Genomic DNA, 56815 nt, shown 5'->3' with positions numbered 1-56815 from the left:
GATCAGGGTTTCGGCTTGTGCGTGGCCGTCGATATCAAATCCAGGCGCAGTGACGGGCACGTAGTCCCCCAGGTCCTGGTCAAAAAAGTGCTGGGTGAAATGGACCTTGTTCTGCTGGTCGCCATCGAGGACAAACGCGATCACGTCGTGAAACCACCTGGTGGAGCCGACGATGAAGCGGTCGGTGTTGAGCAGATCGTCCGTCGGGTCTACCAACGCATTGCAGATCGGCAGGATCGCGGTCTTGATCCTGGACAGGATCTGCGTTGTGACTTTCGGGACATCAAAGAACTCCATGAGAAACCGGTTGACCCGTCCGCCGGGCACAACGTTGATGTCCAGGATGGCCAGGTTATGCAGGCAGTTGAACGCATAATCCCGGGCCAGTCCCACTGCACGCCCCAACACCCGGGCTTTTTCAGGGTAGCGCCGGGTGATTTCTTCCATACCGTGGGCTTCTATGTTGAGCATCGTGCGACGAATCCGAGTGTATTTGCTGTGCTCGAGCATTCTGGAAAAGGCTTTGCCGTAATGAACGGTCTGGCCCGGCGTGATCCGCACCATCCGTGAGTCGGTCTTGCGCAGTGACGGGCCGCGCTCTTCACCCTTTGCCAATTGCCAGTCCGAGCCGTTTTTGACGACCCTGTATACCTTGCCGTCCACCGCGGCATAGCTGCGGTTGTTGGATGTCTTCTGGTAAACGCCTTGGGTCGCACTGAAGGTGAGGTCCTTGAGCGCTACGTCGGTTGCTTCGAAAGGCTGCAGCAGTGTGCGTTGTGGCGAGGTCAGTTCAATTTCGTCCAGGCTCGGCGCAACCACCTTTTCGAGCTTCTGCGCACCGGCTTCGGTTGCCTGTTCACCGACGTCGGTGACAACTGCGCTTTCGGCGGACATTTCAGGCAGAAGGCCGACGGTGACCATTTGCTCTGCGCCATCGATAAACGACTTCAGCGCCTTCTTCCAATGATGATTCTGCAGAGCCTCGGCCGAATCCTTGAAGTCATCGTAGGCTTGCCAGAGAAAGCGCCCATAGGCGAGTTTGCCTTGCAACATGTCCGCGACCTGTTGGATGTCATCACTGAACAGGACTTTGGCGTTTTCCCAGTCGGATTGGCCGTCGCTGTCGCGCTGAGAACCGAGCATCTGTTTCAACAGCTCGAGATTGTCCTGATACAGACGTTCCAGCAGGTTGCCGCCAATCGGGCGGTAGTCCAGCGTCATTTCGCTGGTCTGTCCCAGGCTGCTGGCAAGCAGGCTGCGGAAGGTCGCTCGCTGTGTCTGCGGCAAACGGCGAAGCAACAGGTCTTGCAGGAATCCCGGAATATTCAGAGCGGCAATCAGGGCCTTTTCGTCGAAGAATTCGTGAAATGCCTGCTCGGCAAACGGGGTATAGAGCAGCACTGGCCCCTTGTGGGCGGTGCCGGGTGCCAACACATACAGTCCGCATGCCTCGACGGCAGTAGCTCCGGCGGTCTTGACCAGTGACAGTGGACACACCATGGCGTGTGTGCCGGCGACGGCGGCACGGGCGATGGCATCCGGCATGTCCAGCGCCTGCCGGATGTAACTGAACGCGGTTTCGGACAAATGCTGCTGCAGTTTCAGCGCGTGAGCATGCTGCAGCAATTGCCATGGCAACTGACGGAAGAAAACCTGCTGCCGGGCGAGCCCTGCAACCGTAGTCGTCGCCAGTGCCTGAATGACTTTTTCGCTGTAGCGGGTGGGAATTTCGAGCGACAGCAGCAGTTGCCTGACGGCGCTCTGATCCAGCCCTTTGGGCAAGGCGCTGGCGTTGATCGACGTGACTTTGAAACCGGTGCCTTGGGCGATGTTGATGTGATTGAGGGCAAACTCGACCAGGTTGCGCGCAGGGCCGGCCAGGGCCAGATTGGGTGATATCCGGATGTGGCGAGGATTGATCCGGCTATCGGGGAAGCGGCTGTCGAGCAGTGATTTCAGGGTTTGTTCGACATGGGTCACTAGTGTCGGCACACCTGTCAGGTAGTCCTTGTCGTCGACGACGCTCTGGCGCCATTGCTCCATCAGTTCGACGTGCAGTTTCTGCTCCGCAACCGCCGCCATGCCGAGCCAGGCCGGGTAGGTCTGCTGTGCAGCGATTGCCCGGGCATGGGCCGTGGCCAGTTTCAGGTTGGTGTGAAAAGCCGGCTCACTCAACGCTGTCAGCGTCTTGCTGCGCCGGGCGGGATCCTTGACGCGGCTGCGCACCTGCTCGCAGCGCCCGAGAAAATGCTCGATGGCCGATTGCATGCGGTTGTGCAGCACGTTGTGTTCGATGAACTGAAACGCCCCCAGGGAATAGCGCTGATGCAGCTGAAACTGTGCAGGCAGAATGTTCTCCAGCAATGACAGGCGTTGCACGTTATGCAGCAGGCGTTGCTCGAGCCTGTGCCGGGCAACCGCGACGGTGTCGAATACTTCAAGCCCGAGCGCGGGTGTCCACAGTACCGTGCGACCGGAGTGCCGGGCGTCGAGGCCGCCACGCTCGGTCATCAGCAGGCAATGGGCGAGCGGCAGCAGGTTTTGCTGGCCGGCAGACTGCAGGGTGAGCCCATAGGCGTCCGGGCGAAAACCCTCCAGCGCCCGACGCAGCACGCGGGTCGGCTGGTCGGGGTTGACCACGGCATCGACGATCGCCCGCGCCGACGCTTGCAGCGTACCGTTCAATGCTCGCAGCCGGGCTTCGCCGGTCACCCCGAGAAACCAGGCATGGCCCAGGTTTGACTTGAGGTTTTCGAGAAACGGTCGCTGGACTTCCAGGGTTGCCATCGGTTGCGTCTTGAGTAATTCGCCGAGCGAAGCTTCAACGCTGCTGAACGTCTTGATCGCGGCACGCGCCTTGTCCGCCAGGACCAGGGACGGCTGTTGATTGCCCGACAACACCGGTTGCGTGCTCCAGCGTCCAGCGCTGTCGAACTCGAGCAGACGCGCATGAATCATCGAGCGAATGTCCAGGCTCTTGTCGAACAGGGCGTGCAGATTCACCGCGCCATCGCTGTGGCGAAACACCTGCAAGGCGTACTCGATGTTTTGCCGTTGCTTGGTGATGATGGATTCAAAGAGGATCTTGAAGACCTCTCCAAGCACCCGCTCTCCCGACACCTGCGGCTGATCGAAGCCAAGGAAGCGATTACGCTCGTCCAGGCTGAGCAGGCTGTAGAGTTCGTCTTCATGCCCCTTGGCCATGAACTTGCTCAGCAGCGTCTGTTTCAGATCGCTGTAGTCGGTGAGTACCTGCAGGCCCTGCACCGGCGTGTAAAGGAAGGCGTGGGTGCCGCTAATCATCAGCGAACCCGCCAGTTCGACGTAGTTGGCTTCACGTTCCCAGAGACGCACGGTTTCGGTCAATGGACGAATGGAGCCGTCGTTGCGGGGCCGTATCAACTGGTGCAGTGCGTTGAATTGCGGTGCATCGAGAATGCCGGTTTCGCGTTTGATCATCCATTCGGCGCGCGCCTGATCCTCGAGTACTTCGGCAAAAAACGTCCGACGCGACGAGCCGTCGCTGGAGGGCGCATCCCAATAGCGTTCCAGATGTTGAAACAACAGCGCCGACAGCTTGCCGGCAGCACTTTTGACGGCGTCTTCCCATTGCAGTTGGTCATCCTGAGTGGCCGTTCTGTCGGGGTGGGTGAACTCACGCAATGCAGCGGTCGGCCATTGCTGGTGGCGGTAATACAACAGCACTGCGTCGCTCAGGCTCATGGATTCGAGCCAATGCCTGTCGGGCGCCGCACGGTCGGAGCCGGTGGCGCCGTCCAGGGTGTAGAAGCCGACGCGGGTTCGGCTCTGCTGCAAGCTGCCGAAGTGGGGCTTGAGCAATTCGTCGAGAATGTTTTCCAGCAGGTGCGTCAGCGTCGGCAGTTTCTCCAGCTCCGTACGCATTGCCTGCGCATTCAACAACTGGCTCTGTTTGATCGCCTCGGTGGTCTCATCGAATACATCACCTTCGATCAGTGTGAACGACACGGAAATCTTTTCCGCGTCGAGCAGCCGTTTACGTTGTGGCAACGACAGGAGCGCAAACAGCGAGGTCTGGTCGTCGGCGTCGTTCAGGCTTTGCTCGAACTGTTGCTTCAAGTCGGCGCGGTCAGCGTATTTCTTGATGCCGTCGAAGGCGGTGTAAAGGATATGGGCCTGATTGACGGGTGTCTGGCTGAGAACAAACGCGCCCGGAAGCGGCACCGGGATTTCACTGCCAACGTTAAGCAGTACCCGCTCGGCGCGCATGGCCGGGGTCTGCTGGCTGCGCAAGTTGTGGGAGGACAGCCTGGCGTGGACGAGCCATCTGAATTCGTGTTCGGACAGACCGTGGGTCTTGCCCAGTTCGGTCCATAGTCCGGGGGAGTCGAAGACTTCGGGGAACAACAAGGGTTTGATGGGGGCTGACATGATCGAGTCTCGATGAGGGGCGCATGCGGGCAGGCGCCGGTGGGTCGAGACGCAAGGCTAGGGCGGGTGACGCTGGCGAAGGTGGTAGATAAATATTGCGGGGTTGACAGGCCACCGGCCGGCCATGGTTAATCCTCTGGCGGGTTGTTCGTTCGCTGTTGTTCCCTCCAATAATTACTCTGGAGCTTCAGATGTCTGCGCCACACGATCATGCGGTCTCGTCCACGGTCTCGCTGGACGAGCTGACTCAATTGCTGGAAACGATTTTCACCCGTCACGGCACCTCGGCCGAAGTCGCCCGAACGCTGGCCGCCAATTGCGCCAATGCCGAGCGGGACGGTGCGCACAGTCACGGCGTATTCCGGATCCCCGGTTATGTCTCGACGCTCAACAGCGGCTGGGTCAACGGCCAGGCTGTGCCGAAAGTCGAGGACGTGGCGTCAGGATTCGTCAGCGTCGATGCCGGCAACGGTTTTGCTCAACCTGCGCTGGCGGCGGCGCGTGCACTGCTGGTGGAAAAGGCCCGCAGTGCCGGGATCGCGGTGTTGGCGATCCGTAATTCCCATCACTTCGCCGCGCTGTGGCCGGACGTCGAGCCTTTCGCGGATGAGGGTCTGGTGGCGTTGAGCGTGGTCAACAGCATGACCTGCGTGGTACCCCACGGTGCCGACCGGCCATTGTTCGGCACCAACCCGATCGCCTTCGCCGCACCCCGGGCTGACGGTGCGCCGATCGTGTTCGACCTGGCCACCAGCGCCATCGCCCATGGCGACGTGCAAATCGCCGCACGCAAGGGCGAGAAACTGCCGGCAGGCATGGGCGTCGACAGCCTTGGCCAGCCGACCTGCGACCCGAAAGCGATTCTGGAAGGCGGTGCATTGCTGCCGTTTGGCGGACACAAAGGCTCGGCGCTGTCGATGATGGTCGAGCTGCTGGCCGCCGCGCTGACCGGCGGCAACTTCTCGTTCGAGTTCGACTGGAAGAACCATCCGGGGGCCAAGACCCCGTGGACTGGCCAACTGCTGATCGTGATCGACCCGAGCAAGACCGCCGGGCAAAGCGTCGCCGAACGCAGTCAGGAACTCGTGCGGCAGATGCACGGGGTTGGACTCAAGCGTTTGCCGGGTGACCGGCGGCATTTGCAGCGGGCAAAATCATTGGCCAGGGGCATCGAACTGGATCAACAGACCCTGTCGCAGCTGCGTGAACTGGCCGGCGAATGAGTGTTTGCCGGACATGAAAAAGGCGAGCCCGAGGGCTCGCCTTTTTTGTTCGCGCTCAGCGGCGACCGAGCAGCAATCCGACCACCAGACCGAAACCGGCGGAAATCGCCACGGTCTGCCACGGGTGTCCGCCAATGTAGCTCTCGGTGGCGTCCACCGCCGGTTTGGTGCGGTCACGCACGCTGGTGACCGAATCCAGCGCCTGCTGCAGTTTCTGGGCGATTTGCCCGCGCAGGGTCTCCGCTTCCTCGCCGACCAGCGAGGCACTGCTCTTGAGCAGTTTTTCCGACTCTTCGATCAGCGCCTGAAGTTCGCTGAAGGCCTGGTCCTTGATTTGGTCTTCGGCGGCTTGAACGGCGGTTTTCCGGGCCATTGGGTGACTCCTTGCAGGTGAATGGACAGTGAACAATGGAGTGTGGCGCGACTTGAAAAGTTGCAGCGATTTTCCATCCGGAGCAAAAACCAGCGTCAGAGGTTTCCGTCCAGCGTGTAAGATGTCGCCATTTCATGCAGCAGGTAATTCCCGATGAGTTTCAATCTGGCCGACAAATCCCTCGCAGAGCGCGCCGCGCTGGAAGACGAGAAATCCCGACTGTTCGAACTCTGGCAGAACAATCTGGGCAAAGCCAAGGGCGAAGCCGCGCGGTTGTTCGGCGAGCGCTCCAAGCGCAAGGGCAAATGGGCCGAATTCGTGCGCGCCGAACTGGACGGCATGTCGCCGCCGGAGTTCGCCAACATGGTGCGCAGTGAAGTCAATCGCCTGATGGCGGCCAACAAGTAATCACTCGGCCCTGAAACTGGCGCCAATCGCTTCGCGCACCGTCAGTACCACCGGATCGATCTGGGTACTGGTGCGCCAGCCCAGTTCGATCGGGTAACGCGGCAGCGCCAGCGGGCAGGGCAGCAGTGCCAGCCCGCTCATTGAAGCGATGGCCTGCGCCGCGTGGGTCGGAATGGTCGCCACCGCATCGCTGCCCTTGAGCAAATGCGGCAACGCCGCGAAATGCGTAGTCGAGGCACAGACCCGGCGACTGCGGCCCAGCGCTGCCAGCCCTTCATCGGTAATCCCGATAAAACCGCCCGACGACACCAGAAGGTGCTCGCGGGTGACGAATTCCTCCAGATCGATCTGTTGCTGGCCCGGCGCCAGGCTCGCCGGATCCACCAGACACGCGTAACCCCCTTCACCCAGCACCTGACGACTGAGCAGCCGTTCGGCGAACCCGCCGGCGGTGATCGCCAGATCGATGCTGCGCTCCATCAGCGCCCGGGCGACGATCTGGCTGTGGGTCTGGCGGAAGATCAGCCGCAGTTTCGGCGCGCGGCGGGCGATTTCCTCGATCAGCCGCCGGCCGTAAGCGATCTCGAAATCGTCAGAAAGGCCCACGGTGACCGAGCGTCCTTCGTAGTGATGGGCGGTCGGGTCGACCATGGCCAGGCTTTGCCGGCATTTGTTGAGCGCATCGCTGACCACCGGTTTCAACTGGTTGGCCTTGAGCGTCGGCGCCAGACCCCGGCCGGTGCGCACGAACAATTGATCGCCATACACCTCGCGCAACCGCCGCAAGGCCGCGCTGACCGCCGACTGGGTCACGCCCAGGCGCAACGCCGCGCGGCTGGCGCTGGACTCTTCATGCAGGGCTTCGAAGACTTTCAGCAGGTTGAGGTCGACGGTTGCGATATTCATCTGGCTCATATCATTCAGCAGTGGATCGGTCTTTATTCATGATCCCGTGGCGCCGGAGAATGAGCAACACCTGAACTTCACGGAGTGACCGCCATGCCCAAATCAATCGTTGCCGCCCTGCAGATCGGCGCCTTGCCCGGTGGCAAGGCTGAAACTCTGGAACAGATCCTGAGTTGGGAAACCGCGATCATCGAATCCGGCGCCGCGCTGGTAGTGATGCCCGAAGCGTTGCTCGGCGGTTACCCGAAAGGCGAGGGCTTCGGCACGCAGCTGGGTTATCGCTTGCCGGAAGGCCGTGAGGCCTATGCCCGTTACTTCGCCAACGCCATCGATGTGCCGGGCGCGGAAACCGAAGCGCTGGCCGGGCTGTCGGCGCGCACCGGGGCCAATCTGGTGATCGGCGTGATCGAACGGGCCGGCAGCACCTTGCATTGCACCGCGCTGTATTTCGACCCGCAGGCGGGTCTTGTGGCCAAACACCGCAAACTGATGCCCACCGGCACCGAACGGCTGATCTGGGGCAAGGGCGACGGTTCGACGCTGCCGGTGCTCGACACGCAGGTCGGCAAACTCGGCGCGGTGATCTGCTGGGAAAACATGATGCCGCTGCTGCGCACGGCGATGTACGCCAAGGGCATCGAGGTCTGGTGTGCGCCGACCGTGGACGAGCGCGAAATGTGGCAGGTGAGCATGCGCCACATCGCCCATGAAGGGCGCTGCTTTGTGGTCAGCGCCTGTCAGGTGCAGGCCTCGCCGAATGAACTGGGCGTAGAAATCGCCAACTGGCCGGGGGATCGACCGCTGATCGCCGGTGGCAGCGTGATCGTCGGGCCGATGGGCGATGTGTTGGCCGGGCCGTTGCGCGGCGAGGCCGGGCTGCTCACCGCCGAAATCGACACCGAAGAACTGGTGCGCGCCCGCTACGACTACGACGTGGTCGGCCACTATGCGCGGCCGGATGTGTTCGAGTTGAGCGTCGATGAGCGGGCGAAACCGGGGGTGCGGTTCACGGTTTGACGGACTGTCGGCGCCGCCATTCTTCGCGGGTGATTTCCCAGATCTCCCGCGGAAAACGACCGCCGACGAAGTTGTCCTCATCGGTGCGAATCAAGCGCATGCCATTGCGCTCCGAGAGCTTTCGCGAACCAAGGTTCGGTGCGGCTTTCGGCACGCGCATCAACGGTTGATCTAGGGTTTCGAACCAGTACCGGGTCACGGCTTCGCTGGCTTCGGTCATCAGGCCCTGACCCTGCCAGGCCGGGGCGAGCCAGAACCCACGGTGGTTGTCCGGCTCGTCCATCAGGCTGATGTTGCCGATCAATTGCTCCGGTGCCGATTTGAGGCGAATCGTCCAGTGCCACTCTTTGCCTGCCGCAATGGCCGGCAGCGCAATGTCACGCAGGTAGGTGAGGGCGCCGTCGTCCGGATACGGCCAGGGCACGAAAGCGTTCAGATATTGCACCACTTCCCAGTGGGGAAATTGCTGCTGGATCGCCTCGGCATCCGCGAGTTCAAGCGGACGCAAAATCAGCCGTTCGGTGTACAGCGTGGGAGTGTCTTCCATAAGCCTGCAGCTTCCATGTTTCTGTAGTAAACGCTGCAGGCTACCGCATCTTTACCAGGTTGCGGCACTGGCTCTGGGCAGACTGAGCTTGCCGGTGTCGACAAAGCGCATCGTGCCGAACAACCCGCCGGCCAGTTTGCCGCGCAGCACATAGGGCAGGTTGTCGAGGGTTTGCGTCTGGCTCAGGCCCAAAGTCTGACGTAGCACCGAGAACGCGGAAATGCTCACCGGGACGCTGACGATGGTTTCGGAGAACCGTGGGATCGAGCCGCTCTGATCGCTCACACCCGACGCCAGTGAGTGGCCGTTGACCTCCAGATCCAGCGCGATGCCGTTGTAGTCGATGGGCGTTTCGTTGGGATTCTGCACCCGCAGCTTGATCGCAAAGCGCACTTCCAGATCCTGGCTCGGCAGCGGTTCGAGGCCGACCACGTTGATGTTCACCGGGTCGCGGTTGGGGAACAGCGCGCAGGCGCTGAGTGAGAGCAGAAGCAGGGACAGGATGACGGCTTGGAGACGGCGCATTGATGCTCTCTCATTGAAAAAGGGCTGAACCGTCGCCGGTATCAGCCCTTTTTTCATCGAGCGGACAGGATCAACGGTTCAACTGTGCGACAGCGGCCGTTGATGCGGGTTCAGCTTTGGCCGGCAGGTCGGGGTTTTCCATGACCTGAAGGATAGAGGCTTCCGGGTCGAAGTCATCTTCTTCCAGCTCGATGAACTCTTCCGGCAGGAAGATGTTCAGCACGATCGCACACAGCGCGCCGACGGTGATCGGCGATTCGAAGATGTTGCGCAGCGCCTGCGGCAGTTCGCGCAGCACTTCCGGCACGGCGGCAATGCCCAGACCCATGCCGAGGGAAATCGCCACGATCAGCATGTTGCGCCGATGCAGGCCGGCCTCGGCGAGGATCTTGATCCCGGCCACCGCCACGGTGCCGAACATCACCAGCTCTGCGCCGCCGAGTACCGGTTTCGGCATCAGTTGCAGCACCGCACCGATCATCGGGAATAGCCCCAGCAGCACCAGCAGACCGGCGATGAAGAACGCCACGTAGCGGCTGGCCACACCAGTAAGCTGAATCACCCCGTTGTTCTGGGCGAAGGTCACCATCGGCATGCTGTTGAACACCGCCGCCATGGCCGAGTTGAGGCCGTCGGCGAGCAAACCGGACTTGATCCGGCGGATGTACAGCGGGCCCTTGACCGGTTGCCGCGAGATCATCGAGTTGGCGGTCAGGTCACCGGCCGCTTCCAGCGGCGAAACCAGGAAAATCACCGCCACCGGCACGAACGCCACCCAGTCGAAGTTGAAACCGTATTTGAACGGCACCGGCACGCTGACCACCGGCACTTGCGGCAGGTTGGCGAAATCCACGGTGCCCATCAACCACGCCACCACGTAGCCGAGGGTCAGGCCGATGACGATTGCGCCCAACCGCAGGAACGGCACGTCGACCCGGTTCAACACCACGATGGTGCCCAGCACCAGCGCCGCCAGGAATACATGGCTCGCCGCGCCCAGATCCGCCGCGCCGAAGCCGCCGGCAATGTCGGTCATCGCCACTTTGATCAGCGACAGGCCCATCAGGGTGATGATGGTGCCGGTCACCACCGGGGTGATCAGCATGCGCAACTTGCCGATGAACTGGCTCAGCACCACTTCGATGAACGCGGCAAAGAAGCACACGCCGAAGATCGTCGAGAGGATTTCATCGGTGCCGCCGCCCCGGGCCTTGACCATGAAACCGGCGCTGAGAATCACGCTGATAAAGGAAAAACTGGTGCCTTGCAGGCACAACAGCCCGGAACCGACCGGGCCGAAGCGCTTGGCCTGAACGAATGTGCCGAGGCCCGAGACGAACAGCGCCATGCTGATCAGGTACGGAATTTCGCTTTGCAGGCCGAGGGCGCCGCCCATGATCAGGGTCGGGGTGATGATGCCGACGAAACTGGCCAGCACGTGTTGCAGGGCGGCAAACACCGTTGCGGTGAAGTGCGGACGGTCGTTGAGGCCGTAGATCAGATCGTTGTTGCGCGGGGCTTTTTCAGAGACGGTCATGGTGGTTTGCGTGCCGCAATGCGGGGCCGGGTCGGAAAATGGGTGCGCAGGATGCCGTAAGAGGGGAGCGAGGGCAACGCATGATCGTTCCCACGCTCTGCGTGGGAATGCAGCCGGGGACGCTCCGCGTTCCAAAAAATGATCAGGTTCGACCAAAGGCTGACAGCAGATCTTCTTCAAAAGCCTTCTGCGCATCACCGGGCACCTGCGCCCGATGGCGGGCCAGATGAAACGCCACGTCAAAGCTCAACTCGCCTTCGCGCACCGGGCGTAGCAAGCCTTTGTCCTGCCATTGGCGCGCGTAATGGTTGGGCAGATAACCGACGTGTTTGCCGGACAGAATAAAGGCGAGGGTGCCTTCGACCTGCTCCGAGCGTGCCGAGCAGACCTTGCCCTGAAACGGCTCGTCACTGCGCAGAAACCGATAGGGGTGATCGACCCGGTCACAGGCCTGCAACGCGGCGTCATCGGGCGCCTCGTCGGTAAACAGCGGATGGCCGGGGGCGCAATACAGATGCTGGGTCTCGCTGAACAGCTCGCGGTAGTCGAACGCGCTCTGCACCTGGGAGAAGTAACCGATGGCCAGGTCCAGCCGCTGTTGCAGCAACAGACGCTCCATTTCGCCGGGCATGGCGCTGATCAACTCGATGCGCACCGATTCGTCCCGCTCGCGAAACCGCCTGATCGCATCCGCCACCCGTTGCAGCACCGACTGATCGACCGCTTCCGACAGACCCAGGCGCACTTCACCAATCAAACGTCCGGCGACGCCGTTGGATTGATGGCGGAAGGTTTCGATCGAGTCGAACAGCGCCCGCGCGGCAATCAACAGTTGCTCGCCCTTGGGCGTCAGGCTGAAACCGCCCTTGCCACGGTTGCACACCCGATAGCCGAGACGGGTCTCAAGCTTGGCCATTTGCTGGCTGATGCTCGACTGGCTCAGGCCCAGTTCACCTTGGGCAGCGCTGAAACCATTGGATTCGACCACCCCGAGAAACAGCCGCAGAAGTTGCAAGTCGACATCGTGGAGCTGACCGAGCATCACATTACTCCGGGATAAAGTCAGGTTAACAAACTTGATATTTCTCGAATGTATCCGACGGCGCATCCTGCCACCACTTCCTTCGGTCAGGTGTTCGTCATGGCTCCCGTCTTCAAGCTGTGTTTGCCCGCTCTGTTGCTTACCGTCTCCATCGCCGCCCAGGCCGAAGAGAAAACCCTCAATCTCTACAGCTGGGCCGATTACGTGGCGCCGGAAACCTTGCAGCGCTTTGAAAAGGAAACCGGTATCCACGTGCGCTACGACACCTTCGATACATCGGAGGTACTGGAAACCAAGCTGCTCACCGGCGGCAGCGGTTATGACGTGGTGGTGCCTTCGTCCAGCGTGCTGGCCCGTGGGTTGGCGGCAGGAGCGCTCAAGGAAATCCCTCACGAAGGGCTCAAGGGGTACGCCAATCTCGATCCGGACCTGCTGGAAAAACTCGCGGCGGTCGATCCCGGCAACCGCTACGGCGTGCCTTACACCTGGGGCACGCTGGGACTGGGCATGAACGTCGAGGCAGTCAAACAGCGGCTGCCGGATGTGCCGCTCAACAGCCTCGATCTGCTGTTCAAGCCTGAATACGCCAGCAAGCTCAAGGATTGCGGGATCGCCATTCTCGACTCGCCGCAGGAAGTGATCGGTCTGGCGCTGCATTACCTCGGTAAAGATCCCTACAGCACCGACAAGAACGATCTGGCCGCCGCCGAAGCCTTGTTGCAGAAGTTGCAGCCCTCAGTTCTGTACGTCGCCACCGGCCGCCAGATCAACGATCTGGCCAACGGCAGCGTCTGCCTGGCGCTGACCTACAACGGTGACGCGAGCATGGCGGCCGATCAGGCGCGCAAGGCCAACAAGCCGTTTGAGGTCGCTTACCGGATTCCCAAGGAAGGCACGCTGGTGTGGCAGGACAACCTCGCCATCCCCAAAGACGCGCCGCACCCGGAAGCCGCACGCGCCTTCATCGAGTTCATGTTGCGCCCCGAATCCGTGGCGGCCCTGACCAATACGCTGTTCTTTGCCACCGCCAACCAGGCCGCCACGCCGCTGGTGGATGAAGCGGTACGCAACGATCCGGACATTTTCCCGAAACCCGACGTGCGCGAGCGGCTGTACGCCGACCACAGCATGAGCCTCAAGGACATGCGCCAGCGCACACGCTTGTGGACCACCTTCCGTAGCCGTCAATAGCCCTTCATAACAACAGGAACACACCGATGGACGTGCCCATGCAAAACGATCAGGCCCTGACCCGTGACAGCCTTTTCGGCACCGCCGCCGAAAGCACCTACGCCGGGATCACCAGTTTCATGCGCCGACGCTACAGCCGTGACTTGCGCGGCGTGGACGTGGCGGTCAGCGGTGTGCCGTTCGACACCGCCACCAGCAACCGTCCCGGAGCACGTTTCGGGCCGCGCGGGATTCGAGCGGCGTCCACCGGGATTGCCTGGGAACGGCACTGGCCATGGGCGTTCGACCCGTTCGATCATCTGGCGGTGATCGATTACGGCGATTGCGACTTCGATTACGGCTCGCCGCACACCATTCCGGAAAGCATCGAGGCCCACGCCGAGCACATCCTCAGCTCCGGCAGCGCGATGCTCACCTTTGGCGGCGATCACTTCATCAGCTATCCGCTGCTCAAGGCCCATGCGCGCAAACACGGCACGCTGTCGCTGATTCACTTCGACGCCCACAGCGACACCTGGCCGGACGAGGGTGGCAAGCGGGTCGATCACGGCACCATGTTCTGGCACGCTGCGCGGGAAGGGCTGGTGGATCCGGCGCGCTCGGTGCAGATCGGTTTGCGCACCACCAATGACGATCATCAGGGCTTTCAGGTGCTGGACGCGCGGCAGGTGCATCGGCGCGGCTGCGAAGCGATTGTCGAGGCCATTCGCGCGCGTGTCGGCGATAACCCGGTGTACCTGACGTTTGATATCGATTGCCTCGATCCGGCCTTTGCACCGGGCACCGGTACGCCGGTGTGCGGCGGCCTGAGCACGGTGCAGGCGCTGGAGATCCTTGGCGGCCTGCGCGGGATCAATCTGGTGGGCATGGACGTGGTGGAAGTAGCCCCGGCCTACGATCACGCGGACGTGACGTCGCTGGCGGCGGCGACCCTGGCCATGGAGATGCTTTGCCTGTACGCGGCCCGGCACAAAGTCGACGCGTGATCCCCTCCGAGCCTGGTGAAAGCTCCTGACAATTTCTGACACCAGGCTCTGCTAAGCTCCGGCAAATTTTCTGCCCAGAGCCTCACACCGTGTCGCGAACCACTCGTCTGTTGACCCTGCTGCAAGTGTTGCGTGGCAAGAAACGCCCGGTCACCGCCGCGACGCTGGCCTTCGAGCTGGAAATCTCCGAACGCACCCTTTATCGCGACATCGCCGAACTGACCGCACTGGGTGCGCCGATCCATGGCGAGGCGGGCATCGGTTATGTGCTGCGCAGCGGTCTGTTTCTGCCGCCGCTGATGCTCAACGCCGACGAGACCGAAGCCATCGTGCTGGGCCTGCGTTATGTCGATCAGCGCGGCGACGAAGTCCTGAGCAAGGCTGCGGCGGATGCACTGGCGAAAATCGCTGCGGTGCTGGACCCGCAGGCCCAGGAAGCACTGCGCAATCCGACCGTCATGCCCGGACCACCGGGCTACGGCTTTCCGCAAAACGCGGTGCCATTGAACGTTTTCCGTCACGCGATCCGCGATCAGGCCAAGCTGCACATCGATTACGCCGATGCGCAGCAGGTGCAGAGCCAACGCTTGATCTGGCCGCTGGCGCTGGGCTTTCTCAACGAGGTGCGGATCATCGTCGCGTGGTGTGAATTGCGCGGCGCCTATCGCACGTTTCGCACCGACCGGATTGCCGCCGCCAGCCTGCAGGGCGAGCGCTATCCGGGGCGTCGCAGTGACCTGTTGCGCACCTGGCAGCGGCAGATGCAACTGGACGAAAACGGCCGTTTCACTCCTGACAGGAACTGACGCAGGGCTGTTCTAGGATGGCGACAGAACCCGAAAAAAGGAGCTGTAATCATGTTCCATCCCACCTCGATCCTCGCCCCGGCCATCGTTGAGTACATCAACGCCGCCAATGCTCGCGATACGTCCCGGGTCGGCAGTTTTTTTGCCGAGGATGCCCATGTGTTCGATGAAGGCCATCATCAGGTCGGCCCGCAGGCCATCGCCAACTGGATGCAAGACACTGCCCAGCGCTATCAGCCACGGGTGGAAGTACTGGGCGTCCAGCAGCGCACCGGTAAGGTGCTGGTGCAAGGGCTGATCTCCGGAACGTTCCCCGGCAGCCCGCTGGAGCTGCGCTACACGTTCCGGCTCAACGAACAGGGCAAAATCGCTCGGCTGGATATTTCCCTGTAGCCATCGTGGCATACTGCCGCGCATGACTTTCGACTCCCCCCTGAGCGCCTGGCAATACGCCGTCGACCACAAGGGCTTCATCCAGGATGAAGCCCAGGAACACGCGGTCTGGGCCTTGCAAAAATGCCATGAAGCCCTGCACGCCGGTGCCCGTTCGGTCACCGGCGTTTACCTGTGGGGCCCGGTCGGGCGCGGCAAGACCTGGCTGATGGATCAATTCCACCAAAGCCTGCGGGTGCCGGCGCGGCGGCAGCACTTTCATCACTTCATGGGCTGGGTGCATCAACGCTCGTTTCAACTGACCGGGATCGCCGATCCATTGCGGGCGCTGGCCCGTGAGTTGGCGGCCGAGGTGCGGGTGCTGTGTTTCGATGAGCTGTTCGTCAATGACATTGGTGACGCAATCATTCTCGGGCGGCTGTTTCAGGTGATGTTCGACGAAGGCGTGGTGGTCGTCTGCACCTCCAACCTGCCGCCGGATCAGCTGTATGCCGACGGATTCAACCGCGATCGCTTTTTGCCGGCGATCACCGCGATCAAGCAGCACATGCAAATGGTCGCGGTGAATGGCGCCGAAGATCACCGCTTGCATCCCGGCGCCATCGAGCAGCGTTACTGGGTCGTTCAGCCGGGGCAGGGTAGCGCGCTAAGCCAAGTGTTTGAAGCATTGGCCGCCGGACAAACCGTCAGTGCCGAACCGGTGCCGGTCGGTTACCGCGCCTTGAACGTGGTGCAGGCCAGCGATTCGGTGCTGTGGTGCCGTTACGCCGACCTGTGCGAGCAACCGTTCGCCGCCATGGATTTCATCGCGCTGTGCGACACCTACCGGGCTATCCTGTTGAGCGAGGTGCCGAACCTCAGCGCGAAAAAACGCGAAGGGCGGATTGCCCGTGGCACCGAGGATGGCGCGGAACGGGTGGTGGCCGGTGACCGCGAATTGCCGCAGCTGTCGGTGCACGACGACGGCGTGCGCCGCTTCATCGCGCTGGTCGACGAGTGCTACGACCGCAAGGTGCCGCTGTACATCGAGGCCGAAGTGCCGATGGACGCGCTGTACACCGAGGGCTATCTGGAATTCCCATTCCGCCGGACCCTCAGCCGCTTGCAGGAGATGCAGCTGCAACGCTTCGCCGAAACCTGAAACACGGAGGGCGCGACATGACTCAGCCACTGTCCCACCATTTGCTGACCATGGCTTATCAGAACGCCTGGGCCAACCATCGACTGGCCAAGGCCTGGAGCCAGCTCGACGACGCGCAGCTGGCAGCGCCACGGGTCAGTTTCTTCCCGAGCATCCGCCTGACCCTTAACCACATCCTCACCTGCGACTGGTTCTACGTCGACGCGCTGGAGCGTGAGTTGCGCGGCGACGAACCGCATCCCGATTGCTACGTGTTCTTCAACGCTGACGAACCCTTCACCGAGGCTCAGGCCTTGCGCCGTGAACAGGCGCATGTCGACCGTCGGCTGGTCGCCTATTGCGAGCAACTGCGCGATGCCGATCTGGGGCGTATCGTGACCATCGCCCGCGACACGCCGCAACACGACAGTCGTCTGCGGATGATTTCGCATCTGTTCGAACACCAGATTCACCACCGTGGCCAGGTCCACGCGATGCTCAGCGGTACCTCGGTGAAACCGCCGCAGCTGGACGAGTTTTTCTGTGCCGGCGAGTCCGGTTTGCGAGCCGAGGATTTCGCCGAGCTCGGCTGGACCGAAGAACTCATCTGGGGGCACTGAAAATGCCGGGTTGTCGCCGGGACCTGCCTCGCGCTAAGGTCGCCGAGCCTATCAGTGCGTATCAAACGCGCCGGGGCGCCGTGCGATCGAGGAAGGAAATGGATTCCGCAGAAATTCTTGTGCTTCAAGCCAGTTACACCAACCCGGTGCATGCCGAGGCCATCGGTGTGGTGCTCAATCATTACGCCGAAGACCCGATGGGCGGCGGCCATCCCATTGCCCCCGAGCTGTTGCAGCAACTGCCCGCCGAACTGGCCAAGCGGCCCCACGCGTTCAGCGTCCTGGCGTTTGTCGGTGGCGAGCCGGCGGGGCTGGTGAACTGCTTTGAAGGGTTTTCCACGTTTGCCTGCAAGCCGCTGGTCAACGTGCACGACGTGTCCGTGGTGACCAAGTTTCGCGGTTTGGGGCTGAGTCAGAAAATGCTGCGCAAGGTCGAGGACATCGCCCGTCAGCGCGGTTGCTGCAAGATCACTCTGGAAGTGCTTGAAGGCAACGCCGTGGCGCAAAATTCCTACGCCAAATTCGGCTTCGCGCCGGGCATGTTCGATCCCAATCACGGGCGCATGCTGTTCTGGATCAAGGATTTGCAGGCATAAAAAAAGGCGCCCGGAAAGGGCGCCCAACTGTCATCTGCGGTGCCGGAGCGGAGCCATCGCAGGTCCATCGGTAAAGCGTTCGCTCAAGGGCGATAGGACTCGGTGACCTGGGCGGTCTGGTCGTCCGGAACCTTGAGTTCATTGGTCTTCGCGTCAGCCTGCTGGCTCTGTGCGGAATGAACCGGGAAGTTTGCCCAGTAATGTCTCATGCGCTCGGCGCCGCCTTCGGCGAATGCGCTGGCGGATGCCAGTGTGAGCAGACCTGCAAGGATTGCAGTCGTGGTTTTCATGGTGCCTCCTACGAAAAATGTCGGAGCCGTTCGTCCATGAATCTGGTCCTCGGGGCGCAGTGTCCGTCGAGGGCATTAACGAGAGGTTAACGCTCGTTCAGTGTAGGTTTTACCGGGTGTTTCCACGGCGTATCGGACGAACGCTGCACGCGTGAATAACGCGTGCAGGTCACGAGGGAAGGGCGTCAGAGTTTCCAGTCGAGGCTCAGCGTCACGGTGCGAGGATCGCCCCAGAACACGCCGTTGTAGAAGCCGACGTTGTCGTAATACTTCTTGTCGAACAGGTTGTCGACGTTGAGGGACGCCGACAGGTGTTTGTCGAACTCATAACGCGACATCAACTTGACCACTGTGTAGGCGTCCTGACTGATTCGCGCCCGCTCGGTGATGATCCGGCCATTGGCGTTGCGTCCGACCGGTCGGTTGGAATTGCCGTATACGTCGCTTTGCCAGTTCACCGCGCCGCCCACGGTCAGGGCGTTCCAGTTGCCCGGCAAGCGATAGGCCGTGGACAAACGGAACAGGTTCAGCGGCTGGTTGGTGTTGGTGCGATTTTTCTCGCCGTTGACCGAGTGGGTGTAGGTGTAACCGGCGGTCATGTTCCAGCCGTCGAGAACTTCGCCAGAGACCTCGGCTTCGAAACCGTTGACCTTGTTGCCCTTGCCGCCGGACTTGTAGAACTCCTCCAGGGTCACCGGATCCGGCGGCACCGAGTCATCCACTTCGGCGACGTTGTCCTGCTTGCTCCAGAAAATGGCGGTGGCCAGATTCAGGCGTTCGTCCAGCAGGCTGCCCTTGAGCCCGATTTCATAGTTGCTGCCAACGATCGGCTCGATGAACTTGCGGTTGGCGTCGCGGTAGGTCTGCGGTTTGAAGATGTCGGTGTAGCTGGCGTAAACGGTGTACTCCGGCGTCAGGTCATAGAGCAGGCCGGCGTAGGGAGTCCACATGTCGTTGTGCTGCTGGCGGCTGGCATCGACGCTTTCCAGTTGCAGGTTGTCGTCGAAGGTGTTGGCCGTTTTTGACGCCTTCCAGCTGCCGTAGCGAGTGCCGAGCACGGCGTGCAGGTCGTCCGTCAGGCTCAGGCGGGTCGCCAGATAACCTGCTTTTTGTTGCGTGCTGTCTTTGGCACTGGTGAGCCCGGTCACGGTGTCCGGGAATCTGGCAATGTCGCCCATGTACTTCCAGTCGCGAATGGTGCTGTAGTTGCGCGCCACCGGACCGTCAACGGTGTACGGCGAGCTGGAGCTGCGCTCGGCTTCGCCGTAGCCGATCATCATCTGATGTTCGCGGCCCAGCAGCGAGTAGGGGCCGGACAGGTTGAAGTCGTACGCCTTCATGCGCTGCGGGCCGATCATGTGTGAGCTGTAGGCGGTCATGCCGCTGCGATCAGGTTCGGGGAAACCGGCGCCGGCGTAGTAGACCTTGCCGTCGGTGTCGCTCTTGCGGTGGGTGTAGGCGGCTTTCAGGTGCCAGTCGCCCGCCAGGGCCTGATCGAGGGTGGCGAACGCGGTCTTGTCGCGCAGCGGCCAGGAACTCCAGGAGGTCGCCATGTTGGTCGAACGTCCGAGGCTGGCCTTGCTGCCGTCGGCGTTCCAGTACGGCAAGGTGCCCCACGAAGAGCCTTGCACCTGTTTGTCCTGATAGTCGTAACCGACGGCCAGCACGGTGGAGTCGGTCAGGTCGGCTTCGAGGATGCCGTAGCCGACTTCCCGTTGCAGGGCGTACTTGTCGCGAAACGATCCCTGGTCGCGGTAGGCCAGCACGCTGCGACCGCGCAGTCGCCCGTCGAACGCCAGCGGGCCGCCGACATCGACGTAACTGTAGTAATCGTCATAGCTGCCGCCGCTCGCACCGGCCTGAGCCTGCCATTGGGCGGTCGGGCGTTTGCGCACCATGTTGATGGTTGCCGACGGATCGCCTGCGCCGGTGGTCAGGCCGGTGGCGCCGCGCACGACTTCGATGCGGTCGTAGATGATGGTGTCCGAATCGGACTTCATGTACTGGAAGGTGTTGAGCATCCCGTCGATCTGGAAATTGTTGATCGAGTAGCCGCGGGACGAATAGCTGACCCGATCCGAATCGTTGTGTTGCACCACGATGCCGGTGGTCTGGCTCATGGCCTCGGACAATGTACCGAGCTTGAAATCATCCATCTGCTGGCGAGTGACCACGGAAACTGACTGCGGGGTTTCCTTGATCGACAGGTTCAACCGCGTTGCCGTGCTCATGGCGCCGGTGGTGTAGGCGTGGGTGTTTTCGGTGGTGTTGCCCAGGCCTTGGGCGGTGACGCTGGTGGATGCCAGCTCCAGGGCCGGCGCAGCGGGGGGCGACTGTTTTTCTGTGTCGGTTTCAGCCAGCAGATCCGGGCTCAGTGCAACACTGCACAGGCCCAGGGTGAGGGTCATGGAACGGGTGATGGGCGCGAACATCGCAGCCGACTCCTTGTCATCGAGGGAAAAATTCCGTTTGCTCAAAGACGAAAGCGGGCAGTGCGATTTAGTGTCAAACGAGAAATATTGTTATTTGAAGATGTTTCGCCGATATGAAAAAAGGGCCGTTTCCGGCCCTTTTTTTTATTCCTGCAGCACCACTTCCGTGGTCGTGGCGGCGGGTTTTTTCGGCTTCATCAGGCTGAAGTCGATCAGGGCCCGCTGTTCACGCTCGTAAGGGTTGCCGATCAACAGCGGACGGGGCTTGAAGCTGTCGCTGACCAGGCTCTTGCTGCGGTCGAGTTCATCGAAACTCAAGCCGGCGAGATCCGCCCAGGTGTGGATCAGGTGCGAGCTGCTGTACGGCCGGCTCAGATCCCCGGCGAAACTCCAGTCGTGGTTTTCACGCCACTTCGGCGACGCCCAGGCCATGAACGGAATGGTGTACATCGGCGCGGTCGGCTTGTTTTCGTTGCGGCCCAAGGTGCTGTGGCCCACCGAGTCGAACACGTCTTCACCGTGGTCGGAGAGGTACAGCAAAAAGCCGTTCGGATCGGATTTGGCGTAGTCCTTGATCAGACTCGACACCACGAAATCGTTGTACAGCACCGCGTTGTCGTAGCTGTTGTAGGTCGGCACCTGATCGTCACGCACGCCGGCCGGAACGCCGTTGCGATCCTGGAACTTGTCGAAGCTCGGCGGATAACGGTACTGGTAGCTCATGTGCGTACCGAGCAGATGCACGACGATCAACTTGCGCGGCGCCGCGTCGGCCAAGGCCTTGTTGAACGGCTCGATCACGTCGCCGTCGTACTGCGCGGCGTTCTGGTTGCGGTTGTTGTTCAGGTACACCTGCTCGTCGGCCTGTTCGGAGAACGTCGTGAGCATGGTGTTGCGCTTGGTCATGGTCTGCTGGTTGGTGATCCAGAAGGTCTTGTAGCCGGCCTGTTTCATCATGCTGACCAGCGACGGCGTGGACAGGTACAGGTCCGGGTTTTCTTCGTCGGCGAAGGTCAGCACCTGTTGCAGCGCTTCAATGGTGTAAGGGCGCGGGGTGATGACGTTGTCGAAGACCGACAGCTGATCCTTGAGCTTGTCCAGTTCCGGCGTGGTTTTACGCGGGTAACCGTAGAGGCTCATGCGCTGGCGGTTGGTGGATTCGCCGATCACCAGCACCAGGGTCGCCGGCTGGTTGGCGCCCGAGTCCTTGAGGTTTTTCAGCGGTGGGATCTTGCTCGCGCTGTGCAGCATGCCCTGCATGTCGGCCAGGGTTTCCTGATAGCGGTGATAAGCCACGGCCATCTGCCACGGCACAGCCGGCTCGATGCGGGTTTCGAATTTCTCGAAGCCCTGGGCGAAGCTGCCGGTGCGCATTGTCTGCTTGACCAGCGGATAACCGATCACGGCCACCAGAATCGCCATGGCGGCGACGAACGCGCGGCCACGGGGCAGGTACACCGGACGCAGGCGGGTCCACAGGAAATAGGCGAATGCGGTGTGCGCGAGGAACGCCGGGACCATCCACCAGGCGAAGTACTGGGTCATGTACTCGCCGGCTTCGGACACATTCGACTCGAACATGATGAAGATCACGCTCTGGGAGAATTCCTGCTGGTAGATGAAGAAGTAACCCAGGCTGGCCATCGAGCAGGCCCACAGCACCACGCCGATCAGCGCGGCGAGCAGACGGGTGCGTTTGGGGAACAGCAGCATCGGCGCGAGCCACACGGCGCTCATCACGAAGGCCTGGCGAAAGCCGGTGAACCCAGAGGTGCCCGTCAACTGGATCAGCAGTTGGGTGATACCGGAGAAGTACCAGAAAAACACGAACAGCCAGAGAAAACCGGCCCAGTCGAAACCTGTCGCAGTCGTATTGCTGCGTTTGAACACCGCCATTCAGCACTCCAGCTCAGTCGTCACATCCACCGCCGGGCGCTTCATGCAACTGGCGCATGAACCCGACGAACGGAGGCCATGCGCAGACACGCACGGCCAGAATGCGCCGGAGTATCAACAAGCCAATGTGAAAACTTTGTTAGTTGCCGGAATCGGCTGGAGGTGCAGCATGTCGGGAACGGCAATGGCCGCTCCCGAAACGGGCGGGGAGATCAGGCGTGAGGCGAGCGCTGTACGCGCGGTAGAGGCTGTGGCTCGGCGCCCTGGGTCAGCAGGCGCAATTGCGCGAGTTCCTGCTTGAGCTGATCGCGTTCATCTTTCAACTGTCGCAATTCATCGCGACGGATGGTGACGTACAGGGTTTGTGGCGGCATTGCTGTGTGTACTGTGCCCATTGCTCACCTCGCAAATGGCGTGTCTCAACTGCAGATCAGCCCCGGTTTCGGGCCTTGACCTGCTATCGGCGCCGATTTTGATTTCTTTTGCTCGTGAATGGAACTTTTTTATTTTTCATGGTCGTTGTGTCTTCGGCACGTTTCCAGACGTTATCAGTCTGGATCGGGCACAATGCACGGAAACTTCAACCCGACGCTCTGGACTAACCTCCATTAGTCGCGTTGGGCTATACCTTTGACACACTTTTATTTGTAGTAAGGAGCATCAGCACATGCAACTCGGGATTATTGGACTGGGCCGCATGGGCGGCAATATTGCGCGACGTCTGATGCTCAACGGTCACACCACCGTTGTTTACGACCGCAATACCGCCTTTGTCGACACCCTGGCCGCCGAGGGCTCTACCGGCGTCGCCGACCTGCCTGCACTGGTCGCAGGCCTGGCCAAGCCGCGTGCGGTGTGGGTCATGCTGCCGGCCGGCGCACCGACTGAAGACACCATCGATACCCTGAGCAATCTGCTCGAGGCGGGCGACACCATCATCGATGGCGGCAACACCAACTACAAGGACGACATCCGCCGGGCCAAAACCCTGGCCGAGAAAGGCCTGCACTACATCGACGTCGGCACCTCCGGCGGCGTCTGGGGCCTGGAGCGCGGTTACTGCATGATGATCGGTGGCGATGCCGAGACCGTTAAGCGTCTCGACCCGCTGTTCGCCGCGCTGGCGCCGGGCATGGGCGACATCCCGCGCACCAAGGACCGCAAGTCTGATGACCACCGTGCCGAGCACGGCTACATCCACGCAGGTCCTGCCGGTGCCGGTCACTTCGTCAAGATGATCCACAACGGGATCGAGTACGGGATGATGGCGGCCTTCGCCGAAGGTTTCGACATCCTCAAGACCAAGTCCAGCGAGCGTCTGCCGGAAGATCAGCGTTTCGACCTGAACGTGGCCGACATCGCCGAAGTCTGGCGTCGTGGCAGCGTGGTGTCGTCGTGGCTGCTGGATCTGACCGCCGACGCGCTGGCCAGCGATCCGAAACTCGACGGTTTCTCGGGCTCCGTGGCGGACAGCGGCGAAGGTCAATGGACCATCGAAGCGGCCATGGAACAAGCGGTGCCGGTACCGGTGCTGTCCAACTCGCTGTTCTCGCGCTACCGCTCGCGCGGCCAGGGCACTTTCGGCGACAAGATTCTTTCGGCCCAGCGCTTCGGCTTCGGCGGCCATGTGGAGACACCGAAGAAATGACCCATACGATCCGCAGGAAATCCAAGGCAGAACCCGCGCCACCGACCACGCTGTTTCTGTTCGGCGCCCACGGTGATCTGGTCAAGCGCCTGCTCATGCCGGCGCTGTACAACCTGAGTCGCGACGGCCTGCTGGATGATGGCCTGCGGATCGTCGGCGTTGACCACAACGCCATCACCGATGAAGCCTTCGCGCAAAAGCTCGAAGACTTCATCCGCACTGAAGTGGCAGCGAAAGTCGGCAAGGGCGATCAGATACTTGATCCGGCCTTGTGGGCCAAGCTCGCCAAAGGCATCAGCTACGTCCAGGGCGACTTCCTGGATGACAGCACTTATTCAGCCCTGGCGGCGAAAATCGCCGACAGCGGCACTGGCAATGCGGTGTTCTACCTGGCCACCGCGCCACGTTTCTTCAGCGAAGTGGTGCGCCGTCTCGGCAGCGCCGGGTTGCTCGAAGAAACCCCGGAAGCCTTCAGAAGGGTGGTGATCGAAAAACCGTTCGGCTCCGACCTGCAAACTGCCGAGGCGTTGAACGCCTGCCTGCTCAAGGTCATGTCGGAAAAGCAGATCTACCGGATCGATCACTATCTGGGCAAGGAAACCGTGCAGAACATTCTGGTCAGCCGGTTCTCCAACAGCCTGTTCGAAGCGTTCTGGAACAACCACTACATCGACCACGTGCAGATCACCGCCGCCGAAACCGTCGGCGTCGAAACCCGTGGCAGTTTCTACGAACACACCGGCGCCCTGCGGGACATGGTGCCCAATCACCTGTTCCAGTTGCTGGCCATGGTCGCGATGGAGCCGCCGGCCGCGTTCGGCGCCGATGCAGTGCGGGGCGAGAAGGCCAAGGTAGTCGGCGCGATCCGCCCGTGGACTACCGAAGAAGCACGGGAAAACTCGGTGCGCGGTCAATACAGCGCCGGTGAAGTCGCCGGCAAACCGGTGGCCGGTTATCGCGATGAGAACAACGTCTCCCCAGAAAGCACCACGGAAACCTACGTGGCGCTCAAAGTGATGATCGACAACTGGCGCTGGGTCGGCGTGCCGTTCTACCTGCGCACCGGCAAACGCATGAGCGTGCGCGACACCGAGATCGTCATCTGCTTCAAACCGGCGCCGTATGCGCAGTTCCGGGACACCGAGGTCGACGAGTTGCAGCCGACCTACCTGCGTATCCAGATCCAGCCCAACGAAGGCATGTGGTTCGATCTGCTGGCCAAACGGCCGGGGCCGGCGCTGAACATGGCCAATATCGAGCTGGGTTTCGCCTACAAGGACTTCTTCGAAATGCAGCCGTCCACCGGCTACGAAACCCTGATCTACGACTGCCTGACCGGTGACCAGACGCTGTTCCAGCGCGCTGACAACATCGAGAACGGCTGGCGCGCGGTGCAGCCGTTCCTCGACGCCTGGCAACAGGACGCGAGCGTGCAGGGTTACGCCGCGGGCGAAGACGGGCCGAAAGCCGCCGATGACCTGCTGACTCGCGATGGTCGCGTCTGGCATGGTCTCGGATGAGCGAGCCGATCCGTTTTCTGTTGAGTGACATGGACGGCACGCTGTTGCTGCCCGATCACAGCCTGAGCCAGCGCACCATCGATGCAGTTCGTGCGTTGCGCGAGGCGGGCGTTCTGTTCAGCCTGGCCACCGGGCGTCCGCCCAAAGCCATGTTGCAGCAGATCGAAGCGCTGGGTGTCGATCTGCCGACGGCGGCGTTCAATGGCGGCACGATCGTCAACCCGGATGGCAGCATTCTGGTTGCGCATTACCTGCCCGTAACGGCGGCGTTGACTGCACTGGCATTGTTCGCCGATCAGCCGGACGTCGAAATCTGGGTGTTCAGCGGTGGCGACTGGCTGCTCAAGGATCCGCACGGGCCGATGGTGCCTCGCGAGCAGCACGGGCTCGGTTATCCGCCGGTGGTGGTGGAGAGCTTCGAACCGTATCTCGAGCGTATCGACAAGATCGTGGCGACCAGCAACAACACCCAATTGCTGATCGAACTGGAGGCGCAATTGCTGCCGAAGGTCGAAGGGTTGGCGCAGGTGTCGCGCTCGCAACCGGTTTTTCTGGATGTGACTGCGATGGACGCCAACAAGGGTGCCGCACTGGCAACCCTGGCGGAGCACTTGGGCGTACCGCTGGCGCAGACCGCCGCAATTGGCGATGGCGGCAATGATCCGGCGATGTTCCATGTTGCCGGGTTGTCGATTGCCATGGGGCAGGCTGAGGATGCGGTGAAGCGTCAGGCCGACGTGGTGACGGGGCCGAACACCGAGGATGGTGTGGCGCAGGCCATCGAAAAGTACCTCTTGCTGCGCTGATCGATGCATAAAAAAACGGGAGCCCCAGGGCTCCCGTTGTTGTTTCTACAGCCAGTAACTCACGGCGTACCAGCCGAGCAATCCCATCACCACGGTGTAAGGCAACGCCATCCACACCATCCGCCCGTAGGACAACCGCACCAGCGGTGCAATCGCCGACGTCAGCAGAAACAGGAACGCTGCCTGACCATTGGGCGTCGCCACGCTCGGCAGGTTGGTGCCGGTGTTGATCGCGATCGCCAGCGTCTCGAAGTGTTCGCGGCTCATGTGGCCGGACAGGAACGCCTGCTTCACTTCGGTGATGTAGATCGTGGCCACGAACACGTTGTCACTGATGGCCGACAGCAGGCCGTTGGCGATGAACAGCATCCCCGGCTGCTGATCGGCCGGCAGCGCCAGCACCCACTGGATCAGCGGCGCGAACAGTTGCTGGTCGTGAATTACCGCGACCACGGCGAAGAACACCACCAGCAGTGCGGTGAACGGCATGGCGTCCTTGAAGCCGCTGCCCAGTCGGTGTTCGTCGGTGATGCCGGTGAAAGCCGTGATCAGCACGATCACCATCAGGCCGATCAAGCCAACTTCAGCGATATGGAACGCCAGCCCGGCAATCAGGATCAGTGCAGCGCAGCCTTGTACCAGCAGGGCGGCGCGTTGGCGCGGGGTCCGCTCGGCGTTGTCTTCGGCGGCGTAGTTGGCCAGCACGGCGCGTACGTTGTCCGGCAGCAGCGTGCCGTAACCGAACCAGCGCAGTTTCTCCAGCAAGATGCAGGTCACCAGCCCCGCGACCAGAACCGGCAGGGAAACCGGCGCGACCTTCAGGAAAAACTCGGCGAAGTGCCAACCCATTTCATGACCGATCAGCAGATTCTGCGGTTCGCCGACCAGGGTGCAGACGCCGCCCAATGCAGTGCCGACGGCGCCGTGCATCAACAGGCTGCGCAGGAAGGCGCGAAACTGCTCCAGGTCCTCGTGATGCAGTTGAGGCAGATGCTGGTCATCGCTGAATTCGCTGTCCTGGCGCGGATCGTTGCCGGAGGCCACCCGGTGGTAAACCGAATAGAAGCCCACGGCGGCGCTGATGATCACTGCGGTTACGGTCAGTGCGTCGAGAAACGCCGAGAGAAACGCCGACAGAAAGCAGAACATCAGGGCCAGCAGCGCTTTCGAACGCACGCCCAGCAACAGACGCGAGAACAGGAACAGCAGCAGGTCTTTCATGAAGTAGATGCCGGCGACCATGAACATCAGCAGCAGAATCACCGGGAAATTGTGCTGCAGCTCTTCGTACAGCGCCTGGGGCGTGGTCATTTTCAGCAGCAGCGCTTCGATCAGCAGCAAGCCGCCGGGCATCAGCGGGTAGCACTTGAGCGCCATGGCCAGGGTGAAAATGAACTCGATCACCAGCAACCAGCCGGCCGCGACCGGGCCGACAGTCCACAGCACCAGTGCGTTGATAATCAGAAACCCGACGATGCACGCCTTGTACCAGCGGGGCGAATGCCCGAGAAAATTGTGCGCGAACGCCTGGGCCATCGAACCGGACATCGGTTGCTCCTTGTTTTAAGAAGCGCGCAAGTTGCCGTAAGCGATGGGCAAGATCAAGTGCAGGAAGGTTCGCATCATTGATTCAGATAACGCGCGACCACAGCGCGGTAGTTGCCATCCAGCGAATAACCGCCCACCAGTATCTCGCCACCCGGCTGGATCGCCAGTGAAGTGGCGGTATCGAGGCTGCGGCCCAGCCGCGTACGCAACCAGCCATTTCCGGAACCGAAGCTTCGATCAAGGCTGCCGTTGGCCAGATAGCGGGCGACGATGAAGTCCGCTTCAACCCCGCCGATGGTCGCACCGACCGCGAGGGTGCGACCGTCCGGCATCACTTGTGCCGCGCTCCACTGGCAGCCGCTGGGGCCGATTTCCAGCAAATGCGGCTGACCACCGTTGCAGTGCAGATCGGGGCGACCGTTGCCATGAACAGAATGCGCCATGCATCGAATCGGATCGCGACTGCTGCCAAAACAATGCAGATGCTCTGCCGATTCGATGACTTGATTGACCAGTGCGCTGCGCCCCTGGACTTTGAAGGCGAGGAAACCATCCACTGCAAAACGCTCGTCGAGCCGCCCGTCCGGCAGATAGCGGGCGAGCAGGCCTTCCTGTGGGAAATCGATGGAGCCGGCCACCACGATTCTTCCATCGTCTTGTAGCAGCAGACCGCCTAACCAGGTATTGAGCAGCAAGTGGCGAACCATGACGAATCCGCGACCGTTGAAGGAGGGATCCAGGCGGCCGTCGGGTTTGAGGCGAATCAGTATGCCGACGTGATCGGCCAGTTCGAAGTGATGGTTGGCGATCAGCAGGATATGCCCGTTGGGCTGCACCGCGAAATCACAGGCTTCGGCGCCCGGAACGCCCGGCGGGAGCCAGGCATCGCGGGTGCCCATGGACAGGTCGCCGGGTAGGCGGACAATTTGCCGGCCGTTGTCACCAAAATCCGGGGCAGGTCTGCCCTGAGCATCGAAGAGGGCCAGGGCGGGCAGGGTGCGATGTTCCGATTCGTAGTGCAGACCCGCCAGCAGAATCCGACCATCATGCAGGACTTGAACCTTGCTGCCGGTGGCTTCGAAACCGGCAGCGAACCGGCCGATGACGCTGCCTTGAAAGCCGAACCCCAGATCCGCCGAGCCGTCTTCGAGCAGGCGGGCCAGCCCGAAACGGCTGCCTTGAGCAGTGCCCACCTTGGCGGCGACCAGTATCCGGCCTTGCGCATCGAGCGCCACGCTCTGGGTCAGGCTGGACGTACTGCCGGCGAAGTAGACCTGCGCCACACCGCTGCTGGAAAAGGTCTTGTCGAGTTGTCCGGCGTTATTCGCAAGCGTCGGCAGCGCTATGGCGATCTGGGATGACATGCATGCTTCTCCTTGCAAGTCGACCGATTTCCGGGAGGCGGAACGGGTAACTGCATGAGCGAAACATTCAATCCCTGAATACGCGTTAGTACAACTGTAAGAACTAACAGATGGAGGGTCGCACTGTGCCAGAACAGTGTCTTTTTGAACCAGTCGCAAGCCTGCCAAGCATTCAGCCGCGAAAGTATTGAGGAAAGTTGTACAAAAAGACTGAAGTTGGAAAACGATTCGCAACTAACAGAAGAGGGCGGATGACTTGAGCGTCATCCGCATTACCCGCAAATATCAGTGTGGCATCGACCAGGATTGCAACGCGTAACCTTCTTCGCTCAGTTCGGCGCGGGCCTGTTGCAGCAGGTATTCAAGTTGCGCCGGATCGGAGTAGGCGCTGCTCGGGATCTGGGTGCGACCGATCTGAGAGTTGGTACGGTCAATGACGGTCAGGCTCAGTTCGCCATTGCCGTCTTGTGGGGCCCAGGCGACGCATTGAAAAGGTTTAAATGCGCGGTTGGCAATCAAAAGAGCTTCGTTGATACGGAGCGGGGCGGTCATGGGGTCTTCTCTCTATTAATGCCCAATCAAGTGATGTGCCGTCGGTTGGGCTTACCGTTCGGCGAGTTACTTGTACTGATGCACGCAACCCGCTGGCGGGTCACACAGAATCTGAAGAAATTTCGACTTTCTTTCATACACTCAATATTCAGACAGGTTTTGAAAGCCTGGCGAAAGAATCAAGTCGATAGCTAACTAATAAAGCGGGTTCTTATAACTGCTTCACTTGTACACCTATAAGCAATCGATACAAGACGCCGTCAAATTCTTGCTAATGTAACAGTCAGGTTTGCCAAATGACTGTTTTTACGATCATTTCCAAAAATTTGGCGCCAAGGAACAGTCATGAGCGAAGCGCCTGCATTAAGACGTTTATTGGTCGTCGACCCGTGCGACGACTGTCACCGATTACTCCCGGGTTTACGTGCCATGGGTTGGGACGTCGACAGTTGTAGCCTGGAGAATGCCGCCGACCGAAGCTGCGATGTCGGCCTGTTGCGGTTACAACCTTTTCACCTGGAACGTCCCGAAGCCGTCAAAGAGCTGATCAGCCGCAGTGGTACCGAATGGATCGCCGTGCTGAATCAGGAAGTGCTGCGCTTGCAGAACGTCGGCGACTTTGTCTGCGAATGGTTTTTCGATTTCCATACCTTGCCGTTCGACGTGTCTCGGGTGCAGGTCACCCTCGGCCGGGCGTTCGGCATGGCGCGCCTGCGCGGGCAGGGCACGATTCACGTTGACCAGCCGGAACACGAGCTGTTGGGCGACAGCAAACCGATCCGCGAGCTGCGCAAGTTGCTGAGCAAACTGGCACCCACCGAGTCGCCAGTGCTTATTCGCGGCGAAAGCGGTACCGGTAAAGAACTCGTCGCCCGCACCCTGCACCGGCAGTCGCAACGCCACAGCAAACCGTTTGTGGCGATCAACTGCGGGGCGATTCCCGAGCATTTGATCCAGTCCGAGCTGTTCGGTCACGAGAAAGGTGCGTTCACCGGCGCTCATCAGCGCAAGGTCGGGCGTATTGAAGCGGCCAATGGCGGCACCTTGTTTCTCGATGAAATCGGCGATCTGCCGCTGGAACTGCAAGCCAATCTGTTGCGCTTCCTTCAAGAAAAACACATCGAACGGGTTGGTGGCAGCCAGCCTATCCCGGTGGATGTGCGGGTACTGGCGGCGACTCACGTCGACCTCGAAGCCGCCATCGAGAAGAAGCGCTTTCGTGAGGACTTGTACTACCGGCTCAATGTGTTGCAGGTGGTGACCGCGCCGTTGCGCGAGCGCCACGGCGATCTGTCGATGCTGGCCAACCATTTTTCCCACTTCTACAGCCATGAAACCGGCCGCCGTCCGCGCAGCTTCAGTGAAGACGCGCTGATCGCCATGGGCAAGCACGACTGGCCGGGCAATGTCCGCGAACTGGCCAACCGCGTGCGTCGAGGCCTGGTACTTGCGGAAGGGCGGCAGATCGAGGCCCGTGACCTGGGGCTGATCAGCCAGCAGTCGATCGCGGCACCCATGGGTACGCTTGAAGACTACAAGACCCGCGCCGAACGCCAGGCGTTATGCGATGTGTTGAACCGGCACAGCGACAATCTCAGCGTTGCCGCCAAAGTGCTGGGGGTTTCCCGGCCGACGTTTTACCGTTTGCTGCACAAGCACCAGATCCGCTAGGGCGCGGTGCTTCCTGAAGACAGGAAGCTGAAAAGGCCCGCTGCGATGCAAGTCGCAGCGGGCCTTTTTATGATGTCGCGGTTTAGAAGTAGTAAGGGAATTTCAGGCTGAAGGAGAAGTCCGGGGCATCGTCCGTCATGCCGATGGACAGGTTGGGCACGATGGTCAGGTTGTCGGTGGCGGCGATGGTCATGCCGACGTTGAAGTAACCGGCGTTGGCGTCGCTGGACACCACCGATTCCCAATCCCCGCCATCCTGTTTCAGCTTGCTCTTGCGTTGCACCAGGTCCGAGACGGAGAACGACATACTCATCTTCTCGTTCAGTGCGAAGGCAACACCTGCGCCGATCTGGAAGCTGTCGCCGATGCGTACCTTGCCCGGGTTTTTCTGGTTGACGGTCGAACTGATGTCGTCGAACGATTCCTCGAAGTTGTGGGTGTAGGACAGGCTGCCGAACAGCACGGCCGGGTCAAACGTCTTGACCAGCGAGATGCCCGGGGTGATCGACCAGACGCCGTTGCCGGTGGGCAGGGTGTCAGGCACGAACAGGTTCGAGTTGGCATCGGTCTGGCGTAGCTTGATCCCGAACGGATCCTTGCCCGTAGGCGCCTTGACCCGCAAGGACACCACGGCGTCCGGGGTGTTGACCGACTCGTCCAGGAACTTGTACGCAATGCCGAAGTTGACGTCGCCGATGGTCGGGTCGCGGCTTACGTCCTGTTCGGTGGTGACGTTGGAGGCGCCTCCGTTGCCGCCGCCCGACTGATAGGTCGATTCACGGTAGACCACCGGCACGTTCAGGTCGAACTGCCAGCGATTGTCGAAGTTGTAGCGTCCCGTCAGGTCGAGGGTCCAGGTGTCGGCCTTGATCCGGTCGAGGTTGATGTTGCCCAGAAAGATCGAGTCGAGGGCGAGGAAACCGTTGAGAATCAGTTGGCGGGTGTCGTAGCGCGAGTAGGTCACGCCGGTTTCAAAGCTGAACTTGCCGCCGCCAAAGAAGCCGCTGGCTTCGTCGTACAGGTTGGACACGCTCTGTGCCGGTTGCGAATCATCGGCCAGCGACTGGCCATAGGATGCGCCGCTGCCCCCGGCGGCGCCCCCCGACGCTGCTGCGGCCCCGGTGCCAGTGGCGACCCGGTTGCCTTTCATGTCCGAAGGCGATTTGGCCAGGCGTTTTGGGGGTGGGGAGGCGGGTTGCTCTTCGACCTGGCGGACCCGTTGTTCGAGTACCGCCAGGGCTTTTTGCTGCACTTCGTATCGTTGTTTCAGCTCCAGAAGTTCCTGTTTCAGGGCTTCTACATCTGCGTCGGGTGCTGCTTGCAACATCGCCGCGGGTAGAAGAGTACTCAAACATACAGCGGCACGCAGTGATACTGATCGATACATGAATAAGCCGTCCCTTTAAGCCCAATGATCGAGACTCAGCGTAGTTCAATATCCGATGTTGCGTAGTGCCCTGAGTTGAGTCAGGTTGCAGTCCAGTGCGCCGGCACTCATGCCGTTATTGTTAAGGACAACGTTGAGTTGTGTCAGGTTGTTGACTACGTTCGCGTTACCCAGCAAACGGGTGTTTTGCAACAATCCGCCCTGGGCGACCTGTTGCAAGGCTGTACCCTGATTGCCGGAGGCCTGAATCGCCATTTGCACACCGCCATTTGTGGCTGAAACCGCGACGCTGCCGGCGCCGTTGCTGCCGGAAATGGTCTGGCCGGCCATCAAGGCCTGGCCCTGGGCAGGCATCAGGGCAGGTGCCTGACTGGCTTCTTTGACGTTGATCGCAACGTTGTTATAGGCGGAGTTGCCGTCGCCAGCGGCGCGCACACTCTGCGTCACGCCCTGGCTTGAGTTGAGTCCCGCGCCACCCACGACCGAGCCAGTCCCCAGTTCCGGGGTACTGCCATTGCCGTGTTCCTTGATGGTCGAGACGTAGAATTCAGGTTTAACCGAAGCGGCCTGCAATTGCATGGTGGCCGAAGCCCCGATCAGATCTCCACTGGCGTTGCGCCAGGTGCTGCTCATGACGACACCGAAGCTGATGATCCGGCCCGGCATCACATAACGACCACGTAGCTCTGAAAGCTCCTGGTCCTTGATTTCGATGGGTTTGAATCCTGCATTGGCATAGCCTGACGCACTCGCTGCCAGGCAGGCGGCGGCCAGCCAGTATGAGGTTTTCATCTGCTGCTCCCGGGACATCCAGCCCCACTCTTGTAATCGGCGATTAAAAGAAGTCGCTCTGTATGAACCCGAAGTCCATCAATTCAGCATCTTTGACCGGGTTGAAGGCATCCAGCTTGTTTTTGGCCGTTACCGGTACCGGAGGGCTGCGCAAGGCATTGGCCTTGTCATATCCGGGGCCGACGATGGCAAAGACAATGCCGTTCCAACCTTTGACAAAGTCATCATGGGAGTAGCGTTTGTGTCCTAAAACCGGGTCTCCGATGTAAACCCAATCCTTGTCCGCCCGCTGCATCACCACGAAATGCTTGTAGCCGCGAATTTCCATCAGTACCACCACCGGGATCGTGACAGCGTCGAGTTTTTCCGGCGGAATCTTGTAGCCCCTGGCGCGCATGCCGATGCTTTCTATGTAGCGCTTCATGTCCAGCATGGAAAAACCCTGAGTACGAACAAGGTCCTGGTCAGCGTTGACCAGCATGCCTTTGATGATGTGCTCCTCATCGACGTCGAGCCAATAAGCCTGGCGCAATACCGTGGCCAGTGCGGCGGCGCCGCAGCTGAAGTCGGTTTTCTGTTCGACGATGTCGGCAAACTTGCGCTCACGAATGCTTTGCACGTTCTTGTAGACGAGTGTGCCGCCAGGCAGGGCGGCAACGGGCATCTGGGCAGCCTGGGTCAGGCCACAGAAGCAAAGCAGAGCGAGGAGGGCAGTCTTACGCATGATCGATACGCCTTTGCGGACTGAGGAAAAGCCCCGTTTCCGGGGCTTTCGTTTCGATCGCGATTACATGCAGGCTTTGCAACCTGCGGCGATGGACAGCGAGTTGCTTTGTTGGTTGCCAACACCAGCGGCGTTGTTGTAACCAGCGTTACCCGAGAAGTTGTTACCAACATTGGAGATGGAAGCGTTGTTGGTCACAGGGTTTTTCCAGCCATCAGGGGTCATCACTTGTTGAGTGGTCACACCTGCCAGGCCAAAGACGCCCACTGCTTCGAATTTGGCTTTTTGATCTTTGTCGCCGCCATGGCCTCTATCGTTATTGCCATATCCGCCATGACCGTGATCGTCGTCTTCGATTTTTGCAGTGCCCTTCGCGTAGAACGCGCCAGCCCCGGCGAAAGTGCCGGTGAGGGTATCTTTTTTGTAGGTTTGAGTGCCGTTGTTGGCTACGGTCAGGCCAGTGGAGGTTTGGTTCGCAGCAGCAGCAGCGTTAGCTACACGACCACCCGATACAGCAATTGCCAGGTTGTTTTTCTGTTGGTTGAAGTTGCCGGCACTGTTGTTCACGCCAATGTTGCCGGAACCGCCGTTACCCACGTTGTTGAGGTTGGCGTTGTTTGTGGTGGAGTAGTTCGCAACGGCGTTGTTGGCGTTGACTTGAGTTGCGCTGGAGACCGACACCGCAGAGCCGAAGATGAAACTTTCATCGGCAGTTGCCAGAGCGGCGGCATTGTCTTGCTGGTTGCCATCGCCGGCGGTGTTGTTCATGCCAACGTTGCCGTTGGTGCCATTGGCCGAGTTGTTGACGTTGGCATCATTTTTGGTGCCTTGGTTGCCGACCAGGTTGCCAGAGCTGCTTTGCGTGTCGAGCACTGCCGCCCCGGCGCCAGCGCCGATTTGCAGCAGTTGTTCCAGGGTTGGGCCTTTTGGTTCATGGTTGCCATGCCCGTTACCATGACCGTGATTATCATCACGACCGCCTGCCTGTGCTGCGATTGCCATCACTGCTGCGAGTGCGAAAACCAGTGGTTTGAGGGCCATTGTAGGTTTCATGGTGTTTCTCCGTGCTTATTAGTTGGTTAAGTGTTGGTACTTTCTAATTGCACTGCTTTTGTTGTTTGGGTCAGTCAGCGACCCGGATGCTCAGGGTGTTAGCCATTCGGTTCCCCACCCCGGCACTCTGGTTCACCTGGATTACCCCTCGGCTGCCGGTGAAGGCCTGATCACTTGTCGTGACCTGGCGACTGCCGGGTGAGGTACCAGTTGCTCCTGAGCTCGGTAACAACGCCACGTTCTGTTGAGAAAGGGCGCTATCGTCAACGCTCTGCGGGGCAGCACTGATGCTGACGCGCGTCACGTTGGCCATCTGGTTGTTGGCCCCGGCGCCCTGATTCACGCCCAGGATTCCGTTGCCATTGCTGAAAGAGTTGCCGCCAATGGTGGCGCTGGCATTGCCAGTGCGCTCGGCGGGTGTGTTGATGTGCTGAATGACACTCGTGGTCGCGCTGGCACTGGTGCCGATGGCGATCGCTTTGGTGTTGGTTTGTTGCATCTGGTCGCCGGCCGCCTGGTTGACGTTGTAGTTGCCGCGGTACTGGATGCCGGTTTCCTGAATGTTCGCGTTGTTCACGGAACTCGGGTCAGCCATTGCGCTGGTGCAGCCGAGGAGGGCGAGCAGGAGCAGGGAGCGATTCATTTATTGGCCTCCAGCCATGCGAGTCAGAGGGGCAAGACCGGAGCTCATGGCACGGTTGACGGTATTGGAGATCGAGCCGCCGGCACCGCCGCCGTGACCGCCTCCCATACCAGGCAAGCCATTCGGATTGGTCACAGTGTTCATGCCGGGGATGTTCGAAGTCGGGGTGGTGATACTTCCGCGAATCGAGGATCCGCTGGCTACACTGGCAAATTCACCGTCGTTGAGTTCGGTGCTGGTCATTGCTTGACCGATGCGGCCCGAAGGATTGGCATTGACGGTGGTGGGGTACGGGTCTTTGCCGCCGCTGCGGCCGATCGGGATCGGCTGGACGTCACGATTGAGCACGATCACGCCATTGCCTTCGGCCTGAACGTTGAAACTGAGGAAAGTGCTGGCGGCTGATCCGATCAGCAGAAGGCAGGTGAAGGCTTTTTTGATATTCCCCACGACGGCAATTCCTTCTTCAGTGGGCTGAGCCTGTTCAGCGTTGTGAAGGAGAGAGCGAAAGCTGTGCCGCTTTTGAATTGTCTTTGAATTTCAATATGTTGGGTTTGACGAGCGCAGGTCTGGTACAAAAGCTGTTTCATCGTTGAAACAAGTCATTGCCTTCGCAACCTCACAAAGTCATTGCAAAGCTCTGGAACAAGGGTTTGCAGGGCTGTGTTTCAACCGCGTAACAAGTCGCATGACAAAGGGATGAAGGGCGCTGAGACGGGCACTTTGAACCCGAAGGAGTGTTTCAGGAACGGACACTTTGGCCCCAAAGCAGGGGGATACGACGGGGCAAACGCCCCGAAAACCGGGTCAGTCCGCGAGCAGGGCGCGAACCGCGTCGAAGGCTTGCTGCTGGCGATCCGCCCAACTGCCCTGAATGATCTGCAAAGGCTGGTGATGGGTTTCCAGCCAGGTTCGGGTTGCCTGATAGAACGCAAGCCGTTCGCTCAAGTCGGGCTGGCAACGCTGACCATCGTCCGCCCACTCGATCTGCTCGGGGGAGAGCAGCAGGTGCAGGTCGTAATGACGCGCCAGCAATTCGGTTTCCAGCCAGGGCGGGCAGTCTCCGAACAAGGTCTGGCTCCACAGGATATTGCTCAACAGATGGGTATCGAGAATCAGCAATTGCGGCTGCTGCGCGCGTGCCGCGTCTTCCCATTGCAACTGGCCGCGCGCGATCTCGGGGATATCGGCGAGGCAAGTATCCCGCTGGTTCTGCTCGATGAACCAGCGCACATACTCGTCTACGCGCAAACCGCCGAACTGCTGTTGGATTCCGGCCGCCAGCCAGCTCTTGCCCGTCGACTCGGGGCCGGTCAGGACAATCACTTTCATCGTTGCAACGCCGGATCGGCACGCCATTCGCGCCAGCCTTGCACTGCGATCAGGGTGAACAGGGCATACAGCGCCGCCGTGAGGTACAGCCCTTTATAGAGGAAGAGGCCGACGAAGATCACATCCAGCACGAACCACAACGCCCAGCATTGCAGACGTTTGTGGGCCATCCAGAATTGCGCGACCAGACTGAAACCGGTCAGCGCGGCGTCGAGCCACGGTTGCGCAGCGTCGGTCCAATGGGCCATGGCCGCGCCCAGCAGCAGACTGCCGACAGCGCCGATGGCCAGGCCCTGCGCAATCGAGCGATTGTCGAGCCGGCTGACCTCGCGCCCGTCATGCATCGTCCCGGCCCGCGTCCATTGCCACCAGCCATAGATTTGCAGCCCGGCATAAACGACTTGCAGCAGCATGTCCGAATACAGCTTCACCTCGAAGAACACCCAGGTGTAGAGCGACACCATGACCAGCCCGATCGGCCAACACCACGGATTCTGTTTGACCGTGAGCCACACGGCGATCACACCGAGGGCGGCCGCAAACAGTTCAAGCCCGGACATGCAGGATCCTTGGGGGGAATAAAAGAGGGAGCGGATTGTACCGAAAAACAGGTGGGAAACGAGTTCCCACCTGCAAGGGCGATCAGACTCTGAACTGACGCAGCAAACCGTTCAGTTGCTCGCTGAGTTGGCCCAGACGCACGCTGGCCACGCTCGATTGCTCGGCCGCCAGCGCGGTGCTGTGGGACAACCCTGCCGCCTGGGTGACGTTCTGATTGATGTCTTCGACCACGTGCGCCTGCTGCAGCGTTGCGCTGGCAATCGAGGCGTTCAGGCCATTGAGGTTACGCAGAGCCTGCCCAATGGCATTCAGGCTGGCACTGGCAAGACCCGCCTGTTCGATGGTCAGTTGCGAGGCCTTGCTGCTGTCACCGATCACTTTCACGGCGGCTTCGGAATGATTTTGCAGACGTTCGATCATCGTCTGGATTTCCGCCGTGGACTTCTGCGTGCGCTGCGCCAGCAAACGCACTTCGTCGGCGACCACCGCAAACCCGCGACCCTGTTCACCGGCGCGAGCCGCTTCAATCGCGGCGTTGAGGGCCAGCAGGTTGGTCTGCTCGGCAATCGAGCGGATCACTTCCAGCACGCTGCCGATCTGCGTGCTTTCGGTCGCCAGCGTGCGGATGACTTCGACGGCCTGATCGATGGTGCCGGACAGCTTGTCGATCTGTTGCAGGCTGCCGTCGATGTTGATCTGGCCTTGCTGGGCCTGAGCCTCTGCGTCGCGCATTTCGCTGGCGGCGTGTTCGGCGTTCTTCGCCACGTCCTGCACGCCGTAGGTCACTTCGTTGACGGCGGTGGCCACCAGTTCCATCTGCTGCGATTGCTGCTGGCTGCGCTGCTGGGCCTGAGTCGCATCGTTGCCCAGTTCGCTGGACGACTGGCCCAATGCGCTGGCGGACACCTGCAAGTCACCGATCACCCGGCGCAGCTTGGCGGTGAAGGCATTGAAGTGATGGGCCAGTTGAGTGACTTCGTCCTGGCCGTGGGTATCGAGGCTGCGGGTCAGATCGCTTTCGCCGCTGGCGATGTTGGCCATGGCGTTCACGGTTTCCTGCAACGGACGGACGATGCTGCGGGCAATCAGGATCACCAGCAGCGCCATGATCACCGCAATGACCAGCCCGACTACCGACGCCTTGATCACCTGACCCTGGAACTCGGCCTGCACGTCGTCGACGTAAACGCCAGAACCGATGACCCAGCCCCACGGCTCGAACAGTTTCACGTAGGAAGTCTTGGCCACCGGCTCACTGGCGCCGGGTTTGGGCCAGCGATAATCGACCATGCCGGCGCCCTTGGCTTTGGCGATGGCGACCATTTCGTTGAACACCGCAAAACCGTCCGGGTCGCGGATCGCCGAGAGGTTCTGGCCTTCAAGCTTGGGATTGGTCGGATGCATGACCATCACGGGTGTGAGGTCGTTGATCCAGAAGTAATCGTTCTGGTCATAGCGCAGGCCTCGGATTGCGGTCAGCGCCTGTTTCTGCGCCACGTCGCGGGTCAGGGTCCCCGCAGCTTCGAGGCCCTGGTAGTAAGTCAGCAAACCGCTGGCGGTCTGCACCACATGCTGGGTTTTCTGGGCCTTGGCGTGGTAAAGGTCATCGTGGATCTGCTTGAGCATCAAGACGCCCAACGTCAGAAGCATGACCACCGCCACAATCAAGATGAGCCACAAGCGTCGGCTGATCGACACACTGCGCAAGCTGTTCATAACGCTGTCACTCCGGATTCTTTTTCTTGTAATAAACCACCGCCAGCATCCAACCACGTTTCGGTAGCCGGGCATACGCGACCCAAGTCGTATAACGCGGCAGCGCTATTACGGCTTGTCTGTTAGGATTTCGGCGCCGCGCGTGAAAACCTGAATCCAAATTGATTTTTCACGGAATTTTGACTGTTTCGTGTGGATCCTGTGCGTGCGGAATCGGTACAGCTTTAACCAGCTACGCTGAACGCAGTGAACGTAAAAAAATACTATCGGGGCATGCCGCCGGGCATCGCTCTTTGGGGGATTGATGGATCTTTGGACCGCCTTGCAGGCATTGATTCTAGGAGTTGTAGAGGGGCTGACGGAGTTTTTGCCCATTTCCAGTACCGGACACCAGATCATTGTTGCCGACCTGCTCGATTTCGGAGGCGAGCGGGCCATGGCGTTCAACATCATCATCCAGCTCGGCGCGATTCTCGCGGTGGTCTGGGAATTCCGCCGCAAGATCCTCGACGTGGTCATCGGCCTGCCAACCCAGCCGAGTGCGCGGCGTTTTACCGCCAACCTGCTGATCGCCTTCCTGCCCGCCGTGGTGCTGGGCGTGATCTTCGCGGATCTGATTCACCATTACCTGTTCAACCCGATCACCGTGGCCGCCGCGCTGGTGGTGGGCGGCATCGTGATGTTGTGGGCCGAGCAGCGTCAGCATGAAGTGCACGCCGAAACGGTCGACGAGATTCGCTGGACGGATGCGCTGAAGATCGGCTTCGCCCAGTGCCTGGCGATGATCCCCGGCACTTCGCGTTCCGGCTCGACCATCATCGGCGGCCTGTTGTTTGGCCTGTCGCGCAAGACCGCCACCGAGTTCTCGTTCTTCCTGGCGATGCCGACCATGGTCGGTGCGGCGGTGTATTCGGGCTACAAGTATCGCGACCTGTTCGTTCCGGCCGACTTCCCGGTGTTCGCCATCGGTTTCGTCACGGCGTTCATCTTCGCCATGATCGCGGTGCGCGGGCTGCTCAAGTTCATCGGCAGCCACAGCTACGCGGCGTTCGCCTGGTACCGGATCGTCTTTGGTCTGGTGATCCTGGCGACCTGGCAGTTCGGCTGGATCGACTGGACGGCCGCCCAGCCATGAGTGATTCCCGCGCACGCCGCCCGGATCGCGGGCCTTCCGGTGGCAATATTCAGCATCTGAAATTGAAGCTGGTGGTGCTGCTGATCGTCTGCGCGTTGCCGTTGTTCGGCTCGCTGTCGATGTGGCTGCGCGGGATTTCCCTGGTACCGCTGACGGCTTACGGGCTGGTCAGCGTGCTGGCGTTTTTCCTGTACTGGGCGGACAAGCGCAAGGCCCGCGCCGACGCCTGGCGCACACCGGAAAACATCCTGCACGCGGTGGAACTGGCCGGCGGCTGGCCGGGCGCGTTGATCGCTCAACAGGTTTTCCGGCACAAGACGCGCAAGGTGTCGTTTCAGGTGCTGTTCTGGATGATCGTGGCGTTGCACCAGGTGTTCTGGATCGATCAGTTGTTCCTCGGTTCGAACCTGCTGGCGCTGTTCTAGAGCAACAGCCCGACCTGCACGCGCTTGGGCAGCTTGCTCACCACCAGTTGATGGGAGCGCTGCAGCAACCCTTGCAGTTCCTCGGCGCCCAGCGGGTAGGGCGGGTGCATGATGATCCATTGCGCCCGGGCCAGATACGGTGCCGGGTGAATGCCCGGACGGTCGCAATGACCGAGAAACAGGTCCTTGTCGACCTTGAACGCCAGCGAATCACCGCGCAAACCCTGCAAGGCAAACATCTTGTTGCCGGCAATCGAAAACACCCGCACGCCACCCCATTTGTAGTCTTCCCGGGCGCCGGGCAGGGCCAGACAGAAATCCGCGACATCCTGCTCGTTCATCTTCCCTTGTTTCATAACAGCCGCTCTCCACAGGCATTGAACGATTCGACCAGATGATCGATCCATGCGCGCACCGCCGGCATCACCCCACGCCGGTGCGGATACACCGCTTGCAGCCAGCCGCCGGGCAGTGACCAGTCCGGCAGCAACTGCACCAGCGTGCCTTTGTTCAGCTCCGCTTCGCAATACATCATCGGCAACAGGGTGAACCCCTGGCCGGCCAGCACACAGGCCTTGCGCACGATGAAATCGTCGATGCCCAGCCGTGCTTCCAGCGCCAGATCACAACTCTTGCCGTGCTGATCGAGCAGGCGCACATGCACCATGCGATCCGCTTCCAGCGCGCCCAGCACCGGCAGGTTCTTCAGGTCCTGCGGATGATTGATTTCCACGCCCTGTATAAAGGAAGGGCTTGCGACCACCACCATTTGCGCCTGACGCAGGCGGCGGGTCACCAGCATCGGCTCTTCATCACCGTGTTCGCGCACGCGCAGGGCGACGTCGATGCCTTCGGTGATGAGGTCGACCCGGCGATTGATCAGGGTCACTTCCAGTTGCACCTGGGGGTATTTGCCAAGGAAATTGCTGATCACCACCGGCAGCATTTCATGGGCCAACCCCGTCGGGCTTGAAACCCGCAGGCGTCCACGAGGCTCGCTGGACATGCTGGCGACCGTCTCGTCGGCCATTTCCGCTTCCAGCAGCATTGCCTGACAGTGACGCAAATAGCGTTCGCCGACGGCTGTCAGCTTCAATTGGCGAGTGGTGCGTTGCAGCAAGCGTGCGCCGAGGCGTTCTTCCAGCTCGGCGATGCGCCGCGAAAGGCGTGACTTGGGAATGCCCAGCAAGCGGCCGGCGGCGGCGAATCCGCCGGCTTCGACCACTTTGGCGAAATAGTAGAGATCGTTGAGGTCTTGCATCTGGAAATCCGACTGTTCTATCAGTGGGACAAACTATCGCATTGTTGCCGTCTAATCAGCTATTCGTTTCGTCGGTAGGATTGTCTCCATTCCGTCGCCACCGGCGATTCATTCCAGGAGATTCCACATGAAACTGCTGCACATCGATTCGAGCATTCTGGGCGACAACTCCGCTTCCCGTCAGCTGAGCAGTCAGGTGACTCAAGCCTGGCAAGCCGCCGAGCCAAGCGCTGTCGTGACCTACCGCGACCTGGCGGCCGACGCCATCAGCCATTTCTCATCGACCACCCTGGTGGCTGCTGGCACCACCGCTGAACTGCGCAACGCCGCCCAACAGCACGAAGCCGAACTGAGCGCCACCACCCTGGCCGAATTCATCGCCGCCGACGCCATCGTCGTTGCTGCACCGATGTACAACTTCACCGTACCGACCCAGCTCAAAGCCTGGATCGACCGCATCGCCGTTGCCGGCCAGACCTTCCGTTACACCGAAGCCGGTCCTGAAGGTCTGTGCGGTGGCAAGAAAGTCGTGATCGTGTCCACCGCTGGCGGCATTCACGCCGGTCAGGCTTCGGGCGTGGCGCACGAAGACTACCTGAAACTGGTCTTCGGCTTCCTCGGCATCACCGACATCGAAGTCGTACGTGCTGAGGGCCTGGCCTACGGCGAAGAAGTGCGCAACAACGCCATGAGCGCTGCTCAGGCGAAGATCAGCGAGCAACTGTTCGCCGCCGCGTAAGGCTTGCGTAAAGCGCAGCTCGCGTTCAGGTAATCCTTAAAAAAACTCTGTATTCTGGTTCCGCAAGGGCCAGATACGGAGTTTTTTGTTTCTGACTGTTACATAATCTGGCCCGGGTTATGCAGTCTGATGATCAACGTCTGAGTGCAACGTCGCGCCGGATCACCGAACCTCGGAATTTCGGGCGTCGAACACAACGGATCTTTCGATTGAGTAACAACAGGGTGGGGCATCCCATGATGCGTCTTTGTGCAGCGTTACTGATTTGCCTGCTCGGCAGCCTGAATTCAGTGCACGCTGCGCCCGGGCAGCACCCGCGCTGGAGCGTCGGCTATCACGAGATGACGTTCCTCGATCCGCTCGACCTGCAACCGATGCGCGCCATCGCGTTCTATCCCTCCAGCGACCGCGAACACATGAGCCTGCTCGAAGGCTATTCTGTCGAAGCCGGCGAAGACACCAAAGTCGCCATCGGCCGCTTCCCGATGCTGATGCTGTCCCACGGCAACACCGGCACGCCACTGGCACTGCACGACCTGGCCACGTCACTGGCACGCAAGGGCTTTGTAGTGGTGGCGGTGATTCACCCCGGCGACAACTCCAAGGATCACAGCCGCCTCGGCACACTGAGCAACCTTTATGGCCGGCCGATCCAGATTTCCGAAGCCATTACCGCGACGTTGGGCGATCGCATGCTCGCGCCGTATGTGAACGCCGAGCAGGTCGGCGTGATCGGCTATTCGGCGGGCGGCGAAACGGCGTTGATTCTGTCCGGCGCACAGCCGGATCTGGATCGTCTGCGCCGTTACTGCCAGGAACGCCCGGACGACCGCGACGCCTGCAACACCCAGGGTGAGTTGATTGTCGACCGCGACGATCTGCAACCGGTGGCCGATCCGCGCGTTCATGCGTTGCTGCTGATGGCGCCGCTGAGTCTCAAGTTTGGTCGTCACACCCTGGCCGATGTGCATGTGCCGGTGCTGCTGTACAGCGGCGATGGCGACAAGCTGGTGGCCTTCGATAAAAACGCTGCCGCCCTGGCGCGCAAGCTACCGACCGCACCCGACTTCAAATTGCTGGCCGGGGCAGGGCACTTCGTGTTCATGGCGCCGTGCACCGAAGAGCAGATCCTCGCCATGCCGGCGCTGTGCACCGATGCCGATGGCGTGGACCGCGAAGACATCCACCGCAACCTGATTTCCGAGGCCGGGCGGTTCTTCTCCCATGCCTTGGGCCGGCCGACCCGCGCGGGGATGCAGACGGCGGATCAGTGAGCCTTTACGTCATGGCTCGGCGCTTGAGCAGCAAGGTCAGTCCCAGTCCGGTCACGGACAGCACCGCTGCGCTGAAGAAAATCCACGAATAGCCCAGATTCAGCGCCACCGCGCCCATCAACGGCCCGGCAATCGCCAGCGCCAGATCGAAAAACACCGCATAGGCACTCAGCCCGGCACCGCGACTGGAGTTGGGCACTTGCTTGATCGCCTCGACGCCCAGCGCCGGGTACACCAGCGACAGACCGAACCCGGCCAGACCGGCGCCAATCAAGGCATACGCGGTCGAGGGCGCCAGCCACAGCATGACCAGGCCGACGGTTTCGATGGTCATGCAGGCAATCGCCGAGGTGAATCCGCCGAAACGCCCGATGGCCGAAATGAACAGCAGCCGCGACAGAATGAAACACACGCCGAATACGGTCAGGCAGTACGCCGCACCAGTCCAGCCGCGATTGAGGTAATACAGGGTGATGAAGGTGGTCAGCGTGCCGTAGCCAATCGATGCCAGGCTCAGACTGGCGCCGAACGGTGCAATCCGCCCGAACACTGCCCAGAACGGCAGCCGTTCACCGCGCACCACCGGCACCGACGGCTTGTTGCGGATCAGCAGCAGTGCGCCGGCTGCGAGCAGCGACAACGCAATGCCAAGGCTTTCGAAACCGTAATCGGCGACCATCACCACGCCCAGCGGCGCACCGATGGCAATCGCACCGTAGGACGCGATGCCGTTCCAGGAAATCGAGCGTGCGGTGTGTTCGGCACCGACCTGGCCCATGCACCAACTGATGGTGCCGACGCCGATCAAACCCTGCGCGATCCCCAGCAACAGGCGACCGACGATCAGGATCGACAGGCTCAACAACGGCAAGCTCTGCAGCAGCGTCGAAACCAGCGTCAACACGCCGCTGAGCACAATCCCCGACAAGCCATACACAATCGCCCGTTTGGTGCCGATGGTGTCCGACATGCGCCCGGCCATCGGTCGGCTGAGCAGGGTGGCCAGGTATTGCGAACCGATCACCAGCCCCGCGATCACGGCACTGAAACCCAATTGCTCGTGCACATAGCCGGGCAGCACCGCAATCGGCAGACCGATGCAGAGGAAGGCAATAAAGGTATAGAAAACGATGGAGACGATCTGCAGGGTGATCGCCATGGAGCTTTGCGGTGGCTGTTGCTGCGCAGACATGAGGACTCGTTCGCGGGCGGCGGTGGGAGAGTCCGCATCATGGCGTGGCGCTGAAATAAAAGAAAGCAGGCTAACTATCGTTTCCCCGTTTCCCCGTTTCCCCGTTTCCCGTTGATCGTTCCCACGCTCCGCGTGGGAATGCAGCCCGGGGCGCTCCGCGTCCCTTCCAGAGCTGGAACGCGGAGCGTCCCTTGAGGCATTCCCACGCAGAGCGTGGGAACGATCAGGAATGAGTAAAAAAAACCCTGTCACAAGGACAGGGCTTTCTGTTTACCGCTCGATTCGACTTAGAACACTACGCCTTGGCTGCGCAGGTAATCGTCGTAGGTGCCGCTGAAGTCGGTCACGCCGTTCGGGCTCAGCTCGATGATGCGCGTGGCCAGGGACGATACGAACTCACGGTCGTGGCTGACGAAGATCAGCGTGCCCGGGTAGTTTTCCAGCGCCAGGTTCAGCGCCTCGATCGATTCCATGTCCAGGTGGTTGGTCGGTTCGTCCATCACCAGTACGTTCGGCTTTTGCAGGATCAGCTTGCCGAACAGCATGCGACCTTGCTCACCACCGGAAATCACCTTCACCGACTTGAGGATCTCGTCGTTGGAGAACAGCATGCGACCGAGGGTGCCACGGATCACTTGCTCGCCCTGAGTCCACTGACCCATCCAGTCGAACAGGCTGACGTCGTCTTCGAAGTCGTGGGCGTGGTCCTGAGCGTAGTAGCCCAGCTCCGCGCTTTCGGTCCACTTCACCGTGCCTGCGTCCGGGGTCAGTTCGCCCATCAGCGTGCGCAGCAGAGTGGTCTTGCCGATACCGTTCGGGCCGATGATCGCCACGCGCTCGCCGGCTTCAACGGTGAAGCTGAAGTTCTTGAACAGGGTCTTGCCGTCGAAGCCCTTGGACATCTGCTCGATGGTCACGGCCTGGCGGTGCAGCTTCTTGGTCTGTTCGAAACGGATGAAAGGGCTCACGCGGCTCGATGGCTTGACCTCGGCCAGTTGGATCTTGTCGATCTGCTTGGCGCGGGAAGTGGCCTGCTTGGCTTTCGAGGCGTTGGCCGAGAAGCGGCTGACGAACGTTTGCAGTTCGGCGATCTGGGCTTTCTTCTTGGCGTTGTCCGACAGCAGTTGCTCGCGGGACTGGGTCGCCGCGGTCATGTACTCGTCGTAGTTGCCCGGGAACAGACGCAGCTCGCCGTAGTCCAGGTCGGCCATGTGGGTGCAGACGCTGTTCAGGAAGTGACGGTCGTGGGAAATGATGATCATGGTGCTGTTACGCGCCGTCAAAATCGTTTCCAGCCAGCGGATGGTGTTGATGTCCAGGTGGTTGGTCGGTTCGTCGAGCAGCAGCACTTCCGGATCGGAGAACAGTGCCTGGGCCAACAGAACACGCAGTTTCCAGCCCGGTGCAACTTCGGTCATCGGGCCGAAATGCTGCTCCAGCGGAATGCCCAGACCCAGCAGCAGTTCACCGGCGCGGGATTCGGCGGTGTAGCCGTCCATCTCGGCGAACTCGGTTTCCAGCTCGGCCACGGCCATGCCGTCTTCTTCGCTCATTTCCGGCAGCGAGTAGATGCGGTCGCGCTCGGCCTTGACCTTCCACAGCTCTTCGTGACCCATGATCACGGTGTCGATCACGGTGAATTCTTCGTAGGCGAACTGATCCTGGCGCAGTTTACCCAGGCGAATGTTCGGCTCCAGCATGACCTGGCCACCGGACGGCTCGAGGTCGCCGCCGAGGATTTTCATGAAGGTCGACTTGCCGCAACCGTTGGCGCCGATCAGGCCGTAGCGGTTGCCGCCATTGAATTTGACCGAAACGTTTTCAAACAGCGGCTTGGCGCCGAACTGCATGGTGATGTTAGCTGTAGAAATCAAAGGTTTTTCCTGCGAAGCGTGCTGAGTAGCGAGGGTGCAGCCGGAGCGCTTGGCCCGAGTCGAAGTGCGCTGAGGCGGGACAATCCCGTCATCAACCAAGGGGGGCGCGTAAAGTTTGGCGGCGATTGTACTGGTCTGGCTCTTTAAACGATAGGGCAGTGACATCCCGATTGCCGTTTGGCGCGATCGCGGGACAGTTTTTCACAGATGAGTGTTCACTATTGGTTACAAACTGTGGCTAAAATGCCATCCATTCACCCAATGCCTTGTACGGCATGGACTCAAGGATGCGCCACCGGGACGCTTTTTGATTTCAGACCACTGCCACAGACCTTGGGCCACAGCCCTAAAGGCGCGCAGTTTGTTCACTTCTGACGTGTGACGATTTCCGTGAAACTCATCATTGCCGCTGTATATGTCATTTCCATTGCATACGTTCACCTGCGCGGTCGTGTGCGCCACAAAATCGGTCGTCAACTGAGCGATCACTCTTCGTTTCTGGCACCGATCAACTGCTTCCTTTACCTGTTCTCGAAAAAACCCAACACGCCGTACCTAGATCCGAAGGACTTTCCGGATCTGAGCCCGTTGCAGGCGCACTGGGAAGAAATCCGCGAGGAAGGCCGCAACCTGCTGCGCGCCGGCGAAATCAAACGTTCCAACCAGTACGACGACGTCGGTTTCAACTCGTTTTTCAAGACTGGCTGGAAGCGTTTCTACCTGAAGTGGTACGGCGACAGCCACCCGTCGGCGCTGCAATTGTGCCCGCGCACCACTGAACTGGTGCAGAGCATCGGCTCGATCAAGGCTGCGATGTTTGCAGAATTGCCGCCGGGCTCGAAACTGGTGCGTCACCGCGACCCATACGCCGGTTCCTACCGTTATCACCTGGGCCTGGAAACGCCGAACGACGCCGGTTGCTACATCAACGTCGATGGCGAGAACTATCACTGGCGTGATGGCGAAGCGGTGATGTTCGACGAGACCTTCATTCATTACGCGGAAAACACCACCGACCAGAACCGCATCATCCTGTTCTGTGACGTTGAACGTCCGATGAAGTATCGCTGGGCAGCGGCGTTCAACGGCTGGTTCAGCCGCAACGTGATGTCGGCGGCCGGTGCGCCTAACGATGCGGGTGACCGCACCGGTGGCATCAACCGCTTGTTTACCAAAATCTACAAGATTCGCCTGCGCGGCAAAGAACTGAAAAAGCGCAATCGCAAACTCTATTACATGGAAAAGTGGGCGATCTTCGGCGGTCTGCTGGCGATCTTCATTCTGATCTGATGAGTCGGGCGACTGTTGAAAGACAGTCGCCCGATTTCATTTTCATGAGGCCTTTTTGGTCTTCTTCGCCGGTGTTGTCTTGCTGGCGGTCTTCTTCGCCGGTTTGGCCGGGGCTTTCCCGCCGAGGCTGCGCTTGAGCAGTTCGGTCAGGTCGATAACATCGGCCGACTTGCGCTCTTCTTCACCGGAAACCGTCTCAACGTCTTCGATCTTGCCTTCATGGGCCTTCTTGTCCACCAGCGCCATGATCTTGTTTTCGAACTCGTCGCTGTAATCCTCGGGCGTCCAGTCCGCCGTCATGTCTTCCACCAGCCGTTTGGCCATGTCCAGTTCGCCCTTGGCCAGTTGCGGCTTGGTCACTTCGCTGCCCAGCGCCAGTTCGTCGAGGCTGCGCACTTCCTGCGGCCAGCGCAGCTTCACCAGCACCAGTGCGGACTCGAGGGGCATCAACGCCGCCAAATACTGGCGCGTGTGTAAAACCACGCGGGCGAGGGCGACCTTCTGGGTTTTGCTCAGGGTTTCACGCAGCAAGGCGTAGACCTTGCCACCGCGCTTGTCCGGGGCCAGGTAATAGGGCGTGTCGATGTTCTGCAACGGAATTTGCTCGCTGTCGACGAAGGCGAAGATGTCGATGGTTTGAGTCGAAACCGGGTGCGCCGAACGGATTTCTTCTTCGCTGAGCACCACATAGCGGCCTTTTTCGAACTGCACGCCTTTGACGATGTGCTCTTTGGTGACTTCCTTGCCGGTGACCTTGTTGACCCGTTTATAGCCGACCGGATCCATGCTGCGGCTGTCGAGCCAGTCGAAATCGACGCCTTGGGACGAGGTCGCCGAAACGAGCGCCACGGGGATGTGCACCAGACCGAAACTGATTGCGCCTTTCCAGATTGCCCGAGCCATGGTGCTGTTCTCCGAGTGATGTTCGGGTGACCCGTGGCCCGGCGTAAAAGTTTCCGTTGTTTGCGGGGTGCGGCGGTAAACGGCAGGTCAAGCCGTGTTACATCTTGTTTAGCGGTGACGGGTTAACAAATCCGAACCCTGGGCGTAGCGTGGACTCGAAGGCTCTAAGCCACATGCATCAAAACACGCGCATCAAGAGAGGCCGTTCATGAACCGTTTCCTGCTTGGCATTACGTTGCTGGTCCTCAGTGGCGGGCTGGTTCACGCCGAGGGCGCCACCGCGCATTCATCGCTGTTGCTGGCACAAAGTCCGACCGGCAACAGCAACAATCCTTATAACAGCCCGATCCGTCGGGCGAACCCCAACAGCATGCAGGGCACCCAGCCCAGCGCACCGGCCGTTCGCGGGCCGAATACGGTGCCCGTGCCACGGCCGCCGACCCTGGAAAACCGCGGCATCGGCAATGGCCAGCCGCTGCGCTCCGTCCCGAGCACGCCACCCACGTTCATTCCCAACCCTCCAGCCCGTGACAGCGGGAGCAACCGTTGAATGGCAGAACCGCTTCTGTCAGCCCTTCAAACGAACAAAAGGAATCGTGCATGTTGCGTAAAACCCTTCTGGCCGGCCTGTGTGCCAGTGCACTGATCGCCGCCCCGGCGTTCGCTGCCGCTCCCAAAGAGCTGCAAAGCGAACAGGGCACCCTTGAAGTCACGACGATTACCCAAGGCCTCGAGCATCCATGGGCCTTGGCGTTCCTGCCGGATCGCCAGGGCATACTGGTGACTGAGCGGCCGGGCAACCTGCGTGTGGTAGGCGCTGACGGCAAACTGTCCGCGCCGATCACCGGTGTGCCGGACGTCTGGGCCAAGGGGCAGGGCGGATTGCTCGACGTGGTGCTGTCACCGGATTTCAAACAGGATCGCCTTGTGTACCTGTCCTACGCCGAGGGCGGCGGAGCGGGTGACAAGGCCGGAACGGCGGTGGGGCGCGGGCGTCTGTCGGATGACCTGAAAACCCTGAAGGACTTCAACGTGATTTTCCGTCAGGAACCGAAACTGTCGGTCGGCAACCACTTCGGCTCGCGGCTGGTGTTCGACCGGGACGGTTATCTGTTCATCACTCTGGGCGAAAACAATGATCGCCCGACCGCGCAGGATCTGGACAAGCTGCAAGGCAAGGTCGTGCGGATCTACCCCGACGGCAAAGTACCCGATGACAATCCCTTTGTCGGCCAGTCCGGTGTGCGCCCGGAGATCTGGTCCTACGGGCACCGCAATCCCCAGGGCGCCGCGCTCAATCCGTGGACCGGAACCGTGTGGGAAAACGAGCACGGCCCGCGCGGTGGCGACGAGGTGAACATCATCGAACGCGGCAAAAATTACGGCTGGCCGCTGGCGACCCACGGCATCAATTACTCCATGCAACCGATCCCGGAAGCCAAGGGCAAGACCGCCGAAGGCACGGTCGGGCCGCACCATGTGTGGGAAAAGTCCCCGGGTGTCACCGGTATGGCGTTCTACGATGCCGATCGGTTCAAACCCTGGCAGCACAACGTGTTCATCGGAGCGCTGGTGACGCAGGAACTGATCCGTTTGCAGTTCGACGGCGACAAGGTGGTGCATGAAGAACGCTTGCTGGGCGAACTGAAACAGCGGATCCGGGATGTGCGCCAAGGGCCGGACGGTTACCTGTATGTGCTGACCGATGAGTCCGATGGCTCGCTGTACAAGATCGGACTCAAATGAACCTTCACGCGGGCGAGCGAGCGTAAAGCACCACCGCTGCCCGCAACTTGCCGCGACCGAAGCGGCACATCTTCTCGAACTCCCCATGGCTGACCGGCACGTGCTGGCAGTCCATGGGCTGACGATGCTGGCTGTGATCGACATCCGGGTCGTGCAGGTAGACGAAGTCTTCATCGCAGTCGGTGACGATCACCCAGTGCGGCGATTTGGACCGGGTCAGGCGATAGCTGCTGATCAGCACCAAGGGTTGACCACCGTTGGCCAGCAATGCGGGCAAGTCCAGCATTACGCCAATGACCTGATCGACGTCTGTGTCGTTCATTTGCGCCATGAACTCGTCGTGTACCAGGCGCATGACATCTTTTTTATGCGCATCGCGCACGCCGTCGAGAAACAGCGGCCCGGTCATGCTCAGTTGCAAACGCACGTTGAAACCCCGGCGCCACGCCGCCAGTGCCAGACCTTGCGGGCTGCAACCGCCATGGCCGGCCGTCATGAACACCGTGGTTGCCTCGCGCCACAACTGCAATTCCTCGCGCCGCTCCAGCAAACGATCTGCCTGCAATGCCCCCATGGCCATCAACAAGCAGGCCGGGCCGCAGGTAAAATCGGTGGTTTGTCGGTAATAGGGGACCTTGATGTTGCGTGAATCGCGGTGCTGGAGAATGCGTTTCTCCAGACGCAACGCGTCGGCGTGATCCTCGTAGTAGTCATGGATCAGTGCAAAACGCCGGTAACCGTTGCGCTCGTACAGGGCGATGGCGGTGGGATTGTCGGTGCGCACTTCCAGCCGCAGGTAGGCGCAGTCGTGCTCGAGCGCGCAGGCCTCGATCCGATGCAGCAATTGCTTGCCCAGACCACCGCCGCGCGCCTCGGGAGCAATCGCAATCGAATACAGCCGGGCCAGCGAGGTGCCGCGATGAAACAGCACCAGCGCATAACCGGCGAGTTGGCCCTCGCGTTCGGCCACCCACAATTGCCCGTGGGCCCGGGTAATCATCCATTGGAAACTGCGGCGGGTGAGCCGGTCCGTGGTGAAGCAGTGCATTTCCAGCGTGAGCAACGCTGGCAAATCATCAACGACCGCCAGGCGAAAAACAGCATTCATATGACCACCGTAAAAGTTGCGTAACGAAACGGGACTTTCGAAAAACTTCGTGCTTAATAGAAAAGGTCTTGTTCTCCAACGGATCAATTTCTATGTCAGCGGTACAGGGTCATTGGCGCGAAGTATCCAGTCAAAGTTTGCCGCCGGCAACTTATTTAAAACCGCAGGTCAGAACTTCCAGTCAAGTGTTGATCATCGTCGAACGCAAGGAAGACTGGGCCTCGTACTTTCCCAGCGAAGACATCCTGACGGCCCAGGAATACCTCGAACAACCACCCGACAGCGAGCCGGGAAAACGGGTGCAGGTGATCAACCTGTGCCGCAGCTACAAGTACCTGGGCCACGGCTATTACTGCTCGCTGTTGGCTGAAGCCCGGGGGCACAAGGTGATTCCTTCGGTGCGCACCATCAGCGAGCTGACGCGAAAATCTCTTTATGGCCTGGCACTGGACGACCTGGATAAAACCCTGGAAAAAGCCCTCAGCCATCATCTCTACAGCGACACCGAAGGTTTTACGCTGACACTTTATTTCGGCAGAACCCATATTGAGCCATTGCAGGATCTGGCCCGGCAATTGTTTGAAGTGTTCCCGTGTCCGATTCTGTTAGTTGAATTCCGTAGAACTAACGGCTGGCACATCGAAGGTATAAAGTCCGGCGCCTTGCACAAGTTGCGCGACGATCAGGAAGATCAGTTCGCCAATGCGCTGGACGGCTTCAGTCGCAAGATCTGGCGTGTTCCGCGTTCGCCGCAAGTGGCGCGTTATGACCTGGCGATCCTGCATGATCCGCAGGAGGCGTTGCCGCCGTCCAATGCCCGGGCTCTGGAAAACTTTGTGCGGGTCGGCAAGGGCATGGGCATCGATGTCGAGCTGATCGAACGCAAGGACTACGCAAGGCTGGCCGAGTACGACGGCCTGCTGATCCGCGAGACCACCAGCGTCGACAACCACACTTACCGCTTCGCCAAGAAAGCCGAAAGTGAAGGGCTGGTGGTGATGGACGACCCGACGTCAATCCTGCGTTGCACCAACAAGGTCTACCTCACCGACCTGCTCAACAGCCATCAACTGGGCATGCCGGCCACGGAAATTCTTTACAAGGAGCGACCCGAAGACTTCGAGCGGGTCGGCGAGCGCCTCGGTTTTCCGCTGGTGCTGAAGATCCCCGACGGTTGTTTCTCACGCGGCGTGATCAAGGTCGAGAGCCAAGAGGCTTTGCTGGAAGCCACCGCCGAGCTGTTCGAACATTCTGTACTGTTGCTGGCCCAGGAATTCTTCTACACCGAGTACGACTGGCGCATCGGCGTGCTCAACCGCAAACCGATCTTTGCCTGCCAGTACTTCATGTCCAAGGGCCATTGGCAGATCTACAACCACAAGGCCAAGGGCCAGGACGTCAACGGCGAATGCCGCACGCTGGCGATCCACGAAGCGCCGCGCGCAGTGGTGGAACTGGCGGTGAAGACCGCCAACCTGATCGGCGACGGCTTGTACGGCGTTGACCTGAAACAGGCCGGCGACAAGGTGGTGGTGATCGAGGTCAACGACAACCCGAACCTCGACGCGGGTATCGAAGACGCCTACCTGCAGGACGATCTGTATTCGCTGGTGCTGGAAGAATTCGTGCGGCGCCTCGAACTCAAACGCCGCGGCCAGGCCTGGTGACCGGCCGATGATCAACAGCTTTGCACTCAATCACGGCGCCTTGCAGCGGGTCGAGCGGCTGGACGCCGAGGTGATGCTGTTCAGCGACCCCGACGCCGCCGAGCGCGACTTGCTGCACAGTCACTTCAAACTCGATGAACACGCGCTGGCCTCGGCGCTCGACCCGGACGAGGTGTCGCGGATCGAGTTTCACCCCGATCACCTGTTTCTTATCTGGAAACGCCCGGAAAACTATTCCGGCGGCGGCAGCCTGGCGTTCGAGGTGTCGTCCTGTGGTTTGCTGTTCTCACCGGGCCAGTTGCTGGTGATCGCCACGGACGACACGCCGCTGCACGGTATCGGCACACGTCAACCACTGAACACGCCGCTGGATGTGTTGCTGGACCTGTTGTTCAACAACATCCATCACTACCTCGGGCACCTGAAGGTGATCAAACTGGTCGCCCGGGAGTTGCAGCAGAAATTCAACGCCTCGATGCAAAACCAGCATCTGGTGCAGATGTTCAACCTCAGCGAAAGCCTGATCTATTACATCAACGCCCTGCACAGCAACGGCGCGGTGCTCACGCGGTTGCGCAATCACGCGGAAAAACAGCATTTCGGCAGCGAAGCGATCGGCCTGATCGACGACCTGATCATCGAAAACAACCAGTGCTACAAGCAGGCGGAAATCTATTCGACGGTGTTCTCCGGGCTGATCGACGCCCGGGGCAACCTGATGAACAACAGCATGAACAACCTGCTGCGCAAACTGACGCTTATCAACGTGGTGTTCCTGCCGCTCAACCTGATTGCGAGCATCGGCGGCATGTCGGAATTCAGCATGATGACCGCCGGCACGCCGTGGTGGGTGTCGTACCCGTTGTTCCTGGCGGCGATGCTGCTGGGGGCGGGGGGGATGCTGTTCGGGCTCAGGCGTCTGGCGAAATGACCGGGGCCGGGCGTTTGCGATCCTGCAGGCCCCGAATCACCAGGTACAAAAGCGGCCCGACTGAAACAAACACCGCCGTCAGCAACAGATACGGCACCACGGACCAGCCCGACTGCCCACGCTTGCGCGCGTCCTTGTACATCCAGACGCCGGCCAGTGTTGCCAGCAGATAGAGGTCGATCACCACTTGCGCGGTGTCGGGCCGCGACATCAGGCTGATGCCGAAGTCGATCAGCGATTGCTCGGCTTGCAGCATCACGGAAACGGTATAGCCGCTGAAAGCGATCAACGCGGTGAGGGGCAGGGCGATGGACATCAGGTATTCCTTCCTTGGGCAGATGAGCGAAAGGCCAGCCTACAGACCCGCCACAAAATTCGCCATTGACTTGCCAGCAGCGCCCGGGCTAATTTCGAGCCCATGACTTCCACCGTTCTGCGCTGCCAGCCAAGCATTATTACCGCCATTCCTCATTTGGCGGGCTAGCTCACGACTGCAGCACCCAACCCGCCCTAGAGGCGGGTTTTTACTTTCTGTCTCCGGGGTTCCGAATCAAACGTCAGGAGACGACCATGCGCTACAGCCCCGCCCAACAAGCCCTGCTTGAGCAGTACGTGAAAAAGATCCTCGCCGCGCCGGTGTATGAACTGGCGGTGCGCACGCCGCTGCAACCGGCGCCGGCGCTGTCCGAAGCGCTGGGCAACCGGATCCTGCTTAAGCGCGAAGACCTGCAACCGACGTTCTCCTTCAAAATCCGTGGTGCCTACAACAAACTGGTGCAATTGAGCAACGAGCAAAAGGCGCGCGGGGTGATCACGGCGTCGGCGGGCAATCATGCGCAAGGCGTAGCGCTGGCGGCGCGGGAACTGGGTATTGCCGCGACCATTGTCATGCCGGCAACCACCCCGGAGTTGAAAGTGCGGGGCGTCAGCAGTCGTGGGGCCGAGGCGCTATTGCATGGCGAAAGCTTCCCCTTTGCCCTGGCTCACGCGCTGCAACTGGCTGAGCAGACTGGGCGAACGTTCGTTTCGCCTTTCGACGATCCCGATGTGATCGCTGGCCAAGGCACGGTCGCGATGGAAATCCTGCGCGAGCACCAGGGCGCACTGGATGCGATCTTCGTCCCGGTGGGCGGCGGCGGGTTGATCGCCGGCATCGCGGCGTATGTGAAATACCTTCGGCCGGAGGTGCGGATCATCGGTGTCGAGTCGGAGCACTCGGCCTGCCTGAAGGCTGCCATGCTAGCGGATGAGCGAGTGGTGCTGCCCAAAGTGGGCACATTCGCCGATGGTGTGGCGGTGGCGCAGATCGGCGCTTACGGGTTCGAGGTTTGCCGCTTCTGCGTGGATGAGGTCATCACCGTCAGCAACGACGAACTCTGCGCGGCGATCAAGAATATCTACGACGATACCCGCTCGATCACCGAGCCTTCCGGTGCATTAGCGGTCGCGGGCATCAAACAGTACGTCGCGCAAACCGGCGCACGGAATCAGACGTTTATCGCCATCGATTCCGGCGCCAATATCAACTTCGACAGCTTGCGCCATGTCGCCGAACGAGCGGCGGCGTGCGGCGTTGTGGCTTGAAGTTACTCGGGAATGGCCACGCCAATCTTGTCCGAGGCCGACCAGATGCGG

General features: G+C 60.5%; 53 protein-coding genes and 1 pseudogene. 24 read left to right on the top strand and 30 right to left on the bottom strand.

What is annotated here, in order from left to right; genetic code table 11:
- Positions 1-4410: dermonecrotic toxin domain-containing protein (locus K5E37_RS25400; RefSeq protein WP_221535452.1), on the bottom strand; the 4410-nt coding region annotated here is incomplete at its 3' end.
- Positions 4411-4601: 191 nt separating this feature from the next.
- On the opposite strand from K5E37_RS25400, the gene K5E37_RS25395 reads away from it, so the two are divergent.
- Entirely contained in the window at positions 4602-5633 is a 1032-nt protein-coding gene (locus K5E37_RS25395; protein WP_221535451.1) for an Ldh family oxidoreductase, read from the top strand.
- 55 nt (positions 5634-5688) lie between these two features.
- Here the strand turns inward: K5E37_RS25395 and K5E37_RS25390 are convergent, their stop codons facing one another.
- A complete protein-coding gene (locus tag K5E37_RS25390) occupies positions 5689-6006 on the bottom strand; it encodes a YqjD family protein (protein ID WP_007957537.1) in 318 nt (105 codons plus the stop codon).
- Positions 6007-6159: 153 nt separating this feature from the next.
- Between K5E37_RS25390 and K5E37_RS25385 the strand changes: the two genes are divergently transcribed.
- A complete protein-coding gene (locus tag K5E37_RS25385) occupies positions 6160-6414 on the top strand; it encodes a hypothetical protein (protein WP_007957535.1) in 255 nt (84 codons plus the stop codon).
- Here the strand turns inward: K5E37_RS25385 and K5E37_RS25380 are convergent, their stop codons facing one another.
- Positions 6415-7329, bottom strand: a complete 915-nt coding sequence (locus K5E37_RS25380; RefSeq protein ID WP_221535450.1) for a LysR family transcriptional regulator — start codon at positions 7327-7329, stop codon at positions 6415-6417. It lies immediately after the preceding gene.
- Positions 7330-7413: 84 nt separating this feature from the next.
- On the opposite strand from K5E37_RS25380, the gene K5E37_RS25375 reads away from it, so the two are divergent.
- On the top strand, positions 7414-8337 hold the full coding sequence (locus tag K5E37_RS25375; RefSeq protein WP_221535449.1) for a carbon-nitrogen hydrolase family protein: 924 nt from the start codon (positions 7414-7416) through the stop codon (positions 8335-8337).
- Here K5E37_RS25375 and K5E37_RS25370 read toward each other — a convergent pair.
- From K5E37_RS25370 to K5E37_RS25355, 4 genes are all read right to left on the bottom strand, one after another.
- The gene (locus K5E37_RS25370; protein ID WP_221535448.1) at positions 8327-8884 is read right to left on the bottom strand and encodes a GNAT family N-acetyltransferase; all 558 of its coding nucleotides are present in this window, start codon (positions 8882-8884) and stop codon (positions 8327-8329) included. The genes K5E37_RS25375 and K5E37_RS25370 overlap by 11 nt on opposite strands.
- Positions 8885-8935: 51 nt before the next feature.
- Complete coding sequence (locus K5E37_RS25365) at positions 8936-9409, bottom strand: LEA type 2 family protein (RefSeq protein WP_007957522.1); 474 nt, start codon at positions 9407-9409, stop codon at positions 8936-8938.
- Between the two features lie 70 nt (positions 9410-9479).
- A complete protein-coding gene (locus K5E37_RS25360; protein ID WP_221535447.1) occupies positions 9480-10946 on the bottom strand; it encodes a nucleobase:cation symporter-2 family protein in 1467 nt (488 codons plus the stop codon).
- Positions 10947-11088: 142 nt separating this feature from the next.
- Positions 11089-11988, bottom strand: coding sequence for a LysR family transcriptional regulator (locus K5E37_RS25355; protein ID WP_064381782.1), 900 nt, complete (start codon positions 11986-11988; stop codon positions 11089-11091).
- A gap of 99 nt (positions 11989-12087) precedes the next feature.
- Between K5E37_RS25355 and K5E37_RS25350 the strand changes: the two genes are divergently transcribed.
- From K5E37_RS25350 to K5E37_RS25320, 7 genes are all read left to right on the top strand, one after another.
- Positions 12088-13179, top strand: coding sequence for a polyamine ABC transporter substrate-binding protein (locus K5E37_RS25350; RefSeq protein WP_221535446.1), 1092 nt, complete (start codon positions 12088-12090; stop codon positions 13177-13179).
- Positions 13180-13205: 26 nt separating this feature from the next.
- Positions 13206-14165: an agmatinase gene (gene speB / locus K5E37_RS25345; RefSeq protein WP_085745795.1), complete on the top strand. Its 960-nt coding sequence runs from the start codon at positions 13206-13208 to the stop codon at positions 14163-14165.
- A gap of 89 nt (positions 14166-14254) precedes the next feature.
- A complete protein-coding gene (locus K5E37_RS25340) occupies positions 14255-14971 on the top strand; it encodes a YafY family protein (protein WP_221535445.1) in 717 nt (238 codons plus the stop codon).
- Positions 14972-15022: 51 nt separating this feature from the next.
- The gene (locus tag K5E37_RS25335; RefSeq protein ID WP_007957516.1) at positions 15023-15364 is read left to right on the top strand and encodes a nuclear transport factor 2 family protein; all 342 of its coding nucleotides are present in this window, start codon (positions 15023-15025) and stop codon (positions 15362-15364) included.
- 22 nt (positions 15365-15386) lie between these two features.
- Positions 15387-16505, top strand: a complete 1119-nt coding sequence (gene zapE / locus K5E37_RS25330; RefSeq protein WP_221535444.1) for a cell division protein ZapE — start codon at positions 15387-15389, stop codon at positions 16503-16505.
- Between the two features lie 17 nt (positions 16506-16522).
- Complete coding sequence (locus K5E37_RS25325) at positions 16523-17104, top strand: DinB family protein (RefSeq protein WP_221535443.1); 582 nt, start codon at positions 16523-16525, stop codon at positions 17102-17104.
- Positions 17105-17202: 98 nt separating this feature from the next.
- On the top strand, positions 17203-17700 hold the full coding sequence (locus K5E37_RS25320; RefSeq protein WP_115077848.1) for a GNAT family N-acetyltransferase: 498 nt from the start codon (positions 17203-17205) through the stop codon (positions 17698-17700).
- Between the two features lie 83 nt (positions 17701-17783).
- On the opposite strand, the gene K5E37_RS25315 is transcribed toward K5E37_RS25320, so the two are convergent.
- From K5E37_RS25315 to K5E37_RS25300, 4 genes are all read right to left on the bottom strand, one after another.
- A complete protein-coding gene (locus K5E37_RS25315) occupies positions 17784-17990 on the bottom strand; it encodes a hypothetical protein (protein ID WP_007957512.1) in 207 nt (68 codons plus the stop codon).
- Between the two features lie 185 nt (positions 17991-18175).
- On the bottom strand, positions 18176-20422 hold the full coding sequence (locus K5E37_RS25310) for a TonB-dependent siderophore receptor (protein WP_221535442.1): 2247 nt from the start codon (positions 20420-20422) through the stop codon (positions 18176-18178).
- Between the two features lie 144 nt (positions 20423-20566).
- A complete protein-coding gene (locus K5E37_RS25305) occupies positions 20567-22318 on the bottom strand; it encodes a phosphoethanolamine transferase CptA (protein WP_007957509.1) in 1752 nt (583 codons plus the stop codon).
- Positions 22319-22530: 212 nt separating this feature from the next.
- Complete coding sequence (locus tag K5E37_RS25300; protein WP_007957508.1) at positions 22531-22713, bottom strand: DUF6026 family protein; 183 nt, start codon at positions 22711-22713, stop codon at positions 22531-22533.
- A 272-nt stretch (positions 22714-22985) separates the two neighbouring features.
- On the opposite strand from K5E37_RS25300, the gene gnd reads away from it, so the two are divergent.
- From gnd to K5E37_RS25285, 3 genes are read left to right on the top strand one after another with little or no spacing between them, the layout of a single operon-like run.
- A complete protein-coding gene (gnd, locus tag K5E37_RS25295) occupies positions 22986-23966 on the top strand; it encodes a phosphogluconate dehydrogenase (NAD(+)-dependent, decarboxylating) (protein ID WP_221535441.1) in 981 nt (326 codons plus the stop codon).
- Complete coding sequence (gene zwf / locus K5E37_RS25290) at positions 23963-25486, top strand: glucose-6-phosphate dehydrogenase (protein ID WP_221535440.1); 1524 nt, start codon at positions 23963-23965, stop codon at positions 25484-25486. The genes gnd and zwf overlap by 4 nt, the downstream gene beginning before the upstream one ends.
- Positions 25483-26292, top strand: coding sequence for a Cof-type HAD-IIB family hydrolase (locus K5E37_RS25285; RefSeq protein WP_085603938.1), 810 nt, complete (start codon positions 25483-25485; stop codon positions 26290-26292). The genes zwf and K5E37_RS25285 overlap by 4 nt, the downstream gene beginning before the upstream one ends.
- A 45-nt stretch (positions 26293-26337) precedes the next feature.
- Here the strand turns inward: K5E37_RS25285 and nhaB are convergent, their stop codons facing one another.
- From nhaB to K5E37_RS25270, 3 genes are all read right to left on the bottom strand, one after another.
- On the bottom strand, positions 26338-27840 hold the full coding sequence (gene nhaB, locus K5E37_RS25280; RefSeq protein WP_221535439.1) for a sodium/proton antiporter NhaB: 1503 nt from the start codon (positions 27838-27840) through the stop codon (positions 26338-26340).
- A gap of 74 nt (positions 27841-27914) precedes the next feature.
- A complete protein-coding gene (locus K5E37_RS25275) occupies positions 27915-29204 on the bottom strand; it encodes a hypothetical protein (RefSeq protein WP_221535438.1) in 1290 nt (429 codons plus the stop codon).
- Positions 29205-29489: 285 nt separating this feature from the next.
- Entirely contained in the window at positions 29490-29756 is a 267-nt protein-coding gene (locus tag K5E37_RS25270; protein ID WP_007957481.1) for a hypothetical protein, read from the bottom strand.
- Positions 29757-30101: 345 nt separating this feature from the next.
- Here K5E37_RS25270 and K5E37_RS25265 point away from each other — a divergent pair, with 345 nt between their 5' ends.
- On the top strand, positions 30102-31427 hold the full coding sequence (locus K5E37_RS25265; RefSeq protein ID WP_221535437.1) for a sigma-54 dependent transcriptional regulator: 1326 nt from the start codon (positions 30102-30104) through the stop codon (positions 31425-31427).
- 82 nt (positions 31428-31509) lie between these two features.
- On the opposite strand, the gene K5E37_RS25260 is transcribed toward K5E37_RS25265, so the two are convergent.
- The 9 genes from K5E37_RS25260 to K5E37_RS25220 form a co-directional block, all read right to left on the bottom strand.
- On the bottom strand, positions 31510-32814 hold the full coding sequence (locus tag K5E37_RS25260; RefSeq protein WP_085603928.1) for a transporter: 1305 nt from the start codon (positions 32812-32814) through the stop codon (positions 31510-31512).
- A 45-nt stretch (positions 32815-32859) separates the two neighbouring features.
- Positions 32860-33606 (bottom strand): hypothetical protein, encoded by a 747-nt coding sequence (locus tag K5E37_RS25255; RefSeq protein WP_085603925.1) that lies wholly within the window; start codon positions 33604-33606, stop codon positions 32860-32862.
- Positions 33607-33649: 43 nt separating this feature from the next.
- Positions 33650-34330 (bottom strand): C39 family peptidase, encoded by a 681-nt coding sequence (locus tag K5E37_RS25250; protein ID WP_007957477.1) that lies wholly within the window; start codon positions 34328-34330, stop codon positions 33650-33652.
- 63 nt (positions 34331-34393) lie between these two features.
- Positions 34394-35383, bottom strand: a complete 990-nt coding sequence (locus K5E37_RS25245; protein ID WP_085603922.1) for a heme utilization protein — start codon at positions 35381-35383, stop codon at positions 34394-34396.
- 70 nt (positions 35384-35453) lie between these two features.
- Entirely contained in the window at positions 35454-36026 is a 573-nt protein-coding gene (locus K5E37_RS25240) for an adhesin (RefSeq protein WP_085603919.1), read from the bottom strand.
- Positions 36027-36476 carry a hypothetical protein gene (locus K5E37_RS25235; RefSeq protein WP_221535436.1) on the bottom strand — a complete coding sequence of 150 codons (450 nt, stop codon included), beginning with the start codon at positions 36474-36476 and terminating at the stop codon, positions 36027-36029.
- A 357-nt stretch (positions 36477-36833) separates the two neighbouring features.
- Positions 36834-37358, bottom strand: a complete 525-nt coding sequence (locus K5E37_RS25230; protein WP_085603914.1) for an AAA family ATPase — start codon at positions 37356-37358, stop codon at positions 36834-36836.
- Positions 37355-37918, bottom strand: coding sequence for a nicotinamide riboside transporter PnuC (pnuC, locus tag K5E37_RS25225; protein WP_007957471.1), 564 nt, complete (start codon positions 37916-37918; stop codon positions 37355-37357). The genes K5E37_RS25230 and pnuC overlap by 4 nt, the downstream gene beginning before the upstream one ends.
- 82 nt (positions 37919-38000) lie before the next feature.
- A complete protein-coding gene (locus tag K5E37_RS25220) occupies positions 38001-39635 on the bottom strand; it encodes a methyl-accepting chemotaxis protein (protein WP_085603911.1) in 1635 nt (544 codons plus the stop codon).
- Between the two features lie 304 nt (positions 39636-39939).
- Here K5E37_RS25220 and K5E37_RS25215 point away from each other — a divergent pair, with 304 nt between their 5' ends.
- Both K5E37_RS25215 and K5E37_RS25210 read left to right on the top strand, forming a co-directional pair.
- On the top strand, positions 39940-40770 hold the full coding sequence (locus K5E37_RS25215) for an undecaprenyl-diphosphate phosphatase (RefSeq protein WP_045121839.1): 831 nt from the start codon (positions 39940-39942) through the stop codon (positions 40768-40770).
- Entirely contained in the window at positions 40767-41195 is a 429-nt protein-coding gene (locus tag K5E37_RS25210; RefSeq protein ID WP_039768201.1) for a DUF1294 domain-containing protein, read from the top strand. The genes K5E37_RS25215 and K5E37_RS25210 overlap by 4 nt, the downstream gene beginning before the upstream one ends.
- On the opposite strand, the gene K5E37_RS25205 is transcribed toward K5E37_RS25210, so the two are convergent.
- Positions 41192-41551, bottom strand: a complete 360-nt coding sequence (locus K5E37_RS25205) for an MmcQ/YjbR family DNA-binding protein (RefSeq protein ID WP_007957467.1) — start codon at positions 41549-41551, stop codon at positions 41192-41194. The two genes, K5E37_RS25210 and K5E37_RS25205, sit on opposite strands and share 4 nt — an antisense overlap.
- On the bottom strand, positions 41548-42456 hold the full coding sequence (locus tag K5E37_RS25200; protein ID WP_007957466.1) for a LysR substrate-binding domain-containing protein: 909 nt from the start codon (positions 42454-42456) through the stop codon (positions 41548-41550). The genes K5E37_RS25205 and K5E37_RS25200 overlap by 4 nt, the downstream gene beginning before the upstream one ends.
- Before the next feature lie 127 nt (positions 42457-42583).
- Between K5E37_RS25200 and K5E37_RS25195 the strand changes: the two genes are divergently transcribed.
- Both K5E37_RS25195 and K5E37_RS25190 read left to right on the top strand, forming a co-directional pair.
- Positions 42584-43195, top strand: a complete 612-nt coding sequence (locus K5E37_RS25195) for an FMN-dependent NADH-azoreductase (protein WP_085745771.1) — start codon at positions 42584-42586, stop codon at positions 43193-43195.
- 236 nt (positions 43196-43431) lie between these two features.
- Complete coding sequence (locus K5E37_RS25190) at positions 43432-44469, top strand: hypothetical protein (protein ID WP_007957461.1); 1038 nt, start codon at positions 43432-43434, stop codon at positions 44467-44469.
- 4 nt (positions 44470-44473) lie between these two features.
- Here the strand turns inward: K5E37_RS25190 and K5E37_RS25185 are convergent, their stop codons facing one another.
- Both K5E37_RS25185 and K5E37_RS25180 read right to left on the bottom strand, forming a co-directional pair.
- Complete coding sequence (locus tag K5E37_RS25185) at positions 44474-45661, bottom strand: MFS transporter (RefSeq protein ID WP_085603896.1); 1188 nt, start codon at positions 45659-45661, stop codon at positions 44474-44476.
- A gap of 287 nt (positions 45662-45948) precedes the next feature.
- A complete protein-coding gene (locus tag K5E37_RS25180; protein WP_045121838.1) occupies positions 45949-47535 on the bottom strand; it encodes an ABC-F family ATPase in 1587 nt (528 codons plus the stop codon).
- Between the two features lie 390 nt (positions 47536-47925).
- On the opposite strand from K5E37_RS25180, the gene lpxO reads away from it, so the two are divergent.
- A complete protein-coding gene (gene lpxO, locus K5E37_RS25175) occupies positions 47926-48825 on the top strand; it encodes a lipid A hydroxylase LpxO (protein ID WP_221535435.1) in 900 nt (299 codons plus the stop codon).
- Between the two features lie 42 nt (positions 48826-48867).
- On the opposite strand, the gene K5E37_RS25170 is transcribed toward lpxO, so the two are convergent.
- Complete coding sequence (locus K5E37_RS25170) at positions 48868-49728, bottom strand: Ku protein (RefSeq protein WP_221535434.1); 861 nt, start codon at positions 49726-49728, stop codon at positions 48868-48870.
- A gap of 208 nt (positions 49729-49936) precedes the next feature.
- Between K5E37_RS25170 and K5E37_RS25165 the strand changes: the two genes are divergently transcribed.
- Positions 49937-50278 (top strand): hypothetical protein, encoded by a 342-nt coding sequence (locus K5E37_RS25165; protein WP_221535433.1) that lies wholly within the window; start codon positions 49937-49939, stop codon positions 50276-50278.
- 50 nt (positions 50279-50328) lie between these two features.
- Positions 50329-51474: a PQQ-dependent sugar dehydrogenase gene (locus K5E37_RS25160; protein ID WP_221535432.1), complete on the top strand. Its 1146-nt coding sequence runs from the start codon at positions 50329-50331 to the stop codon at positions 51472-51474.
- A gap of 4 nt (positions 51475-51478) precedes the next feature.
- Here the strand turns inward: K5E37_RS25160 and K5E37_RS25155 are convergent, their stop codons facing one another.
- Entirely contained in the window at positions 51479-52582 is a 1104-nt protein-coding gene (locus tag K5E37_RS25155; RefSeq protein ID WP_221535431.1) for a GNAT family N-acetyltransferase/peptidase C39 family protein, read from the bottom strand.
- Between the two features lie 92 nt (positions 52583-52674).
- Between K5E37_RS25155 and K5E37_RS25150 the strand changes: the two genes are divergently transcribed.
- Both K5E37_RS25150 and K5E37_RS25145 read left to right on the top strand, forming a co-directional pair.
- The gene (locus K5E37_RS25150) at positions 52675-54249 is read left to right on the top strand and encodes a RimK family protein (RefSeq protein ID WP_260404485.1); all 1575 of its coding nucleotides are present in this window, start codon (positions 52675-52677) and stop codon (positions 54247-54249) included.
- A 7-nt stretch (positions 54250-54256) separates the two neighbouring features.
- On the top strand, positions 54257-55180 hold the full coding sequence (locus tag K5E37_RS25145; protein WP_221535430.1) for a magnesium transporter CorA family protein: 924 nt from the start codon (positions 54257-54259) through the stop codon (positions 55178-55180).
- Here K5E37_RS25145 and K5E37_RS25140 read toward each other — a convergent pair.
- Positions 55161-55499: a DUF2834 domain-containing protein gene (locus K5E37_RS25140; RefSeq protein ID WP_085603881.1), complete on the bottom strand. Its 339-nt coding sequence runs from the start codon at positions 55497-55499 to the stop codon at positions 55161-55163. The genes K5E37_RS25145 and K5E37_RS25140 overlap by 20 nt on opposite strands.
- 251 nt (positions 55500-55750) lie before the next feature.
- On the opposite strand from K5E37_RS25140, the pseudogene ilvA reads away from it, so the two are divergent.
- Positions 55751-56740, top strand: a pseudogene (gene ilvA / locus K5E37_RS25135) (threonine ammonia-lyase, biosynthetic); the annotation flags it as partial.
- Between the last annotated feature and the right edge of the window lie 75 nt (positions 56741-56815).

It is taken from the genome of Pseudomonas sp. RIT778, from assembly GCF_019718735.1.
GTDB lineage: Bacteria > Pseudomonadota > Gammaproteobacteria > Pseudomonadales > Pseudomonadaceae > Aquipseudomonas > Aquipseudomonas aphyarum.
The sequence above is the reverse complement of the archived record's forward strand: the minus strand, read 5'-3'. Positions and strand labels throughout refer to the sequence as shown.

Coding starts and splice junctions, on each gene's coding strand:
- K5E37_RS25395 (WP_221535451.1), top strand. CDS start 4,602: ATGTCTGCGCCACACGATCATGCGGTCTCGTCCACGGTCTCGCTGGAC.
- K5E37_RS25390 (WP_007957537.1), bottom strand. CDS start 6,006: ATGGCCCGGAAAACCGCCGTTCAAGCCGCCGAAGACCAAATCAAGGAC.
- K5E37_RS25385 (WP_007957535.1), top strand. CDS start 6,160: ATGAGTTTCAATCTGGCCGACAAATCCCTCGCAGAGCGCGCCGCGCTG.
- K5E37_RS25380 (WP_221535450.1), bottom strand. CDS start 7,329: ATGAGCCAGATGAATATCGCAACCGTCGACCTCAACCTGCTGAAAGTC.
- K5E37_RS25375 (WP_221535449.1), top strand. CDS start 7,414: ATGCCCAAATCAATCGTTGCCGCCCTGCAGATCGGCGCCTTGCCCGGT.
- K5E37_RS25370 (WP_221535448.1), bottom strand. CDS start 8,884: ATGGAAGACACTCCCACGCTGTACACCGAACGGCTGATTTTGCGTCCG.
- K5E37_RS25365 (WP_007957522.1), bottom strand. CDS start 9,409: ATGCGCCGTCTCCAAGCCGTCATCCTGTCCCTGCTTCTGCTCTCACTC.
- K5E37_RS25360 (WP_221535447.1), bottom strand. CDS start 10,946: ATGACCGTCTCTGAAAAAGCCCCGCGCAACAACGATCTGATCTACGGC.
- K5E37_RS25355 (WP_064381782.1), bottom strand. CDS start 11,988: ATGCTCGGTCAGCTCCACGATGTCGACTTGCAACTTCTGCGGCTGTTT.
- K5E37_RS25350 (WP_221535446.1), top strand. CDS start 12,088: ATGGCTCCCGTCTTCAAGCTGTGTTTGCCCGCTCTGTTGCTTACCGTC.
- speB (WP_085745795.1), top strand. CDS start 13,206: ATGGACGTGCCCATGCAAAACGATCAGGCCCTGACCCGTGACAGCCTT.
- K5E37_RS25335 (WP_007957516.1), top strand. CDS start 15,023: ATGTTCCATCCCACCTCGATCCTCGCCCCGGCCATCGTTGAGTACATC.
- zapE (WP_221535444.1), top strand. CDS start 15,387: ATGACTTTCGACTCCCCCCTGAGCGCCTGGCAATACGCCGTCGACCAC.
- K5E37_RS25325 (WP_221535443.1), top strand. CDS start 16,523: ATGACTCAGCCACTGTCCCACCATTTGCTGACCATGGCTTATCAGAAC.
- K5E37_RS25320 (WP_115077848.1), top strand. CDS start 17,203: ATGGATTCCGCAGAAATTCTTGTGCTTCAAGCCAGTTACACCAACCCG.
- K5E37_RS25315 (WP_007957512.1), bottom strand. CDS start 17,990: ATGAAAACCACGACTGCAATCCTTGCAGGTCTGCTCACACTGGCATCC.
- K5E37_RS25310 (WP_221535442.1), bottom strand. CDS start 20,422: ATGTTCGCGCCCATCACCCGTTCCATGACCCTCACCCTGGGCCTGTGC.
- K5E37_RS25305 (WP_007957509.1), bottom strand. CDS start 22,318: ATGGCGGTGTTCAAACGCAGCAATACGACTGCGACAGGTTTCGACTGG.
- K5E37_RS25300 (WP_007957508.1), bottom strand. CDS start 22,713: ATGGGCACAGTACACACAGCAATGCCGCCACAAACCCTGTACGTCACC.
- gnd (WP_221535441.1), top strand. CDS start 22,986: ATGCAACTCGGGATTATTGGACTGGGCCGCATGGGCGGCAATATTGCG.
- zwf (WP_221535440.1), top strand. CDS start 23,963: ATGACCCATACGATCCGCAGGAAATCCAAGGCAGAACCCGCGCCACCG.
- K5E37_RS25285 (WP_085603938.1), top strand. CDS start 25,483: ATGAGCGAGCCGATCCGTTTTCTGTTGAGTGACATGGACGGCACGCTG.
- nhaB (WP_221535439.1), bottom strand. CDS start 27,840: ATGTCCGGTTCGATGGCCCAGGCGTTCGCGCACAATTTTCTCGGGCAT.
- K5E37_RS25275 (WP_221535438.1), bottom strand. CDS start 29,204: ATGTCATCCCAGATCGCCATAGCGCTGCCGACGCTTGCGAATAACGCC.
- K5E37_RS25270 (WP_007957481.1), bottom strand. CDS start 29,756: ATGACCGCCCCGCTCCGTATCAACGAAGCTCTTTTGATTGCCAACCGC.
- K5E37_RS25265 (WP_221535437.1), top strand. CDS start 30,102: ATGAGCGAAGCGCCTGCATTAAGACGTTTATTGGTCGTCGACCCGTGC.
- K5E37_RS25260 (WP_085603928.1), bottom strand. CDS start 32,814: ATGTATCGATCAGTATCACTGCGTGCCGCTGTATGTTTGAGTACTCTT.
- K5E37_RS25255 (WP_085603925.1), bottom strand. CDS start 33,606: ATGAAAACCTCATACTGGCTGGCCGCCGCCTGCCTGGCAGCGAGTGCG.
- K5E37_RS25250 (WP_007957477.1), bottom strand. CDS start 34,330: ATGCGTAAGACTGCCCTCCTCGCTCTGCTTTGCTTCTGTGGCCTGACC.
- K5E37_RS25245 (WP_085603922.1), bottom strand. CDS start 35,383: ATGAAACCTACAATGGCCCTCAAACCACTGGTTTTCGCACTCGCAGCA.
- K5E37_RS25240 (WP_085603919.1), bottom strand. CDS start 36,026: ATGAATCGCTCCCTGCTCCTGCTCGCCCTCCTCGGCTGCACCAGCGCA.
- K5E37_RS25230 (WP_085603914.1), bottom strand. CDS start 37,358: ATGAAAGTGATTGTCCTGACCGGCCCCGAGTCGACGGGCAAGAGCTGG.
- pnuC (WP_007957471.1), bottom strand. CDS start 37,918: ATGTCCGGGCTTGAACTGTTTGCGGCCGCCCTCGGTGTGATCGCCGTG.
- K5E37_RS25220 (WP_085603911.1), bottom strand. CDS start 39,635: ATGAACAGCTTGCGCAGTGTGTCGATCAGCCGACGCTTGTGGCTCATC.
- K5E37_RS25215 (WP_045121839.1), top strand. CDS start 39,940: ATGGATCTTTGGACCGCCTTGCAGGCATTGATTCTAGGAGTTGTAGAG.
- K5E37_RS25210 (WP_039768201.1), top strand. CDS start 40,767: ATGAGTGATTCCCGCGCACGCCGCCCGGATCGCGGGCCTTCCGGTGGC.
- K5E37_RS25205 (WP_007957467.1), bottom strand. CDS start 41,551: ATGAAACAAGGGAAGATGAACGAGCAGGATGTCGCGGATTTCTGTCTG.
- K5E37_RS25200 (WP_007957466.1), bottom strand. CDS start 42,456: ATGCAAGACCTCAACGATCTCTACTATTTCGCCAAAGTGGTCGAAGCC.
- K5E37_RS25195 (WP_085745771.1), top strand. CDS start 42,584: ATGAAACTGCTGCACATCGATTCGAGCATTCTGGGCGACAACTCCGCT.
- K5E37_RS25190 (WP_007957461.1), top strand. CDS start 43,432: ATGATGCGTCTTTGTGCAGCGTTACTGATTTGCCTGCTCGGCAGCCTG.
- K5E37_RS25185 (WP_085603896.1), bottom strand. CDS start 45,661: ATGTCTGCGCAGCAACAGCCACCGCAAAGCTCCATGGCGATCACCCTG.
- K5E37_RS25170 (WP_221535434.1), bottom strand. CDS start 49,728: ATGGCTCGGGCAATCTGGAAAGGCGCAATCAGTTTCGGTCTGGTGCAC.
- K5E37_RS25165 (WP_221535433.1), top strand. CDS start 49,937: ATGAACCGTTTCCTGCTTGGCATTACGTTGCTGGTCCTCAGTGGCGGG.
- K5E37_RS25160 (WP_221535432.1), top strand. CDS start 50,329: ATGTTGCGTAAAACCCTTCTGGCCGGCCTGTGTGCCAGTGCACTGATC.
- K5E37_RS25155 (WP_221535431.1), bottom strand. CDS start 52,582: ATGAATGCTGTTTTTCGCCTGGCGGTCGTTGATGATTTGCCAGCGTTG.
- K5E37_RS25150 (WP_260404485.1), top strand. CDS start 52,675: ATGTCAGCGGTACAGGGTCATTGGCGCGAAGTATCCAGTCAAAGTTTG.
- K5E37_RS25145 (WP_221535430.1), top strand. CDS start 54,257: ATGATCAACAGCTTTGCACTCAATCACGGCGCCTTGCAGCGGGTCGAG.